The organism is Modestobacter sp. VKM Ac-2984 (genome assembly GCF_026967985.1).
Taxonomy (GTDB): Bacteria; Actinomycetota; Actinomycetes; order Mycobacteriales; family Geodermatophilaceae; genus Modestobacter.
This window is the reverse complement of the sequence record NZ_JAPVBJ010000005.1, coordinates 194,231-248,346: the sequence shown is the minus strand read 5'-3', so window position 1 is coordinate 248,346 and position 54,116 is coordinate 194,231. Positions and strand designations below refer to the sequence as shown.

Here is a 54,116-nt window from a genome sequence, read left to right as displayed (position 1 = left end):
CTCTGGGGTCCCGACGGCCTCCTGCACCCCGGAGGAACCGATGAGCACCGCCCTCTCCCCCACCACCGACAGCTCGGCCGCCGAGACCGCGGCGCGGATCGACGCGCTGCGCGGTGAGATCGACGCCTGCGACGCCGAGATCATCGCGCTCGTGCGGCGCCGGCTGGCCATCTCCCAGGAGATCGGCTCGCTGCGCACCGCGAGCGGTGGCATGCGGCTGTCGCTCTCCCGCGAGCAGCGGGTGCTCTCCCGCTTCCGCGACGCCCTCGGCCCGGACGGCTCGACCCTCGGGATGATGCTGCTGCGCCAGGGCCGCGGCCGGCTCTGACGCCGTCCTCCTCGCCCATCCGCGGTGCGGTCGAGGGCGGATGTCACGTCTGCGGGCGCCGTCCCGTCTCCATGGGCACCAGCCGATGGAGAGGACGACGGACATGACCACCGACACCGCCCGCATCCCGCTCGACCCGCCCCGCACCCCGCTGACCCGGGTGGCGGAATGGTGGTCCCGCCGCACCTACGGGGCGGTGCTCGACCCGGGCGCGGCGATGGCGCACCACCCGCGCGTGCTGCTCAGCCAGGTCCGCCACGAGAAGAGCGTGGCCCGGTGGCGCCGGCTGGACCCGACGCTCAAGGCGCTGGCGGTGATGTCCTCGGCGGCCACCATCGGCTGTTCCTGGTGCCTGGACTTCGGCTTCTGGGAGAGCAGCCGGCGCGGGGTGGAGCCGGCCAAGCTGCGCGACGTCCCGCGGTGGCGGGACAGCCAGGTGTACAGCGACCTGGAACGACGGGTGATGGGCTACGCGGAGGCCATGACGGCCACCCCACCGCAGGTGACCGACGAGATGGTCGCGGACCTGCGGCGCGATCTGGACGACGCCCAGCTGGTGGAGCTGACGATGATGATCTCCGTGGAGAACTCCCGCTCGCGGACCAACGCCGCCCTCGGGCTGACCAGCCAGGGCTTCCGGGAACGGTGCGAGGTGCCGGGCCGGTGAACGCCGCCGCCGACCTGTTCGCCGACCACCGCCGACTGCTGTTCTCCGTCGCCTACCAGCTGCTGGGCAGCGTGGCCGACGCCGAGGACGCCGTGCAGGACGCATGGCTGCGCTGGTCGGCGGCCGACCGGACCGACGTCACCGACCCGCGGGCCTACCTGGTGCAGGTCACCACCCGGCTGGCGCTCGACCGGCTCCGCTCCGCCCGCGTCCGGCGGGAGAGCTACGTCGGGCCGTGGCTGCCCGAGCCGCTGCTCACCGGGGGAGACCGGGTCGCCGCGGCACCCGGCCCGGCCGACCCGAGCGAGGTGGCCGAGACCGGGGAGGCGGTCTCCCTGGCGCTGCTGGTCGTGCTGGAGACCCTCTCCCCCGCCGAGCGTGCGGTCTTCGTGCTCCGCGAGGTCTTCGCCCTGCCGGTGGCCGAGGTCGCGGCCGCGCTGGGCCGCAGCGAGTCCGCCGTCCGGCAGATGGCGCACCGGGCACGGGAGCACGTGCAGGCCCGCCGTCCCCGGTTCGACACCGACCGCCGTGCCCAGCGGGAGGTGACCGACCGCTTCCTGGCGGCCTGCGCCGGCGGTGACGTCGACGCGCTGCTGGCGGCGCTGGCCCCCGACGTCGTGCTGGTCACCGACGGCGGCGGCAAGGCGAAGGCGGCGCTGCGGCCGATCTCCGGCGCGGAGAAGGTCAGCCGGTTCCTGGTCGGGATCGCCGCGCAGGCCACGGACGTGCCCGACCTGCGGATCGAGGTCGTGGAGGTCAACGGCACTCCGGCGATCGTGGGCTGGAGCGGCGCCGAGCCGTTCCTGACCATGTCGCTCGTCGTCGCCGACGGGCTCATCGAGCAGGTGCTGGTCGTCCGCAACCCCGACAAGCTGCAGGGCCTGGCCGGACGCCCGGGCGCCGCGACCTAGGCTCGCCCGCGTGATGCCGCTGCCCGAGGCCCCTGCCCCGTTCGTCGAGCGCGCCCTGTGCGTGCTCGCCCACCCCGACGACGTCGACTTCGGCAGCTCGGGCACGGTGGCCGGCTGGACGGCGGCGGGCACCGAGGTCACCTACTGCATCGTCACCGACGGGGACGCCGGTGGCTTCGACGAGACCCCGCGCGAGGAGATGGGGCCGCTGCGCCGGGCCGAGCAGCGTGCCGCCGCAGCCGCGGTCGGGGTCACCGACGTCCGCTTCCTCGGGTACCCGGACGGGCGGCTGGAGCCGACCCTGGACCTGCGCCGGGACATCAGCCGGGTGATCCGGCAGGTGCGCCCGCAGCGCGTCCTGACCAGCTCGCCCGAGCGGTTCTGGGAGCGGATCGGCGCCAGCCACCCCGACCACATGACCGTGGGCGAGTCCACGCTGCGGGCGGTCTACCCCGACGCCCGCAACCCCTTCGCCTTCCCCGAGCTGCTGGCCGACGAGGCCCTGGAGGCCTGGACGGTGTCGGAGGTGTGGCTGGGCGGCGGCCCCCGCTCGGACCACGCCGTGGACGTGACCGACGTGCTGGACCACAAGCTCGCCGCGCTGCGCTCGCACGTCAGCCAGGTCTCGCACTGGCCCGAGGGGCAGATGGAGGAGTTCCTGACCGGCTGGATGCGGCAGAACGCGCGCACCCACGGCCTGCCCGACGGGCACCTCGCCGAAGCGTTCCAGGTCGTGTACACAGCGTGATGGACATTCGTCCCGACACCGGCCCGGAACGCTGCGGTCCTCCCGCCGCACAGCCGTAACACAGCTCACGTAGACCTCTCCCGGTCCGCTCACCAGCACCGGGAGAACACGATGACCGACGCACCGCACGAGGGTCCGGAGCCGGCGACTGCCGCTGCACTGCTGGAGCGCGGGCTCGGCCGCCGCGCCTTCGTCCAGGCCGCCCTGGCCACCGGCGTCGTCATGGCGACCGGTGTCGCCACCGCATCGCCGGCCGCGGCCACCGGTGGGCGCCGGACCCGGCTGCCCGGGCAGGTCCTGCAGCCCGGCACCGGTCCCATCGACGGGGACGTGTACCTCCCCTCACGGCCCGACGAGGTGCTCTGGGGCTACCTGCCGCGCACCACCGACGCACCGGTCGTCCGGATGCGCTCCGGGCAGACGATCACCATCGACACGGTGAGCCACGAGGGGCTGCTCGAGGACCAGGGTCGTGATCCGGCGGGGTGGTTCGCCGGTCAGGGCGTGCCCCGCGAGCAGGTGCTGGACGACGCCGTCGCCATCGCCGCCGACTACAGCCGGCACCCGCGCGACTTCGACGCCGACGGGCCACACGTCGTCACCGGTCCGGTGCACGTCGAGGGCGCCCGTCCCGGTGACGTGCTCAAGATCGAGCCCCTCTCGGCGATGCCGCGGGTGCCCTACGGCGTCATCTCCAGCCGACACGGCAAGGGGGCGCTCGCCGTCCAGTTCGCCCCCGACAACGGGATCAGCCCCGCCGAGGCGATGCCACGGACGCCGGACGGCCGGGCCACGGGAGACCCGCTGCAGTACGGCAACGTCTCGGTCTTCACCCCGGTCCGCCGGGGTCGTCGGGGGGTGCCCACCGCGCACCTCCCGGTGGGCACCAGCGGCGAGGTCAGCTGGCCGCTGGACCCGTTCGCCGGGCTGATGGCGGTCGCCACCGTCGGAGACGCCCCGCAGCTCAACGACCCGCTGGTGAACTCGATCCCGCCGACCCTCGGCGGCGGCAACATCGACGTCAAGCACCTGAACGTCGGCTCTGCCTTCTACGTGCCGGTGGTCGCCGAGGGGGCGTTGTTCTCCACCGGCGACCCGCACATGTCGATGGGCAACGGCGAGGTGGCCCTGACCGCGATGGAGGGGTCGCTCCGGATCACCTACCGGCTCACCGTCTGCCGTCCGGGCGCGGGCGACGCACCGTCGGTGGCCTTCCGGTACCCCTTCGGGGAGACGCCGGACGCCTGGGTGCCGATCGGGTTGTCCGACCCGGACGGCTCCCGCAACGGGCAGGGCAGTGACCTGGACGTCGCCAGCCGGCGGGCCGTGGTCAACGCGCTGGACTTCCTGGAGAACGACCTGGGGATGGACCGGGCGGTCGCCTACGCCTACCTGTCCGCGGCCGCGGACTTCGAGGTGTCCCAGGTGGTGGACCGCACCGTCGGCGTGCACGGCCTGATCCCGAAGAGCCACTTCTGCTGACCGAGGACCGCCTCCTCCCCCGGGCTGCGAGGCACGGGGAGGAGGTGGTCCTCCGTCAGAGCAGCCGGTTGGTGGCCGCCCAGCGGGTGAGCTCGTTGCGGTTGGACAGCTGCAGCTTGCGCAGCACGTTGGAGGCGTGGGACTCCACCGTCTTCACCGAGATGAACAGCCGCCCGCCGATCTCCCGGTAGGTGTAGCCGCGGGCCAGCAGCTGCATCACCTCCCGCTCGCGGGCGGACAGCAGGTCCAGGCCCGGGTCGGTGGCCGGGTCGTCGGCGGGCACGGGTGCGGCGGGGCCGGCGGAGAAGGCGTCGAGCACGAACCCGGCCAGCCGCGGGCTGAACACGACGTCGTCCTCGGCGACCCGGCGGACGGCGTCCCGCAGGTCCGCCCCGGAGATCGTCTTGGTGACGTACCCCCGGGCCCCGGCCCGGATGACGGCGATGACGTCCTCGGCGGCGTCGGAGACCGACAGCGCCAGCCAGCGGGTCGCGGGCAGTTCGGCGCGCAGCGACTCCAGGACGGCGTGGCCCCCGCCGCCGGGCAGGTGCACGTCGAGCAGGACGACGTCCGGCGTGCTGGCCCGGATGCCGGCCACCGCGGTCGGGACGTCGGCTGCCTCGCCGACCACCTCGACCTCCTCGCCCAGCTCGGCGCGCACCCCGGCGCGGACCATCGCGTGGTCGTCGACCAGGAAGACCCGGGTGCGCCCCGTCGCGGCCGTCATGCCGGCGCCTCCGTCCGCTCGCGCGGCAGGCAGAGCTCCACCTCGGTCCCCTCTCCCGGTGCGGATCGCACCGTCGCCGTGCCGCCCAGTCGGGTCAGCCGTCCCACCACCGAGTCGCGCAGCCCGCGCCGGTCGCCCGGCACGCCAGCCGGGTCGAACCCGGTGCCGCGGTCCCGGACGAACACGGTCACCGCGCCCGGCGTCACCTCGCTGTACAGCGAGACGGACGGTGCACCGGAGTGCTTCGCGGCGTTGACCACCGCCTCCCGGGCGGCCTGACCGAGGGTGGCCACCGCGTCGTCGACGGGCAGGTCCCCGACGACGACCGGGTCGACGGTGACGGCGTGGTCGGCCTCCACCTCGGCCACCAGCCGGGCGACCAGCCCGGCCCAGGTGCCGCCGGTGGCGACGGTCGGCTCGTACAGCCACGCCCGCAGTTCCCGCTCCTGGCTGCGGGCCAGCCGGCCCACCACCGTGGGGTCGGCCGCGTGCCGCTGGATCAACGCGAGGGTCTGCAGCACCGAGTCGTGCAAGTGGGCGGCGACCGCGGCGCGCTCCTCCGACCGGATCCGGGCGGCCCGCTCGGTCGCGCGCTGGTCCAGCAGCCGGCGCCACAGCGGGGCGGTCGCCAGCGCCACGCCGACCAGGATCACCACGGTGGCGGTGAAGCCGTTGCGGGCGTTGGCCAGCTGGCCGGTGGTGGCCAGCAGCAGCACCACGCCGACGACGCCGACGACGACCCCGGCGGCCAGCCCCCAGCGGTTGCTGCGGCGGGAGAGCGAGGCGTCGGTGTCGGTCTGCCGCCAGATCACGGCCAGCCCGATCCCGGCGAGGACCAGCGGCAGGACGACGTCGTAGCCGCCGAAGGTGAGCAGCTGCGAGACCAGCCCGAAGACGACGAAGGACAGCAGGGCCAGCAGGATCAGCTGGCGCCGGCTGGGGCGCTCCCCGATCACGGCCGTGGTGGCACCCTCGCCGGAGGGGTCGGCGACCGGCATGGTCAGCCAGAGCAGCGCATAGGCGACGACGCCGACCCCGGTGAACGCCAGCCCGATCACGACGAACCGGACCACCAGCGGGTCCAGGCGCAGGTGCGCGGCCGTCCCGGCGACCACGCCGGCCAGCAGCCGCCCCGTGGCCGGCCGCACGAGCGGGGGCCGGGCCGGACGGTCACCGGGGAACCGGGCCGCGGACGGGGCGGGGTGCCCGGCCGTCGGCTCGGTGCTGGTGGTCACGGTGTCGATGGTGTCACCGCCGCCGCGCCCCGCACACCGGTGATCACCCGGAGGCAGGGCGGCCGGCCCGGATCAGGGTCGGTCCAGGGGGTTCCCTGATACCGCGGGGCGCCCGGAGTCGGCAGGCTCGTGGCATGACCTCAGCACTCCCTCCCTCCGCCCCGCCCCCGGCGGCCGAGCAGCCGCCGGGCTCCTGGCCGCCGCCTCCTCCTCCACCCGGCCCGGTCGCCCGGCCGCCGCTGCGCCGCAGCCGCACCGACAAGGTGATCGGCGGCGTCGCCGGCGGCCTGGCCGAGTACACCGGCGTCGACGCCCTGCTGTGGCGGGTGGGCGCCATCGCGCTCACCCTCGCCGGCGGCAGCGGCCTGATCATCTACGTGCTGCTGTGGCTGCTCATGCCGGCCGCCCCCGCCGCGCCGCCCGGGTACCCCGGCGCTCCGGAGCAGGCCCGGACCGGCCCACGCTCCCCGGTGCCCGGGGTGACGATCGCGGCGCTGCTGATCATCGCCGGCATCGCGGTCATGCTCGACCAGTTCACCACCGTGGACCTGGGCGCCCGCGGTGTCCTGGGCAGCGCGCTGCTGATCGTCGGCGTCGGCCTGGTGTTCGGTGCGTTGACCGGGATCGGCCGGGGCGCCAAGGGCGGCCTCATCGGGCTGGGCCTGGTGCTCTCCGTGGCGCTCGCGATCGCCTCGACGGTCGAGGTCCCCAGCGGCGAGATGGGCGACCGCACCTGGCGCCCGGTGTCGGCGGCCGCGGTGCAGTCGGACTACGAGAACGGGGTCGGTGACCTGCTGCTGGACCTGCGCGGCGTCGACGCGGAGGAGCTGGCGGACCTGGACTCCCCGATCACCACCCGGATCGACTCCGGGCTCGGCGACATCGACGTCATCGTCCCCTTCTCCGCCGACGTGCGGCTGGAGGTCGTGCAGGGGCTCGGCGAGACCGACCTGTTCGGTGACAGCGTGGAGACCGGCTTCTTCCCCGGCTCGGGCACAGCCGACTGGTCCGGGGACTCCGAGCCGGAGTTCGAGATCACCATCAACGCAGGTCTGGGTGACGTGGAGGTGTCCCGTGGCTGAGCACGACCCCTATGGACGGCGGGACACCGAGGTCTTCCCGCAGGGCACGACCGGCAGCTCCACGGCGTCCGCCGTGGAGGAGTCCGGCCGCCGGCGCGACGTCGACAACGGGGCACTGGTCGCCGGGGTGCTGTTCATCCTGGTGGCGGTCCTGCTGATGGCCGGGGTGGACCTGTCCCTCGACTGGTTCGGCAACGGGATCGCCTGGATCATCCTGATCGGCGCCGGGATCGCGCTGCTGGTCAACGAGTGGCGCAAGGCCCGCCGCCGCAGCTGAGGGCAGCCGCCGGAGGTCCGGTGGCGGGCGGGGTCACCCGGCACCCACCCGAGGCACGGCGAGATCGACCACGAGGGCCCGGGGAGCGACCGCTCCCCGGGCCCTCGTCATCGGCTGATCACCGCCAGGGCGACCGTGGCGACGTAGATGACCGGGATCAGCAGGCCCTCGAACCCGATGCCCTTCCGGTCGCGCATCACCAGCCCGGCGGTGAGGACGGCGATCAGCAGCATGGTGCCGCCGAGCAGCACCAGGCTGGTCGACCCGGCAGCCCGGTAGAGCGGCCCTTCCAGGTAGCCGATGTCCGCGACGGCGATCATCAGCATGTCGAAGACGTTGCCCCCGACGATGTTGCCGACCCCGAGGGTCAGCTGCCCCATCCGCACCGCCGTGACCAGCACGACGAGCTCGGGCAGCGAGCTGACCGCCGTGGTCAGCGTGAACCCGATGATGCCGCCCTCCAGACCGGTGCCCGCCGCCACGCCGAGGCCGGCCTGCCCGACGATCCAGCCGGCCACCCCGACGAGCAGTCCCAGCCCGGCGAGCGTGGCCCACAGCCGGCGGGTCGAGCGGTCGGAGCCCTCCTCCTCTTCATCCTCGTCCGCGGTCGCCGACGTGTGGGTGGGCACCCACATCGGGTCGCTGTGCATCCGGCGCAGCAGCACGAGCCCGTAGGCGTAGAGGAGCGGGATGAGCAGCGTCACCGGGTGGATCCAGCCGAGGGTCAGCTGGGGCGTGGAGTAGGCGATCACCGGCAGCGACAGCATCGCCATGAGGATCACCGACTGCATCACGTTCTCCAGCGACGCGGCCGCGTGCTCGAGGTTGGCCCGGCGGTACACGAGGTCGGCGACGGCCAGCCAGACCGTCTGCAGGGCGATGCCGCCGATCGGGTTCGCCAGCGCGAAGCCGGCGTCGCCCTCGAGGGCCCCGGTGAGGACGGTGACGTTCCCCGGCAGCGACGTGACGGCGCCGAGCAGGAGCGCACCCCCGACGGCGTCCCCGAGACCGGTGCGGTCGGCGAGCTCGTCAGCGGCGCGGGTCAGCCGGACACCGGCGAACACGATCACCACGGCCATGGCCACGAGCGCCAGCGCACTCGGCCAGAGTGGCCACGTTCCGGTGGTCACTCGGGAACCTCCTCGGGTGAGCGATCAGTCCGGCAAAGACCTCACCACGCTGGTGATCATCTCGCCAGCCGGCCCCCCCGATGGAGTGCAGCGGGGAGCTACCCGATCACTCCCACTCGATGGTGCCCGGCGGCTTGCTCGTCACGTCGAGCACGACCCGGTTCACCTCGGCCACCTCGTTGGTGATCCGGGTGGAGATCCTGGCCAGCACGTCGTAGGGCAGCCGGGTCCAGTCGGCGGTCATCGCGTCCTCGCTGGACACCGGGCGCAGCACCACAGGGTGGCCGTAGGTGCGCCCGTCGCCCTGCACGCCCACCGAGCGGACGTCGGCCAGCAGCACCACCGGGCACTGCCAGATCTCGGTGTCCAGCTTCGCGGCGGTGAGCTCCTCGCGGGCGATCGCGTCGGCCTGGCGCAGCACGTCCAGCCGCTCGCGCGTGACCTCGCCGATGATCCGGATGCCCAGGCCCGGGCCGGGGAACGGCTGGCGCTGCACCAGGGTGTCGGGGAGGCCCAGCTGTCGGCCGACCTCGCGCACCTCGTCCTTGAACAGCGTGCGCAGCGGCTCGACCAGGGTGAAGGTCAGGTCCTCGGGGAGCCCACCGACGTTGTGGTGGCTCTTGATGTTCGCCGTCCCGGTGCCGCCACCGGACTCCACCACGTCGGGGTAGAGGGTGCCCTGCACCAGGAAGTCGACGGTCTCGCCGTGCTCCTTGGCGTCGGCGATCACGTCGAGGGCGGCCTGCTCGAAGACCCGGATGAACTCCCGGCCGATGATCTTCCGCTTCGTCTCCGGGTCGCTGACCCCGGCCAGCGCGGCGAGGAACTGGTCGCTGGCGTCGACGACCCGCAGGTCGGCGCCGGTGACGGCGACGAAGTCCCGCTCGATCTGCTCGGTCTCGCCCTCGCGCATCAGCCCGTGGTCGACGTAGACGCAGGTGAGCCGGTCACCGATGGCCCGCTGGACCAGGGCGGCGGCCACCGCGGAGTCGACCCCGCCGGACAGCCCGCAGATGGCCCGCCGGTCGCCGATCTGCGCCCGGATCGACGCCACCTGCTCGTCGACGACGTTGGCCATCGTCCAGCTCGGCTCCAGGCCGGCGATGTCGAACAGGAAGTGCTCGAGCACGGTCTGCCCGTGCGGGGTGTTCTTCACCTCGGGGTGGAACTGCACGCCGGCCAGCCGCCGGTCGACGTCCTCGAAGGCCGCGACCGGCGCACCGGTGCTGGTGGCGGTGACGGTGAACCCGGGCGGTGCGGCGGAGACCGCGTCGCCGTGGCTCATCCACACCGACTGCTCGGCGGGCAGCTCACCGAACAGCTGCCCCGGCGTGGTCACGGTCAGCGGGGTGCCGCCGTACTCCCGGTCGCCGGTGCGGGCCACCGTGCCACCGAGGCTGGCGGCCATCGCCTGGAAGCCGTAGCAGATGCCGAAGGCCGGCACGCCCGCCTCGAAGACGGCCGGGTCGACCTGCGGCGCACCCTCGGCGTAGACGCTGGAGGGCCCCCCGGAGAGCACGATCGCCGCGGGCTTGCGGGCCAGCAGCTCGGCGACCGGCACGTCGGACCCGACGAGCTCGGAGTAGACGCCGGCCTCCCGGATCCGCCGGGCGATCAACTGCGCGTACTGGGCGCCGAAGTCGACGACCAGCACGGTCGGGAAGTCCATGTTCGACAGACCGCTGCTCATCTGGTGTCAGCCGGCCAGGTGGCCGGGGGCGTCGTCGCTGCCGCCACCGAGCACCAGGTCGACCCGCTGGAACTCCTTGAGGTCCCGGTAGCCGGTCTTGGCCATGGTGCGACGCAGGGCGCCGAAGAGGTTGGTGCGCCCGTCGGCGGCGGTGGCCGGGCCGAGCAGCACCTCCTCGAGGGTGCCGCGGGCCTGCGCCGGTGCGGACGTGCCGCCGCGGGGCAGCCGCGGGTGCGCGGCCACCGAGTCCCACCACACGCCGCCGGCCGGGGCCTCCGCGGCGGTGCGCAGCGGCTCGCCGAGCTGGACGGCGTCGGCGCCGCAGGCCAGGGCCCGGGCGATGGCGCCACTGGTCTCGATCCGGCCGTTGGCGATGACGTGCACGTACCGGCCACCGGTCTCGTCCAGGTAGTCCCGGCGGGCCGCCGCGGCGTCGGCGATCGCGCTGGCCAGCGGCACCCGGATGCCCATCACGGCGTCCGCGGTCGACCAGCTGTCGGCGCCCACGCCGACGATCACGCCGGCGGCGCCGGTGCGCATCAGGTGGAGCGCGGTCTGGTAGTCCGCGGCGCCGCCCACGATCACCGGGACGTCGAGGTCGGCGATGAACTCCTTGAGGTTCAGGGCGTCCCCGCCGGTGCTGACGTGCTCGGCGGAGACGATCGTGCCCTGGATGACCAGCAGGTCGACGCCCGCGGCGAGCACGGTCGGGGCGAGCGCCACGGTGTGCTGCGGGGAGACGCGGACCGCCGTCGTCACCCCGGCGTCCCGCATCTCCTTGATCCGGGCGGCGATCAGGTCCGGCTTCACCGGCTCGGCGTAGACCCGCTGCAGCAGCGCGGTCGGCGGGCCGCTGTCGGGCCCGGCGGCGTCGCGCAGCTGGCGGTAGACGTCGGTCGGGTCGTCGTACCGGGCCCACAGGCCCTCGGCGTTCAGCACCCCCAGGCCACCGGCCTGCCCGACGGCGACCGCGGTCCCCGGGCTGACCACCGCGTCGCTGGGGCTGGTGACGAGCGGGATCTCGAACCGGAAGGCGTCGATCTGCCAGGCGGTGGAGACGTCGTCGTGGTCGCGGGTGCGCCGCGAGGGGACGATCGAGACCTCGTCCAGGTCGTAGCCCCGGCGGGCGAAGCGGTTCAGGCCGATCTCGACGTTGTCACGTACTGGCATGGGTCAGCGGCCTCGGTAGTTGGGGGCTTCGACGGTCATCTGGATGTCGTGCGGGTGGCTCTCGGTCAGCCCGGCGGAGGTGATCCGGGTCAGCTGGCCACGCTCCTGCAGGTCGGCGACGGTGGCCGCACCTGCGTAGCCCATGCCCGCGCGGAGCCCGCCGACCAGCTGGTGGGCGACCCCGGACAGCGGGCCCCGGTAGGGCACCTGCCCCTCGATCCCCTCCGGCACGAGCTTGTCGTCGGAGAGGACGTCGTCAGCGAAGTACCGGTCCCGGCTGAAGGACTGGTTGCCGCGCTTCTGCATGGCGCCGAGGGAGCCCATGCCGCGGTAGGTCTTGTACTGCTTGCCGTTCATGAAGACCAGCTCCCCCGGGGCCTCCTCGACCCCGGCGAACAGGCCGCCGATCATGACGGTGTCCGCGCCGGCGACCAGCGCCTTGACGATGTCACCGGAGTACTGCAGGCCGCCGTCGGCGATGACCGGCACCCCGGCCGGGCGGGCGGCGAGGGCGGCCTCGTAGATGGCGGTGACCTGCGGGACGCCGACCCCGGCCACCACGCGGGTGGTGCAGATCGAGCCCGGCCCGACGCCGACCTTGACCGCGTCGACCCCGGCGTCGATCAGCGCCTGCGCACCGGCGCGGGTGGCGACGTTGCCGCCGACCACCTGCACGCCGTGGCCGACGTTCGCGAACTCCTTCTTCACCCGGGCGACCATGTCCAGCACGGCGCGCTGGTGGCCGTGGGCGGTGTCGACGACGAGCACGTCGACGCCGGCGTCCACGAGCAGCCCGGCCCGCTTGTAGGCGTCCTCGCCCACGCCGAGGGCGGCACCGACGGTCAACCGGCCGCCGACGTCCTTGGTGGCGTTCGGGTACTGGTCGCGCTTGACGAAGTCCTTGACGGTGATCAGCCCGCGCAGCCGGCCGGCCTCGTCCACCAGCGGCAGCTTCTCGATCTTGTGCTGCTTGAGCAGTGCCAGCGCCCGCTCCGGCTCCACGCCGACCGGCGCGGTGACCAGCGGCAGCGGCGTCATCACGTCGCGCACCAGCCGGTGCTGGTCGGTCTCGAAGCGCATGTCGCGGTTGGTGACCATGCCGACCAGCACGCCGTCGGCGTCGACGACCGGGGCGCCGGAGATCCGATAGCGGGCCGACAGCGCGTCGACCTCGGCGAGGGTGTTCTCCGGGGAGCAGGTGACCGGGTTGGTGACCATGCCGGCCTCGGAGCGCTTGACCAGGTCGACCTGGCCGGCCTGGTCCTCGGCGGCGAGGTTGCGGTGCAGGATCCCGATGCCACCGGCGCGGGCCATGGCGATCGCCATCCGCGACTCGGTGACGGTGTCCATCGCGGAGGAGACCAGCGGGATGGCGATCCGGATGCCGCGGGTCAGCCGGCTGCTGGTGTCCACGTCGGTGGGCACGATGTCCGAGGGCCCGGGGACCAGCAGGACGTCGTCGTAGGTGAGCCCCAGCGGGGCGAACTTGGCCGGCAGTTCAGGGACGCGCTCGTCGGGCTGCATGTGCCGCCACCCTCTCGACTTCTTCGGTGGGAGCGCCTCCGAGGCGCACGGGATCCCAGCTCATGTTAGGCGGAGCACCGGTGGGCTCCCGCCCCCCGCTACCGTGGTCCGGTGGCCGGGTGCGCCCGGCCCGACTGCTGGCTGACCAGCACTGACCGAGAAGGCCGGCCTGTCCGGCGAGGAGGACACGTGGACGCGTGGGACGACGCATTCGGCGCGACCCCGGATCGCGACCCGGACTTCGGGGACGGTCTCGGTTCCGGTGACCACTCGGTGCAGCCACCGCTGACCATGGAGGAACGGGCCGGGGTGCTCGACGACCTGGCCGAGCTCGAGGTCTTCCGCACGCTGCTGGAGCCGACCGGGGTCAAGGGCATCGTCGTGGACTGCCCCGACTGCGACGAGGAGCACCACGTCGACTGGGCGCTGATGCAGGCGAACCTTCGCCAGCTGCTCGACGAGGGCCAGACCGGCCGGCACGAGCCGCCGTTCGACCCCGACCCCGACGACTACGTCAGCTGGGACTACGCCAGCGGTTACGCCGACGGGGTGGCCGCGCTCGCCGAGCGCGAGGAGCCCACCGGCCGGCACGGCACCGGCGGCCGGCACGCCCGCGACGACTAGGCGGGACCCTCCGCGCCACGCCCCGCCACAAGCGGCCGGGACGGCGCCCGAGAGACGGCTGAGCGCGGTGTCCGGGGGTCCGGACTCCGCGCTCGGGCGCTTCTCGCTGGGTCAGGTCAGGTCAGGTCATGATGCCGCGGCGGAAGCCGGTGGCGACGGCCTCGGCGCGGTCCTTGGCGCCCAGCTTGCGGAACAGCCGCCGCGCGTGGGTCTTGATCGTGTCCTCGGACAGGTAGAGCTCCCGGCCGATCTGGGCGTTGCTCTTGCCCTGGCTCATCCCGGTGAGCACCTGCATCTCCCGGCCCGACAGGGCGGCCTGCGGCGTCTCGGGGACCGTGGACCGCACCGTGGTCGGGGCCAGGCCGGCCAGCGGGCTGGCGCCGCTCCAGCTCGAGCCGGCGGGGGTGCCGGCGAGCATGCCCGTGTGCTGCGGGCTGCGCGGCGCAGGGGCCGGCTGGTGGGGCAGGCGCCCACCCTCGGGTCGCATGCCGGTGCGGGACAGCCCGAGCCCGAGCTCCACCGGGCTGGCGTCCCAGCGGAGGTAGCCCCGGGCGCCGAGGGAGACCGCGGCGCGCACGGTCTCGGCGTCGTCCGGCGCCCCCAGCATCAGCACCGGCAGCGCGGGGTGGGCGCGCAGGACCTGGGTGGCCACCGACAGCCCGCTGTCGGTCGCCCGCTGGGTGCCGACGAGCAGGACGTCGGGCACCCGGTTGTCCAGCCGGGCCATCAGCGACGCGGGGTCGGCGACGGCCTCGACGCGGCTGACGAACGGCAGGGCCAGCAGCCGGCCGGCGACGTCGTCCCGGACCCGGCGGCGCTCGTCGAACACCCAGACGACGGATCCACCGCTGCCGTTGCCCCGCGCCCTGTCCTCGATCACGACTGCTCCCGTCTGCGCCGGTCGGAGCCGGCGGCGTACCGACCGGGCGTCGCCCGGGCGGGTGGCCGGAGCGGGGTGTCCCCCCGCTCCCGGGAGCGCCGGCACCCCCGGTCTCCCGGACGGGTGGCGGGGTGTCCCCCACCCTGGTGGTCGGCACTCACTGTGACCACCTTGATCCGCTGGGTAGCGCAGCAACAGTGGCCGTCACCCCCGCGGGTGACGACCCGTGATCGGGCGACGGCTGAAGCACAACTCGGCCGATCTCGCAGGACGAGCACGATCGGTCGTGTTTGCGGCTGCTCGGCAGCGGGCATCGGGCCGGAAGCGACCGGGCAGACCCCCCGGTGCACCGAGCCGAGGAGGTCCAATGGCTGACATCCGCCGACTGCCCAACCCCGTGGCCGAGGTCTGGGACTGGCAGCTGCACGGTTCCTGCCGGGGCGAGAGCACGTCGCTCTTCTTCCACCCCGACGGTGAGCGCGGGCCGGCCCGTGCTCGCCGCCAGGCCGCCGCCAAAGCCGTCTGCGGACGTTGTCCGGTGATCGAGTCCTGTCTCCAGCACGCCCTGTCGGTCCGCGAGCCCTACGGGGTCTGGGGCGGCATGAGCGAGGAGGAGCGCGCGCGGCTGATCGCCGCCGAACCCGCCGCCATCGCCGCCGCGGTCTGATCCTGCTGGCGGGAGACCTCCCCCGCTGACGAGACGCCGAGAGGGCCGGTCCGACGAACGCGTCGGACCGGCCCTCTCGGCTGTCCGGCACCGCTCAGCCCAGGTCGCTGACGACCAGGTCCCGCCCCCGGGTCTTCGCCCCGTACAGGTGCTCGTCGGCGCGGCTGAGCAGGCCGGCGATCGTCGCGCCGGCGTCCCCGGCGGTTGTGGCCACCCCGGCGCTCAGCGTCACCGCCAGGTCGTCGGCCAACTCGCCCCACGGGTGGGCGGCGACCTCCCGGCGCAGGTCCTCCAGCTGCCGGACGGTGCTCCGCAGGTCCCCGCCCACGAGCACCAGCAGGAACTCCTCGCCCCCCATCCGGGCGGCGAAGCCACCCGGCACGGCGGAGCCGGAGGCGGCGACCTCGAGCCTCGCCGCCACCGCACGGAGCACCTGGTCCCCGATGTCGTGGGACCACGTGTCGTTGACGCGCTTGAAGTGGTCCAGGTCGACCAGCGCCACGGAGACGACCTCGTCGGTCGTGGTCGCCCGGTCCAGCACCCGCGGGAGCTGGTCGTCGACGAAGCGACGGTTGTACAGGCCCGTCAGCGGGTCACGCAGCGAGAGCTCGCGGTAGCGCCGGCTCTGCCGCCGCGCCTCGGTGGTCTCGTACATCGCCTGCAGCGCCCGGGCCCGGGCATCGCGTTGCACGGACTGCAGGTCCAGCGCCGCCTGGCAGTACAGCTGGTGCTCCTCGAACGCCGCCCGGTAGTCAGCACCTGCCGCGTGCAGCTCGGCCTGCTCCCGCCGGGCGCGCACCCGGATGGCGGTCAGCCCGTGCTGCTCGCACCGGCGCACGCACTCGTCGAGCGCCTCCTGAGCCTCTGCCACGCGCCCCCGCCGACGACGGACCTCGGCCAGGGTGAGCAGGAAGTCGGCGCCGGCGTCCCCGTCCGAGGAGGCGTCCAGCGCCCCGGACCGGGTGCCCGGCGCGAGGGCGCTCTCCGCCTCCTCCAGCCGCCCCAGGCCGAGGAGGGCGCGGGCGATGGTGTCCAGCCGCCCGACGTGCAACACCACCCCGTGCTCATCGGAGAGCGCCTGCAGCTTCGTGCTCAGGGTCAGGGCACCGTCGTACCGGCCGGCGATCGTCTCCACGTAGGCCCAGTTGTTCAGGATCAGCAGTTGCCGGTCCACGTCACCGAGCTGTGCGGCGAGACCGAGGACCTCCGCGTACCGCTCGCGCGCTCCCTCGTCACCCTGCAGGCCCTGGCAGTCGGCCAGCCGGGCGAGGTGGTCGATCCGCTGCGCCGGGGGCCCGTCGTCACCGAGGAGGTCCACCGACTGGACGGCGTGCTCCAGAGCGAGCGACAGGTCGCCCAGCTCCTGGAAGACGGCCGCCAGCAGGAAGTGGCTGCGGGACAGCACGTGCCGGGACCCCGCGTCGGTGGCCCAGCGCTGCACCTCGCGGGCGACCCGGCCGGCCTCGGCCACGTCGCCGCGTCGGCGGGCCAGGTCGGCCGACACCAGTCGCGCCCGCAGCTCCAGCTCCGGGGCGTCCAGTGCACGGGCGGCGTCCTGCGCTGCCTGCGCCCGCTTCCCGATGCCGTCGTGGTCGAAACGCGACAGCGCCTCGAGCTCGCCGAGGGCGACCGCCAGCTCGGCGGCGTCCGCAGCGGTCGCCGGAGAGGAGAGGGACGCTGCCCTCTCACCGGCCTCCGTGGCGTGCACACCACCCCATCGACCGCCACGCGGACACCTTGAACCCGGCTTCGGCGGGCTGACCCGCACGGGGTGTACGCCCCGCGGCCGGGAACCGGTCCGCCCCCGCTCCCAGGCGGGAACGGGGGCGGAGGTCAGCCGGTCGCGCTCAGCTCAGTGGCTGTGCCCGTGGCCGTGCGAGTGCCCGTGGGTGTGGTGCCCGGCACCGTCGGACTCGTGGTCGGCGGGCTTCTCCACGATCGCGGAGTCGGTGGTGAGCACCATCGCCGCGATCGAGGCGGCGTGCGAGAGCGCCGCCTTGGTGACCTTGACCGGGTCGATGACGCCCTGGGCGGCCAGGTCGCCGTACTCGCCGGTGGCGGCGTTGAAGCCCTGGCCGATGCCCAGCTCACGAACCCGGCCGACGACGACCGGCCCCTCGAACCCGGCGTTGGAGGCGATCAGCGCCAGCGGCGAGTCGATCGCCTTGCGCACCGACCGGGCACCGATCAGCTCGTCGCCGGTCAGCTCCAGGTCGTCGATCGCCGTGGCGGCGTGCACCAGCGCAGAGCCACCCCCGGGGACGACGCCCTCCTCCACCGCAGCGCGGGTGGCGGCGATGGCGTCCTCGATGCGGTGCTTGCGCTCCTTCATCTCGACCTCGGTCGCGGCACCGACGCGGATGACCGCGATGCCGCCGGCCAGCTTGGCCAGCCGCTCCTGCAGCTTCTCGCGGTCCCAGTCGGAGTCGGTCGCCTCGATCTCCTTGCGGATCTGGGCGACCCGGTCGGCCACGGCGCCGGAGGTGCCGCCGCCGTCGACGATCGTCGTGTCGTCCTTGGTGACGGTCACCCGGCGTGCGGTGCCCAGCACCTCGAGGCCGACGCCGTCCAGGGACAGGCCGACGTCCTCGCTGACGACCTGGCCGCCGGTGACGATGGCGAGGTCGGTCATGAACGCCTTGCGCCGGTCACCGAAGTAGGGCGACTTCACCGCGACGACCTTGACGGTCTTGCGGATCGAGTTGACGACCAGGGTGGACAGCGCCTCGCCCTCGACGTCCTCGGCCACGATCAGCAGCGGCCGGCTGCCGGTCGCCAGCACCTTCTCCAGCAGCGGCAGCAGGTCGGCCAGGGCGCTGACCTTGCCGCTGACCATGAGGACGAGGGCGTCCTCGAGGACGGCCTCCATCGCCTCGTTGTCGGTGACGAAGTACGGCGAGAGGTAGCCCTTGTCGAACTGCACGCCCTCGGTGACGTCCAGGTCGGTGGTCATCCCGTTGGCCTCTTCGACGGTGATGACACCGTCCTTGCCGACCCGCTCCATCGCCTCGCCGATCAGCTCGCCGACCTCGGCGTCCTGCGCGGAGACGGTGGCGACCCCGGCGATGGCCTTCCGGTCGTCGACGGGGATGGCGACGGCGTCGAGGGCGGCGGAGACCGCGTCGACGGCGGCGCGCATGCCGCGGCCCAGGCTCATCGGGTTGGCCCCGGCGGCGACGTTGCGCAGCCCCTCGTGCACGAGGGCCTGGGCCAGCACGGTGGCGGTGGTGGTGCCGTCGCCGGCGACGTCGTTGGTCTTCGTGGCGACGTTCTTGGCGAGCTGGGCGCCGAGGTTCTCGTACGGGTCCTCGAGCTCGATCTCCCGGGCGATGGTCACGCCGTCGTTGGTGATCGTCGGAGCGCCGAAGTTCTTGTTGATGACCACGTTGCGGCCGCGGGGGCCGAGGGTGACCTTGACGGCGTCGGCGAGCTTGTCGACGCCACGCTCGAGGGCGCGACGGGCGTCCTCGTCGAACAGGATGATCTTGGCCATGCCAGACCTCTCTCAGGTGGTGCGGAGGAAGACGGGGGCAGACGACGACCGCCCCGGGACCCGGTGGTACGGGTCGCCGGGGCGGTGTCGTGCTGTGTCGTGCGCGGCCCCGAGCAGGGGCCGGGGGTCTCCTACTTGGAGACGACGGCGAGCAGGTCGCGCGCGGAGAGGACGAGGTAGTCCTCGCCGCCGTAGCGCACCTCGGTGCCGCCGTACTTCGAGTAGATGACCACGTCGCCGACGTTCACGTCGAGCGGGACCCGGTTGCCGTTGTCGTCGACGCGGCCGGGGCCGACAGCGATGACGGTGCCCTCCTGGGGCTTCTCCTTGGCGGTGTCCGGGATGACCAGACCGGAGGCGGTGGTGGTCTCGGCCTCATTGGCCTGGACCACCACGCGGTCCTCGAGCGGCTTGATGTTGACCTTGGTAGCGGTCGTCACGTCGTGACGCCCCCTTCGGTGTCGGACGGGCTCTCGATGGATGGTGCTGATGCTGTGGCACGGGGGCTGGGCCTCGCCGTCGCGGGGGTCGGGGCCCGGCCCGTGTCGATTGGCACTCTACCCACGTGAGTGCCAGCCGCTCAACCGGGGTCCTGCCCAGGTGGGGACGGCGATGCACCAGGCTGTGGCGGTGCCCGGCGACCCCCACGACGACGAGCCCGGCGGGCAGGCCGCGGAGACGGTGCGCCAGCTCCAGGCCCTCGCGACCCCGGCCGGCGCGGCGGCGCTCACCCGCGCGCGGGAGCTGCTGGCCGGACGCGCCGACGCGGTCACCGCACTGACCCGGCTTCGGGCCGAGGTGGGCGTGGAGCTGGCCGGCCCGGCCTGGGGCATCGCCCGGCAGCGGGAGCGGGCCCGGCCGGCGTTCGGCGCCGATGCCGACCGGTTCTTCTTCACCGCCGACGCGCTGGAGCAGGCCGGCCGCCCGGTGCTCGCCGACCGGCGGGCCGCCCGGTTGCTGGCCGACGGCGCCCGGTCGGTGGTCGACCTCGGCTGCGCCGCCGGCACCGACACGATCGCCCTGGCCCGGGCCGGCGCCACCGTGGTCGCCGTCGACCTGGACCCGGTCGCCCGCGAGCTCACCCGGCTCAACACCACGGCGTCCGGGCTCACCGGCGTCGAGGTCCGCGACGCCGACGCCGTCGAGCTGGTGGCCGCCGCGACCGGGGGCCGGGTGGCCGGTTGCGACGCCGCCGTCCTGGACCCCGCCCGGCGGGCCGGCGGGCGCCGCCAGCTCGACCCGGACCGCTGGTCCCCACCGTGGTCGACGGTGCAGGCGCTGCTCGACGCCGTGCCCACCTGCCTGGTGAAGGTGGCTCCAGGGCTGGACCACGACCGGGTGCCGGCCGGGGTCGAGGCCGAGTGGGTGTCGGTGGGCGGGTCGATCGTCGAGGCGCTGCTGTGGGGGCGCGCGCCGTCGCGCACCTGGCGCCGGGCCACCGTCGTCGGCCGGGACGGCGTGGTCCGGGAGCTGACCGCCGACACGGACCCCGGTGACGCCGAGCCGGGCCCGGTGCGCGAGTGGCTGCACGAGCCCGACCCGGCGGTCATCCGCTCCGGCCTGGTGGCCCTCGCCGCGGCCGAGCTGGACGCGACGCTGGTCGACCCGACGATCGCCTACCTGACCTCCGACGCGACAGCGGACTCGCCGTGGGTCAGCTCGTACCGGGTGACCGAGGTGCTGCCGTTCAACCTCAAGAAGCTGAAGGCGCTGCTGCGGGCGCGCGGGGTGGGCCGGGTGGTGGTCAAGAAGCGGGGGTCGCCGATCGAGCCGGAGACGCTGGCCCGCCAACTCCGCGGCCCCGGCGAGGGCAGCGCGGTCGTCGTCGTCACCCGCGTCGCCGGCGCCCCGACCGTGCTGGTCTGCGCGGCCCACTAGGTCCACCAGAATGGCCATTTTGGTGGTTCAGCGGGAGATGAGGTCGATCGGCATGGAGCTGTCGGCGCCCAGGTCGATCGGCGCCACGGGCACGCCGGCCTCGACCAGCCGCGACCCGAGCGCGGCCACCATCGCGCCGTTGTCGGTGCACAGCCGCGGGCTCGGGGTGCGCAGCACGATGCCGGCGGCGTCGCAGCGCTCCTGGGCCAGGGCGCGCAGCCGCGAGTTGGCCGCCACTCCGCCCCCGATGACCAGGTGGTCGACCCCGTGGTCGCGGCAGGCCCGCACCGCCTTGGCGGTCAGCACGTCGACCACCGCCTCCTGGAAGGACGCGGAGACGTCGGCGACCGACACCGGCTCCCCGTCCCGCTGTCGGCCCTCCACCCAGCGGGCCACCGCCGTCTTCAGGCCGGAGAAGGAGAAGTCGTAGGCCGCGTCGCGGGGGCCGGTGAGGCCGCGCGGGAACGGGATGGCCCGCGGGTCGCCCTCGCGGGCGGCCCGGTCGATCGGCGGACCACCGGGGAAGGGCAGGTCGAGCACCCGGGCGACCTTGTCGAAGGCCTCCCCCGCCGCGTCGTCGATCGTCCGGCCCAGCTCCTGCACCTCCTGGGCGAGGTCGGGCACCAGCAGCAGGGAGCTGTGCCCGCCGGAGACGAGCAGGGCGATCGAGGGCTCGGCCAGCCGGCCGTGCTCCAGCTCGTCGACGGCGACGTGCGCGGCCAGGTGGTTCACCCCGTACAGCGGGACGTCGAGGGCCAGCGCATAGGCCTTGGCCGCCGCCACCCCCACCAACAGCGCGCCGGTCAGCCCCGGGCCGGCGGTGACCGCGATCGCGTCGACGTCACCGAGGGTCACCCCGGCGTCGGCCAGCGACCGGTGCACGGTGGGGACCATCGCCTCCAGGTGCGCCCGGCTGGCGATCTCCGGGACCACCCCGCCGAAACGCTCGTGCTCGGCCATGCTGGTGGCCAGCGCGTCGGAGAGCAGCGTCTGCCCGCGCACCAGCCCGATGCCGGTCTCGTCGCACGAGGTCTCGAACCCCAGCACCAGCGGCTGGCTCATCGCCGCACCTCCCGCAGCATCACGACGGCGTCCTTCCCACTGAGCGGGTAGTAGTTCGGGCGGCGGCCGATCTCGGTGAACCCGCGCCGGCGGTAGAACGCCTGGGTCGCCTCGTCGTCCTCACGGACCTCCAGCAGCACCGGCGTCCTCCGCCCGTCCGCCTCGGTGAGCAGGGCGTCCAGCAGCAGTGCGCCGATCCCCTCGTGCTGCCGGGTGCCGGTGACCCCGATGGTCGCGATGTGCGCCTCGTAGGGGTAGCTGATCAGCCCCGCGTAGCCGAGGACGGCGTCGGCATCGACGGCGACGAGGTAGTGGCGGGTGTCGGGGCGGTCGAGCTCGTCCCGGTACATCCACTCGGTCCAGGTGTCCGGCGCGAAGAGCTCCTCCTCCAGCGCCATCACCGCGGTCAGGTCGTCGACCGTCATGTCGCGCAGCTGCACCGTCACTGCGACACCGGCTTGCGGGTCACCGAGGGCACCGCGTCGGGACGGCGCAGGTACAGCGGCTCCAGCGGCGCCGGTGGCCGGTCCAGCAGCGAGACGGCGGCGCGCAGCAGCCCGGCGGTGGTGACCTCCGCGGCGATGACCTCGCGCCCCAGCCGATCGGCGAACCGCACGTCCCCGACGACCGGGTCGGCGACCGGGGCGTCCTCCGGCCGGTCCACGCCGGGGCCGGAGAGCCGCACCCCGGCGTCGTCGTAGGTGGCCCAGTGGACCTCCTTGCGCCGGGCGTCGGTGACGACGGAGCGGGCGCCGTCGCCGACCGCATCCAGCGAGCAGACCCCGTGCACCGGGACCCCGCGGGCGTCCCCCAGGGCGGCTGCGGTGACGATGCCCACCCGCAGGCCGGTGAAGGGTCCCGGTCCGAGGCCGACCACGACGGCGTCCAGGTCGGCCATCGCGACGCCGGCCGTGCTGAGCACCTCCCGGATCGCAGGGGTGAGCAGCTCGGCGTGCCGATTGCCCGAGGGCAGCCCGCGCTCGGTGAGCACCTCGGCGGGTCCACCGGCGGTCCAGCGGGCGAGGCCGACCACGAGGGTCGGGGTGGCCGTGTCGAGCGCGAGGACGAGCACGACCGTCGAGGGTAGATGCGCCCCCGTCGTCAGCGGCCGGGCGGTTGCGCCGGAGGCCCCCTTGTTGATCGACTGCGCGTCCACCGCCCCCCCGACGACGAGGAACCACCATGCCCGCCACCCTGGTCCTGGTCCACGGCGCCTGGCACTCCCCGTGGTGCTGGCAGCCGCTGGTCGACCACCTGCCCGGCGTCGACGTCGTCCGCGTCGCGCTGCCCAGCTCCGGCACCGACCCGCAGTCGCTCGGCGACCTCACCGCCGACGCCGCGGCCGTCCGGGACGCGCTCGCCGGGGTCGAGGGGCCCGTCGTCCTGGTGGGGCACTCCTACGGCGGGATCCCGATCAGCGAGGCGGCCACCGCCGAGCTGGGCGTGGCGCACCTGGTCTACCTGTGCGCCTTCCAGCTCGACGTGGGCGACTCGCTGGTGAGCAGCCTGGGCGGGCAGGTCCCGTCCTGGCAGGAGCTGCACCCGACGCACGTGCGGGTCACCACGCCCGAGGAGGTCTTCTACAACGGCGTCCCCCCGGAGCTCACCCGGCAGGCGGTGGCCGAGCTGCAGCTGCAGTCCACGGCCGCGCTCACCCAGCCGCTGAGCCGCGCCGCCTGGACGGAGCTGCCGAGCACCTACGTCGTCTGCGAGCAGGACCGGGCCATCCCGGTGGCCGCCCAGGAGGCGATGTCCGCCCGCGCCGGCACCGTGCTCCGGCTGGACGCCGGCCACTCACCGTTCCTGGCCGCACCGGCAGAGCTGGCGGCGCTGCTGCGCCCGATCGTCGAGCGGGCCGGCTGAGCCTCAGCCCTCGGGGAGCCGCTGCTCCCAGCCCGGGCCGACGGGCACCAGCCGGACGGTGCGGACGTCGTCGTCCCGGCGGTCGAGCTCGACGACCAGGTGCTCGTCGGCCAGCTGCTCGACCAGGCCGTGCCCCCACTCGACGACCGTGACCGCCTCCTCGGTGGTGGCGTCGAGGTCCAGGTCGTCGACGTCGGCCATGCCGGCCAGCCGGTAGGCGTCGACGTGCACCAGCGGCACCCGCCCGCCGCGGTGGACCCGGGCGAGCACGAAGGTCGGTGAGGTCACCGGGCCGGGCACCCCGAGGCCAGCGCCGATCCCCTGGGTGAGGGCCGTCTTCCCCGCACCCAGCGGACCGGCCAGCACGACCAGGTCGCCGGCCCGCAGCAGCCCGGCCAGCTCGCGGCCGAACGCCTGGGTGTCGGCGACGGTGGGCAGCTCGTGCGCGCGCCTCACAGCGAGGCCGCCACGGCGTGCAGGTCGGCGGCCAGCGCGGCCCGCGGGGCGCCGTTCGGACCGAACCGGATCGCCGCCGACGGGTGGTAGGTGACCCACACCGCCCGCCCGTCGACGTCGTGCGCCCGGCCCCGCACCTGGCCGAGCACGGTGCGCGGGCCGAGGAACCACTTCGCCGAGGAGAGCCCGAGGGCCACCACGACGGAGGCGTCCAGCAGGTCCAGCTGGCGACGCAGCCAGCCGCTGCAGCGGGCGACCTCGGGTGCCTTCGGGGTCCGGTTGGCCGGCGGGCGGCACTTCACGATGTTGAGCACGGCCACCTCCGCACGAGGCAGCCCGGCCTCGCCGAGCAGCAGGTCCAGCAGCGCGCCGCTCCTGCCCACGAACGGCCGGCCGGTCTCGTCCTCGGTGGCGCCGGGGGCCTCCCCCACGACCACCAGCCGCGGCCGGCCGGTCACCGGCACGTCCCCGACGACGACGTGCTGCCGGGTGGCGGCCAGCTCGGGGCAGGCGACGCAGGAGCGGGCGACGTCGGCCAGCGCGCCCCAGTCCGGCGCGGCAGCGGCGGTCGCCGCCACCTCGGTGGCGGCCGCGTCGAGGCGCGGCGGACGGGCGGAGACCACGGGCAGACCCTACGGCCGGGCCGAGCCGGCCGTCAGCCGGTGGGGCGTTGCCGGGCGACGACCCGGCGGACCAGACTGGCCAGCACGTCCGTCACCTGCGACGGGTGCTCCAGCGGCACCAGGTGCCCGGCGTCCGGGACGGCGACGTACTCGACGGGACCCCCGCCGATCTCCTCGAGCCGCTCCCGGATCCGCTCGCTGTGCGCCTTGGGGATCAGCTTGTCCGCGTCCCCGGTGAGCACCACGGTCGGCACCCGGCGCAACGGCTCGATCGCGCCGCTGACGTCCAGTCCGGCGATCGCCGGGTAGAACTCGGCCACCACGTCGACCGGGGTCCCGGCGATCATCGCGTCCACGTAGCGCCCCAGCGCCGGGTCGACGCCGGTGGAGGAGAACGACATCGACCAGGTGACCGCCGACACGACGTCCTTGGCCAGTCGCCGGGTGCGCTCGACGAGCCCGGGCCTGCGACGCATGGCCCAGACCGCCACCGGCAGCACCGTGGCGCGCACCCGGGTCAGCAGCGCGGGCAGCCCGAAGTCCAGCTCGCCGAGGTTGCCGCTGGAGGTGGACACCAGCGCCACCCCGGCGATCCGGGTCCCGAACAGCTCCGGCCGGCGCCGGGCGAGCGCGAGCACCGTCATCCCGCCCATCGAGTGACCGACCAGCACCACCGGCCCGCGCGGTACCCGGGCGGTGAGCACCGACTCCAGGTCCGCGGCCAGCTGGTCGATCGTCGAGCGCTCGGCCGCACCGCGGCCGGAGGCGCCGTGCCCCCGCTGGTCGTAGAAGACCAGGCGCGCGGTGGGGCGGTGACCGTTGGCGGTGGCCAGCTGCTCGCCCAGGTCGCGGCGCTGGAACGTCCAGGAGGCCATGGACAGCGCATAGCCGTGCACGAAGACGACGGTCAGCGGCGCATCGGTCGGGCCGACCTCCTCGACCCAGAGCGCGACCCCGTCCTCGGCTCGCACCGCCATCGTGCGGTCGGCGGAACGGCGGCCGGAGCCCAGCGGGTCCTCCCGGCGCAGTTGGTTCACCGGCACGTCCTCGACCGGGCGGCCGTCCTCCCCGCGCCGGCCGGCCAGCTGGCCGGCCCGGACCCGGGACGTCGCCGTCCGGGTGACGGCGACACCGACCGCCGTGCCGGCTGCGGCCAGACCGACCGCGGCGCCGACCAGGCCGGCCGTGCGGCTCAGGTGGAGGCTGCCGTGCGGGCCCATCAGAGGACCCCGGCGGTGCCGACGTAGCGGCGGCGGAAGCGACCGCCCACCCGGGTGACGAGCTCGTAGTGGATGGTGTCGACCGCATCGGCCCACTGCTGGGCGGTCGGCTCGCCGGCGGCCCCCGAGCCCCACAGCACCACCGCGTCGCCCGGTGCGATCGGGTCGTCGCCCACGTCGAGGACGAACTGGTCCATGCAGACCCGGCCGGCGATCGTCCGCTGCGCCCCGGCGGCGAGCACCGGCGCCCGGTTGCCGGCGGCGCGGGGCACCCCGTCGGCGTACCCCACGGGCACCAGGGCCAGCGTCGTCTCGCGTTCCGGGGAGTAGGTGTGGCCGTAGGAGACGCCGGCCCCGGCCGGCACCCGCTTGGTCAGCGCCACCCGGGCCTGCACCGTCATCGCCGGGCGGAGCCCGTACTGCCCCGGGTCGCCGCCCAGCGGGTCCAGGCCGTAGACCGCCACGCCCGGCCGGACCATGTCGTACCAGGTCTCCGGCAGCGCGATCGTGGCCGCCGAGTTGGCCAGGTGCCGGCGGACGTCGCTCAGCCCGGCCCGCCGGGCCAGCGCCACCGCCTCCTCGAAGACCTGTACCTGGCGGCCGATGGTCGGGTGGGTGGGGGCGTCGGCGTAGGCGAGGTGGCTCCACAGCCCGGTCACGACGAGGTCGCCGTCGGCCTGGGCGCGCACCGCCGCAGCCACCAGCCCGGGCCACGCCTCCGGGGTCGCCCCCTCGCGGGACAGGCCGGTGTCGGCGAACAGCTGCACCCGGGCGAGGTGGCCGCCGGCGCGGGCGGCGTCGACCACCTCGGTCAGCGCCCACTCCGCGTTGACCGACAGCTCGACGTCGGCGGCCAGCGCCGCGGCGTAGTCCTCCCCCGGCCCGTGCTGCCAGGACAGCAGGGGTGCGGTGACACCCGCGGCGCGCAGCGCCAGCGCCTCCTCCAGCACCGTCACCCCGAGGGCGTCGGCCCCGCCGGCGAGCGCCGCCCGGGCAGCGGGGACCAGCCCGTGGCCGTAGCCGTCGGCCTTGACCACCGCCATCAGCGGCCGGCCGGCGCGCGCACGCAGCGCCGCGGTGTTCTCCGCGATCGCGTCGAGGTCGACGACCACCTCGGCCCGGCTGCCCAGCACCTGCTGCACCTGCGTCACACCGCCCACTGTCCCAGGCCGCCGCGGTCAGCCGGCGCCGGCGCGCAACCGGGCCAGCGTCTCCGGCAGCCGGCGGACCAGGTCACCGGCGATCAGCGGTCCCTGCTCGGCGGCCAGCTGACCGGCCCGGCCGTGCAGGTGGGCGGCGACGGCCGCGGCCTCCGCGGCCGGCAGCCCGGTCGCCAGCACCGCACCCAGCACCCCGGCGAGCACGTCGCCGGTGCCGGCGGTCGCCAGCCACGGGGTCCCGGTGCCGTTGACGAAGGTGTTGCCGGCGGCGTCGGCGACGACGGTGGCATCGCCCTTGAGCAGCACCGTGCAGCCCAGCTCCGCGGCGCCGCGGCGGGCCGCGGCCATCCGGTCGGTGCCGACGTCACCGAAGAGCCGGGCGAACTCGCGGTCGTGCGGGGTGAGCACGGTGGGCGCGGTCCGCTCGCCCACCAGCTCCGGCCGCTGGGAGACCAGGGTCAGCCCGTCGGCGTCGACCACCACCGGCAGGTCGGTCGCCAACACCTCGGCGAGCACGCTCGCGGCGTCGTCGTCGGTGCCCATCCCCGGGCCGACCACCCAGGCCTGCACGCGTCCGGCGTCCCCCGGGCGGCCGGACGTGACGATCGCCTCCGGCCAGGAGGCGCGCACGCCCTCCGCGGCGGTGCCGGCGTACCGGACCAGGCCCGGCCGGGTGCGCAGCGCGGCTCCCGTGCAGAGCACCCCGGCGCCGGGGTAGGTGGCCGAACCGGCCAGCACGCCGACCACGCCGCGCGAGTACTTGTCGTCGTCGGGTGCGGGGGCGTCCAGGTGCGGGACGACGTCGGCGTCGGTCAGCTGCCGGGCCGCCGGCTCGGCCAGCGCGGGACCGAGCCCGATGTCGACCAGGTGCACGGTGCCGGCCTGCCGGCGCCCGGCGCCGACCACCAGCCCGGGCTTGACCGCGCCGAAGGTGACCGTGTGCTGCGCGGGAAAGGCGTCGCCCGGCACCTCCCCGGTGTCGGCGACGACGCCGCTGGGCAGGTCGACCGCGACCAGCAGCCCCGGCCCGGCGGTCGCCTCCCGGACCAGCGCGGCCGCCGGCTCCCGCAGCCCGCCACTGCCGCCGAGACCGATGATCCCGTCGAGGACCAGGTCGGCCCGGTGCAGCCCGGCGTCGGCCGCGTCGGCCACCCGCCCCCCGGCCCGGCGGAACGCGGCCAGACCTCCCGCGTGTGCCCGCTCCGGCGTGAGCAGGACGGCGGTGACGGCCGCCCCACGCCGCGCCAGCAGTGCGCCGGCGAAGAGCGCGTCGCCGCCGTTGTCGCCCGACCCGACCAGCAGCACCACGCGGACGCCGTGGCCCCGGCCCAGCAGCCCCAGGCAGACGGTGGCCAGCCCGGTCGCGGCCCGCTGCATCAGCGCGCCCGCCGGGAGCCCGGCCAGCACGGCCTGCTCGGCGTCCCGCACCTGCGCGGCCGTGTGCAGCCCGATCACGGGGCAGTTCCCTCGGCGATCACCATGGCCGAGGCGATGCCCCCGTCGTGGCTCAACGACACGTGCCAGGAGGTCACACCCAGCTCGGCCGCGCACCGGGCCACCGTGCCGCGGACCTCCAGGTGCGGGCGCCCGCGCTCCCCGACCACCACCTCGGCATCGTGCCAGCGCAGCCCGCCCGGCGCGCCCAGCGCCTTGGCCAGCGCCTCCTTGGCGGCGAAGCGGGCAGCCAGGGACTCACCGCTGCGCTCGGCGCCGGCCGGGGTGCGCTGCTCCGCCGGGGTGAACAGCCGGTCCCGCAGCCCCGGGGTGCGGACCAGCGAGGCGGCGAACCGCTCCACGGGGCAGACGTCGACACCGATCCCGATGATCACCGGCCCAGTCTGCCTGGCGCCGTCCGCCCGCACCGGGTGGTGCCGCTACTCGACGGTGACGCTCTTGGCGAGGTTGCGCGGCTGGTCGACGTCCAGACCGCGGGTGGCGGCGATCTCGCACGCCAGCACCTGCAGCGGCACGGTGGTGACGACCGGCGCGAGCAGGGTGGGGGTGCGCGGCACCCGGATCAGGTGGTCGGCGTAGGGCAGCACGTCGTCGTCGCCCTCCTCGGCGATCACGATCGTGCGGGCCCCGCGGGCGCGCACCTCCTGGATGTTGCTCACCACCTTGCCGTGCACCGACTCCCGGCTCAGCGGCGACGGGACGACGATCACCACCGGCGTCCCCTGGTCGACGAGCGCGATCGAGCCGTGCTTCAGCTCCCCGGCGGCGAACCCCTCGGCGTGGATGTAGGCGAGCTCCTTGAGCTTGAGCGCCCCCTCCAGGGCCACCGGGTAGCCGACGTGCCGGCCGAGGAACAAGATCGTGTTCTCGGTGGCCAGGTCGCGGGCGAGCTCCCGCACCGGCTCCATGGTGCCCAGCACCTCGGTCACCTGGGCCGGCAGCGCCCGCAGGTCCTCGACGATGGCGGCGACCTCGTCGGCGTACTTGACCCCGCGCACCTGGGCCAGGAACAGCCCCACCAGGTAGCAGGCCACGACCTGGGTGAGGAACCCCTTGGTCGAGGCGACGGCGACCTCGGGCCCGGCGTGGGTGTAGAGGACGGCGTCGGACTCCCGCGGGATCGTCGACCCGTTGGCGTTGCAGATCGCCAGGACCTTGGCCTTCTGCTGCCGGGCGTGCCGCAGTGCCATCAGGGTGTCCATCGTCTCGCCGGACTGGCTGATCACCACGACCAGCGTGCTGCGGTCCAGCACCGGGTCGCGGTAGCGGAACTCGCTGGCCAGCTCGACCTCGACCGGCACCCGGGTCCAGTGCTCGATCGCGTACTTGGCGATCAGCCCGGCGTGGTAGGCGGTGCCGCAGGCGACGACGAATATCTTGTCGACGTCGCGCAGCTCCTGGTCGGAGAGCCGGACCTCGTCGAGCACCAGCTCGCCGGTCTCACCGAGCCGGCCCAGCAGGGTGTCTGCCACGGCCTGCGGCTGCTCGGCGATCTCCTTGAGCATGAACCAGTCGTAGCCGCCCTTCTCGGCGGCGGCGGCGTCCCAGTCGACGGTGCGGGTCACCGGCTCGACGACGGTGCCGGCGAAGTCGGTGACCGTCACCCCGTGCTGGCGGTCCAGGAGGACGACCTGGTCCTCCTCGACGTCCAGCGCCCGGCGGGTGTGCCCGATGAAGGCGGCCACGTCGGAGCCGAGGAAGTACTCCCCGTCGCCCACCCCGACCACGAGCGGGCTGTTGCGCCGGGAGGCGACCAGCCGGTCGGGCTCGGCGGCGTGGCTGGCGACCAGGGTGAAGGCACCCTGCAGGCGCCGGCTGACGGTCCGCATCGCCTCGGCGAGCCGGTCGGGCCCCTCCGCGGTCTCCCGGTAGACGGCGGCCAGCAGGTGGGCGACGACCTCGGTGTCGGTCTCGGACGAGAACTCGATGCCGGCGGCCTCGCACTCGGCACGCAGCGACGCGAAGTTCTCGATGATCCCGTTGTGGATCACCGCGACCGTGCCGTCGGCGGAGACGTGCGGGTGGGCGTTGCGGTCGGTGGGCCCGCCGTGCGTGGCCCAGCGGGTGTGCCCGATGCCGATGGTCGAGGCCGGCAGCCCGGCCTCGGCGAGCTCCTTCTCCAGGTTGGCGAGCTTGCCCGCCTTCTTGGCGGTGGCCAGCCGGCCGTCGGCCAGCACCGCCACCCCGGCCGAGTCATAGCCCCGGTACTCGAGTCGACGCAGGCCCTCCAGGACGACGTCCAACGAGTCCTGCGGGCCGACGTACCCCACGATGCCGCACATTCCCCCGACGATACCGGGGGCTCAGGCCGGCCACCTGTGACCTCGGTCGGGACGAGCGGGCGCGCCCCGGGTGCCGAGCAGCCGTCAGGTGACGGCAGCGACGATGTCGGCCAGCCGGGTGGCGACGGCGTCGGCCTCCTCCTGGGTGGGAGCCTCGACCATCACCCGCACCAGTTGCTCGGTGCCCGAGGGGCGCAGCAGCACCCGGCCGGTGTCGCCGAGCTCGGCCTCGACCGCGTTGACCGCCTGGGCCACCTCGTCGCTCTCCACGACGGCGAGCCGGTCGGTCACCGGCACGTTGACCAGGGTCTGCGGCAGCCGCTGGACGACGGAGGCCAGCTCGGCCAGCGAGGCGCCGGTGGCGCTCATCCGGGACAGCAGCGCCAGCCCGGTGAGCAGTCCGTCGCCGGTGGTCGCCCAGTCCAGGAAGACCAGGTGGCCGCTCTGCTCGCCACCCAGGGAGAGCCCACGCGAGCGCAGCGCCTCGAGGACGTAGCGGTCGCCCACGGCGGTCGTCTGCACGGCGATGCCGGCGGCGCGCATGGTGTGGTGGAAGCCGAGGTTGCTCATCACGGTGGCGACGACCGTGTCGTCGGCCAGGTTGCCGCTCTCGTGCAGCGCCAGCGCGCAGATCGCCAGGATCGCATCGCCGTCGACGACGTCACCCTGCGCGGTCACGGCCAGGCAGCGGTCGGCGTCCCCGTCGTGGGCGATGCCGATGTCGGCACCGTGCCGCGCGACGGCGTCGATCAGCGGCCGCAGGTGGGTGGACCCGATGCCGTCGTTGATGTTCCAGCCGTCGGGCTCGCCACCGATGACGTGCACCTGCGCACCGGCCCGGCGGTAGACCTCCGGGGCGCAGCGGTAGGCGGCCCCGTGGGCGCAGTCGACGACGACGCGCAGGTTCCGCAGGGGTTCGCGCAGCGCGGAGAGGACGTGGGTGGCGTAGTCCTCCGCGGCGCCGGCCAGGTCGCGGACCCGGCCGATGCCCCCGCCGGTCGGCCGGTGGTCGCCGCGGGGATCGCCGTCGTCGGCACCGGTCACCCGCCGCTCGATGGCGGCCTCGACGGCGTCGGGCAGCTTGTGCCCGCCCCGGCTGAACAGCTTGATGCCGTTGTCCGGCATCGGGTTGTGGCTCGCGGAGAGCATCACGCCCAGGTCCGCGCCGGTGCGGCCGGTCAGGTGCGCGATCGCTGGCGTCGGGAGGACCCCGACGCGCAGCACCTCGGCGCCGGCGCTCGCCAGGCCGGCCACGACGGCGGCCTCGAGCATCTCCCCGCTCGCGCGGGGGTCGCGCCCGACGACCGCGACGGGACGCGAGGTCCCGTCGCGGTCGGCGAGCACGCTGGCGGCAGCCCGAGCCACCGAGAGCGCCAGTTCCGGCGTCAGCTCGGCGTTGGCCCGGCCCCGGACGCCGTCGGTCCCGAAGAGCCGACCCACGGACGTACCGTCAGCGCTTCGAGTACTGAGGCGCCTTGCGGGCCTTCTTCAGGCCGTACTTCTTGCGCTCGGTGACCCGGGGGTCACGGGTCAGGAAGCCGGCCTTCTTCAGGGCCGGACGGTCATCGGGCTCGATCTCGATGAGCGCGCGGGCGATGGCCAGGCGCAGCGCGCCGGCCTGGCCGCTGACGCCGCCACCGTGCAGGATGCCGACGACGTCGTACTGCTCGTTCTTCTCCAGGATCACGAACGGCTCACGGATGAGCTGCTGGTGCACCTTGTTGGGGAAGTACTGCTCGATGGTGCGGCCGTTGAGCTTGAACTCGCCGGTGCCGGGGAGCAGACGCACCCGGACGATGGCCTCCTTACGGCGGCCGACGGTCTGGATGGGACGCCCGTCGGCGTCGGTCACGGTCAGTGCGCTGGTCACTGGGCCACCTGCTTGATCTCGTAGGTCTGGGGCTGCTGGGCGGCGTGCGGGTGCTCGGGCCCGGCGTAGACCTTGAGCTTGGAGAGCATCTGCCGGCCCAGCGTGTTGTGCGGCAGCATCCCCTTGACGGCGCGCTCGACGACGCGGTCGGGACGGGTCTTCAGCTCGTCGCCGACGTTGATCGTCCGGAGACCACCCGGGTAGCCGGAGTGGCGGTAGGCGACCTTGGTGTCGCGCTTGGAGCCGGTCAGGGCCACCTTGCCCGCGTTGACGATGACGACGAAGTCGCCGGCGTCGACGTGCGGCGCGAACTGGGGCTTGTGCTTGCCGCGGAGGAGGATCGCGGTCTGGCTGGCGAGTCGACCGAGCACCACGTCGGTGGCGTCGATGACGTGCCAGGCCCGGGTGATGTCACCGGGCTTGGGGCTGTACGTGCGCACGAGGCTCACTTGTCCTGTCGTCGTCGGGCGGGTGGCTGGTGGGATCGCCTCACCGAGCACGGGAGACTTGGGCGGACCCGATCAGATCGGAGCCCCGGACACGCGCGCACCAACCGGCATCGCGCACCAACGGAACACGGTACCAGCGCCAGCTACGAACCCGACTCCTGGCCCTGCTGCAGGGACCCGCCGCCAGCCTGCGAGGGGTGGGGGGCAGCAGGGCCCTCTATCTCGCGGAGCCGGCCACTGGCGACGTCGTAGACGGTGCCGCGCACCTCGGTGCTGAGCAGGTAGGGCGTTTCCCGGATCCGCTGCATCGACTCCCGGACGTCGGCGTCGACGTCGGTGAAGGTGCGCGCCACCCACGGCGGCCGGTGCCCGGTGGTCCGCTCCACCAGGTCGGCGACCTCCTGGTCGGTGGCCTTGTTGAGCCCGCAGTCGGTGTGGTGCACGAGCACGACCGCACGGGTGCCCAGGACGTGCTGGGAGATGGCCAGCGACCGGAGGGTGTCCTCGGTGACGACGCCGCCGGCGTTGCGGATGACGTGGGCGTCGCCGACGGCCAGGCCGAGCATCCCGAACAGCGGCATTCGCGAGTCCATGCAGGCCACGACGGCGACCTTGCGGTCGGGGGCCACCGGGAGGTCGCCCGGGAACTCCCCGAGCCAGGCCTCGTTCGCCGCGAGCATCCGGTCGATCTCGGTCACCTGCACCACCTCTGCGTCCGCCTCGTGTCCCGGCGAACGCTAGCGCGACGGGTCAGCGGCCCGCACCGCCGCGCTCCCGGCACTCCGCCGCGAGGCCGGTGACCTGCTCCGGGTCCAGCGCCGGCCGCCCGCCCAGCCGGTCCACCGTCAGGGCCGCAGCGGCCCCCGCCTGCCAGGCCGCCGTCCCCGGGTCCGCCCCGCGCAGCAGCGCGACGGTGAGGGCCGCCACGACGCTGTCCCCGGCGCCGGTCGGGTCGACCGGGTCCGGGCCGAGGAGCGGCACCAGCTCCTCGCGCAACCGGCCGCCGGGCTCCCGCCACACCGTGAGGTCGCCGTCCTCCCCGGCCGCCAGGCAGACCACCCGCGGACCGGCCGCGCACAGCTGGTGGGCCGCGTCGCGCACGTCGGCCAGCCCGGCCAGCTCGCCGTCCACCCACAGCCCGGCCTCCACCGCGTCGGCCCGGAGGACCTGCACCCGGCCCAGCAGCGCGTCCCGGGTCTCGTCGTCCGGCGGCGCACCGTCGGCGACCGTCAGCGCGTCCCGGGGAGCCCGTGCCAGCGCGGCGCGGACGGCGTCGCCCGGCTGCTGCAGCTGCAGGACGACGGCCGACGCCCGCGCGAACGAGGGTGCGACCGCGGCCACGTCGGCGGTGGTCAGCAGGGTGGCCGCCGGCACGTCCTCCAGCAGCCGCCGGGTGCCGTCGGCCTCCACCAGGTCGACCAGCAGGGCGGTCTCGGCGCCGTGGCGGCGGACCACCCCGGAGACCCACAGGCCGTCGGCGACCGCCTGGGCGAGGACGAGGTCACCCGGCGGGTCGTCGCCGAGCACCCCGACCAGCGCGACCGGCCAGCCCAGCTGCGCCATCGCGACGCCCTGGTTCGCGCCCTTGCCGCCGAGCAGCTCCCGGCGGCGGCGGACGTCGGTGCTCCGGCCGCCGGGCGGCAGCCGGTCGACCTCCAGCACGAGGTCCCGGCCCACCTGGCCGACGACGACGGCGGGGCCCTCCGGAACTGGCACGCTTCCTCCTCGTCCACGCCGCGCCAGGCGCGCGACGTCGGTCACCGGCCAGCCTGCCCGCTCGCGCTCGGTCGTGCGACCACCCGCCGTGCACCACCGGACCCGGCGCCGCCCCGGCCCGCGCCGCGACGCGCTGCCGGGGCATCGGTGAGGATGGGCGGCGTGCGCACCGTCGAGGAACACCAGGCAGCGGTCGCCGGGCTGCTCGCCCCGCTGCCGGTCGAGGACGTCCCGCTCGCCGCGGCCGCCGGACGGGTGCTCGCCCGCGACCTGACCGCACGGGTGGCGCTGCCCGGCTTCGACAACTCCGCGATGGACGGCTACGCCGCCCGGCACGCCGAGGTCGGGGCCGCCACCGCGGAGGTGCCGGTGAGGCTGCCGGTCGGCGCCGACCTGCCGGCCGGGCGCACCGACGTGCCGCCCCTGTCGGCCGGCACGGTGCACCGCATCATGACCGGCGCCCCGGTGCCCGACGGCGCGGACGTGATCGTCCCGGTCGAGCGCACCGACGCCGGCACCGACGTCGTCACCATCAGCTCCTCCCCTCCGGCCGGCACCCACCTGCGGCACGCCGGGGAGGACATCCGGGCCGGCGAGCTGGCCCTGCCCGCCGGCACCGCGCTCGGCGCGGCCCAGCTGGGGCTCGCCGCCGCGGTCGGGTACGACACCGTGCCGGTGCGGCGCCGCCCCCGGGTGCTGGTCCTCTCCACCGGCAGCGAGCTGGTCGAACCGGGCCGCCCGCTGCAGCCGGGCCAGATCTACGAGTCCAACTCGGTGCTGCTGGCCGCCGCCGTCACTGAGGCCGGCGGCGAGGCGCGCACGCTGCACTTCGTGCCCGACGACGTCGAGCAGTTCCTCACCACCGTGCGCGCCGAGCTGCCGGGCGCCGACCTGCTGGTGACCAGCGGCGGGGTCAGCGCCGGCGCCTACGAGGTGGTCAAGGACGCCTTCGCCGGGCTCGGCACGGTCGAGTTCGGCAAGGTCGCCATGCAACCGGGCGGCCCGCAGGGCGCCGGCACGGTCGACGGCGTCCCGGTGATCACGCTGCCCGGCAACCCGGTGAGCTCCTTCGTCTCCTTCGAGGTGTTCGTCCGGCCCGCACTGCGCCGCGCCCTCGGCCACAGCTCCCCCGACCGGCTGCGCACGAGCGCCCGGCTCACCGCCCCGCTGCGCTCCCCCGCCGGCCGCCGGCAGTTCCTCCGCGGCTGGTTCGACGGCGAGGTCGTCGACCAGGTCGGCGGGCCCGGCTCGCACCTGGTCGCCCACCTCGCCCGGGCCAACTGCCTGGTCGTCGTCCCCGAGGACGTCACCGACCTGCCCGAGGGCGCCCGGATCACCGTCGTCCTGATCGAAGGAGCACTGCAGTGACCACCTCCCCCGACGGCACACCCCCCGACCACCCCGCACGGCTCACCCACGTCGACGAGACCGGTGCCGCCCGGATGGTCGACGTCACCGCCAAGGCGGTCACCGCGCGAGTGGCCACCGCCGCCGGCCGGGTGCTGGTCAGCTCCGAGGTGGTGGCGCTGCTGCGCGGCACCGGGGTGCCCAAGGGCGACGCCATCGCGGTGGCCCGGATCGCCGGCATCGCCGGGGCCAAGCGCACACCCGACCTGATCCCGCTGTGCCACCCGATCGCGCTGCACGGCGTGACCGTCGACCTCCAGGTCACCGACGACGCCGTGGAGATCACCGCCACCGCCCGCACCGCCGACCGCACCGGCGTGGAGATGGAGGCGCTCACCTCGGTCGCCGTCACCGGGCTCACCGTCATCGACATGGTCAAGGCCGTCGACCCGCGCGCCTGCATCACCGACGTCCGGCTGCTCGCCAAGTCCGGCGGCAAGAAGGGCGACTGGACGCGATGAGCTCCGACCTGCCGGGCGACGCCCGGGCCGTCGTGCTCACCGCCTCCAACCGCGCCTCGGCCGGGGTCTACGAGGACCGCTCCGGGCAGGCGCTCGCCGACGGGCTGCGCGGGCTCGGCTTCACCGTGGAGGGCCCGCACGTGCGCCCGGACGACGTCGCGGCGCTCACCGAGGTGCTGCGGGAGGCCGTGGCCGGCGGGGCCGACGTCGTCCTCACCACCGGCGGCACCGGGCTCTCGCCCACCGACGTCACCCCCGAGGCCACCCGGGCGGTGCTGGAGCGCGAGGCCCCCGGCATCGCCGAGGCGGTGCGCCGGTACGGCGAGGGGAAGGTGCCCACGTCGGTGCTGTCCCGCGGGGTCGCCGGCACCGCCGGCCGCACCCTGATCGTCAACCTGCCCGGCTCCACCGGCGGCGTCCGTGACGGCCTGGCCGTCCTCGGGCCGCTCCTGCCGCACGTGGTCAGCCAGTTGCGCGGCGGGGACCATGTCTGATCTCGCGCTGCCGCGCTCCAGCGCGGCCAGGAGCCGTCCCGGCCTGCGCTGAGCCGTGTCCGTGCTCGTGCCCGGCTCGGTGTGCCTAGTCGGGCAGGACCAGGCGTTCCGGGTGGGTGTAGACGTTGCAGCCGTCGCCGCGGAGGAAGCCGATCAGGGTGATGCCGACCTCCTGGGCCAGCTCCACGGCCAGCGAGCTCGGTGCCGACACCGCGGCGAGCACGGGCACCGCGGCCATCGCCGCCTTCTGGGTCAGCTCGAAGGACGAGCGGCCGCTCACCATCAGCACGTGCCCGGCCAGTGGCACCCGGCCCTCGCGCACCGCGTCGCCGACCACCTTGTCCACCGCGTTGTGCCGGCCGACGTCCTCGCGCAGCGCGACCATCTCGCCCTCGGCGGTGAACAGACCGGCGGCGTGCAGCCCTCCGGTCTTGTCGAACACCTGCTGGGCGGCGCGCAGCCGGTCCGGCAACGCGAGCAGCGTCTCCAGGGTCAGCCGGGTGTCGTCGGCGGCGACGTCGTAGGCGGTCTTCGTCCGGATCGCGTCGATGCTGGCCTTGCCGCAGACCCCGCAGGAGCTGGTCGTGTAGAAGTTCCGGTCCAGCGCGGTGTCCGGGGCCTCGACGCCGGGCGCCAGGTCGACGTCGACGACGTTGTAGGTGTTGCGGCCCTCGTCGTCGACGGAGTTGCAGTACCGCAGCCCGGCGATGTCCGCAGCCGAGGCGATCACGCCCTCGGTGGTCAGGAAGCCGTGCACGAGGTCGAAGTCGTCGCCGGGCGTCCGCATCGTCACCGCGAGGGGGGTGCCGCCCAGCCGGATCTCCAGGGGCTCCTCGGAGGCGACCGTGTCGGGCCGTCGGGTGTGCACGGTGCCGCGGATGCGCAGCACCGGGGTGCGGCTGGTGACTCGTCCCACGCCGATGACGGTACTCACCGCCCGCGCCCTACCGTTGGCGGCCATGACCTCGCTCCCGCCCTTCGCGGCCGTCGTGCTGGCCGGCGGCCGCGCAGCCAGGCTCGGCGGGCAGCCCAAGCCGCAGCTGGACGTCGGCGGACGCACCATGCTCGCCGCCGTCCTGGCCGCCGTCCGGAACGCCGACCCGGTCGTCGTGGTCGGACCGCCCCAGCCCGTCCCCGAGGGCGTCGTGCTCGTCCGCGAGGTCCCCGCCGGTGGCGGTCCGGTGCCCGCGCTCGCCGCTGGGCTGGCCGCGGTCGGGGACGCCGAGGTGGTCGCCGTCCTCGCCGCCGACCTGCCCTTCCTCACCCGCGACCTGGTCACCGCCCTGCGCCGGCAGCTGGCCGAGGACGGCATGCTGGTGGTCGACGACACCGGCCGGGACCAGCTCCTGCTCGGCGTCTGGCGGACCGCGGCCCTGCGCGACGCCGTCCGGGACCCCCGCCCGCACACCCCGCTGCGGGCCGTCCTGTCCCCGCTCTCGGTGGGCCGTCACCGGCCGGGGACGACGCCCGGCCGTCCGGCGCCGTGGACCGACTGCGACACCCCGGCGGACCTGGCCCGCGCCCGCGCCGCACCGACCAGCGAGTGAGCCGTTCGCCACGGAGCCGGCCTGCGTGGGAGCGGCCGGCCCCGGGTAGGCCCGCATCATGCGCGTTGTCACAGCAGGAGCCCACGGGAAGATCGCCCGCCGCCTCGGCCGGTTGCTGAGCCAACGGGGGGACACCGCCGTCGGCATCGTCCGGAACCCCGACCACCGTGCCGACCTGGAGGCCGACGGGGTCGAGCCGGTGGTGCTGGACCTGGAGCAGGCCTCGGTGGAGGAGCTGTCCGCCGTCGTCTCCGGCGCCGACGCCGTGGTGTTCGCCGCCGGCGGTGGCCCGGACAGCGGCATCGAGCGCAAGGACTCGGTCGACCGCGGCGCCGCCGTGCTGCTGGCGGACGCGGCCGTCGCCGCCGGCGTCAGCCCCTACCTGCTGATCTCCTCGATCGGCGTCGAGATGGTGGCCGGCGACGCACCCCCGGAGGACATGGACGAGGTCTTCGTCGCCTACCTGCGGGCCAAGCTGGCCGCCGAGGAGCATGTGCTCTCCCGCGAGGGCCTGTCCCCCATGGTGATCCGGCCGGGCAGCCTGACCGACGACCCCGGCACCGGCCGGGTCCGCCTCGAGCACACCACTGACCGCGGCGAGGTGCCCCGCGATGACGTCGCCGCCGTCCTGCTGGCCCTGCTCGACGACCCGAAGGACGGCACCGTGGTGGAGCTGCTCACCGGCGACACCCCGATCGCCGAGGCCGTCCGAGCGCTCCCCTGACGGCCGGACCCCGGCCCGCCGTGCAGCGGCTGGCAGCGGTCAGCTGCGCTTCGCCCGGGTCACCTGCGCACGGGTCGCGAGCTCCGCGTCGTCCGGGTAGTCGACCCGCAGCAACGTCAGGCCACCGGCCGGGGCGACGGGCACGTCACTGGCCCGCTCGCTCTGGCTGAGCAGGGACGCCGGCCACTCCGGCGGCCGGCGTCCCTCGCCCACGGCGCCGAGGGCCCCGACGAGGCTGCGGACCATCGAGTGGCAGAAGGCGTCGGCCGACGCGTGGACCTGCACCAGGTCACCGTCTCGCCGGACGTCCAGGGCGAGCAGGGTGCGGATCGTCGTCGCCCCCTCGCGGCGGCGGCAGAACGCTGCGAAGTCCTGCTGCCCGAGCAGCAGTCGCGCGGCGGTCTGCATCGCGTCGGCGTCTACCCGGCGCGACCAACCGACCGTGTCGGCCCGGCGCAGCGGTGGTGGCCCGGCGTCAGCATCGGTGAGCCGGTACACGTAGTGGCGGGCCAACGCGGAGAAACGCGCGTCGAAGTCGCGCGTGACCGCCACGGCTGAGGTCACGGCGATGTCCGGTGCGAGCACGCCCCGCAGCCGTCGCAGCAGCCGGTCCTGATGAGCAGCGAAGAGCTCTCGCGGCAGGTCGGTGTGGGCCACCTGGCCGGTGGCGTGCACGCCGGCGTCCGTGCGGCCTGCCACGGTCAGGTCCACGTCGGCCCGCAGCACGGTGGCCAGGGCCAGCTCCAGCTCTCCCTGCACGGTGCGCAGGCCGGGCTGACGGGCCCATCCGTGCAGCGAGGTCCCGTCGTAGGCGATGCCCAGCCGGACGCGGACGAGCCCGCCACCGAGGTCGGTGGCGGGCTCGTCAGCGCGCATGTCCTGCATGGGGTGGACCGTCGGGGACGGTCTCAACTCACTTCGGGTCGGTGGCCGGCTCGCCACCGGGGGCCTGGGCGCCCGCGGTTGCCGCATCCGTGGTCTCGGCGGCCTCGACCTCGGCAGCGGCCGCAGCGGCCACGTCGGGGCTGAGTGTCGGGTCGTCGACGACGGCGAGGTTCTCCGATGTCGGCTCCGGGGTGACGTCGCCGTCGTCCTGGCGCTCGCCGTCGGGCACGAAGACGTCGGTGACGACCTCCTCGGCCTCGGCGGACTCGTCGGTGTCCGTGGCGACCGCGTCCGCGGTCACCTCGCCGGCGGCTGCCGACGCGCCAGCGCCGGCCGCGAACCGGGTGCCGCGAGCACGCTCGGCCTCGCCGACGGCCTGCTGCGCCACCGTCTGGCCTTCGACCAGCTCGATGATCGCCATCGGTGCGTTGTCGCCCTTGCGGGGACCGACCTTGACGATGCGCGTGTAGCCACCGGGACGGTCCGCGAAGCGCGGGCCGATCTCGGCGAACAGGTGGTGCACGACGTCCTTGTCCCGGATCGTCGTCAGCACCTGCCGACGGGCGTGCAGGTCACCGCGCTTGGCGAAGGTGACCAGCTTCTCGGCCAGCGGCCGCAGCCGCTTGGCCTTGGCCTCGGTGGTGGTGATCCGCCCGTGCTCGAACAGCGAGGTGGCCATGTTGGCCAGCATCAGCCGCTCGTGCGCGGGGGAGCCGCCGAGACGGGGGCCCTTTGTGGGGGTGGGCATGTCGGTCCTTCCTCAGGCGGCCGGGCGGGGCGTGTGCCGGCTGCGTCGTCCACATCGCAGTGCTGCGTGCTGCTGGGCCACCGTGGGATGGCCAGTGCTCAGTGCTCGGTGCGGGGCTCGGCCGACAGGGTCTCCCCCGCCGGCCGCGCCCCGGATCACGAACAGCCTGTCAGAGCTGCTCGGTCTCCTGGTAGGTGCCCTCGTCCAGCGTGGCCGGATCGCCGAAGGCAGCGTCGCCCTGGTAGGCGTCGGTCTCGTAGCCCTCGTCGTAGCTCTCGACCGAGGTGGGGACGAACCCGGGCGGGCTGTCCTTCAGTGCCAGGCCCATCGCGGCGAGCTTGAGCTTGACCTCGTCGATCGACTTGGCACCGAAGTTGCGGATGTCGAGGAGGTCCGCCTCGGAGCGGGTGACGAGCTCACCGACGGTGTGCACGCCCTCGCGCTTGAGGCAGTTGTAGGACCGGACGGTGAGGTCCATGTCCTCGATGGGCATCGAGAAGTTGGCGATGTCGGCGGCCTCGGCCGGGCTGGGCCCGACCTCGATGCCCTCGGCGTCGATGTTCAGCTCGCGCAGCAGCCCGAAGAGCTCGACCAGCGTCGAGCCGGCGCTGGCGATGGCGTCGCGGGGCTCCATCGACGGCTTCGTCTCGACGTCGACCACCAGGCGGTCGAAGTCGGTGCGCTGCTCGACACGGGTCGCCTCGACCGCGTAGGTCACCTTGAGCACCGGCGAGTAGATGGAGTCGACGGGGATGCGACCGATCTCCTGGCCGGGCTGCTTGTTCTGGGTGGCCGGCACGTAGCCGCGGCCACGCTCGACGACCAGCTCGATCTCGAGCCGGCCCTTCGCGTTCAGCGTGGCGATGTGCATGTCGGGGTTGTGCACCTCGACACCGGCCGGCGGTGCGATGTCGGCCGCCGTGACCTCACCCGGCCCCTGCTTGCGCAGGTACATGGTCACCGGCTCGTCGGAGTCGGAGCTGACCACGAGACCCTTGAGGTTCAGGATCATCTCGGTGACGTCCTCCTTGACGCCCGGCACGGTGGTGAACTCGTGCAGGGTGCCCTCGATCCGGATGCTGGTGACAGCAGCGCCGGGGATCGAGGACAGCAGGGTGCGACGCAGCGAGTTGCCGAGGGTGTAACCGAAACCCGGCTCGAGCGGCTCGATGACGAACCGAGAGCGCTGGGCGTCGATGGTCTCCTCGGCGAGGGTCGGACGCTGTGCGATGAGCATGGTTCTCCTTCAGGTCCTCCGGCACCCGCCATATGACGCCGTGAGGGGGTGGTGCCGGCGGGACGGACATCGGTCCGCCCGTCCCGCCGCCGTGCTGGTCCTGCAGTCGTGCTGTCCTACCGGCCGATCACTTCGAGTAGAGCTCGACGATCAGCTGCTCCTGGACCGGGGTGTCGATCACCTGGCGCGCCGGGATGTTGTGGACCAACACCTTCAGCTGCGAGGAGATGACCTCCAGCCACGGCGGCACCGGACGAGAGCCGGCCTTGGCCTGGGCGAGCTGGAACGGCACCATCTCGGCGGACTTCGCAGCCACCTCGAGGATGTCGTTGGCGCTCACCCGGTAGGACGGGATGTCGACCTTGCGACCGTTGACCTTGATGTGGCCGTGGCGCACCAGCTGGCGGGCCATGTCGCGGGACTCGGCGAAGCCGGCCCGGTAGACCACGTTGTCGAGGCGGGACTCGAGGATCTGCAGCAGGACCTCACCGGTCTTGCCCGACTTCTTGTTCGCCTCTTCGTAGTAACCGCGGAACTGCTTCTCCAGCACGCCGTAGATGCGGCGGGCCTTCTGCTTCTCACGAAGCTGGAGCAGGTACTCGCTGTCCTTGCTGCGACCCCGGCCGTGCTCGCCCGGCGGGTAAGGCCGGATCTCGATCGGGCACTTGGGGGACTCGCACTTGCTGCCCTTGAGGAACAGCTTCATCTTCTCGCGCCTGCACAAACGGCAGTCGGCTCCGGTGTAACGGGCCACGTCAGGTACTCCTAGTTCGTCTCGTCAGTGACCGGTCAGACCCGGCGGCGCTTCTTGGGGCGGCAGCCGTTGTGCGGCTGAGGCGTCACGTCCTGGATCTGACCCACTTCGAGGCCGGTGGCCTGCAGCGAGCGGATCGCGGTCTCCCGACCGGAGCCCGGGCCCTTGACGAAGACGTCGACCTTGCGCATGCCGTGCTCCTGCGCCTTGCGGGCGGCGTTCTCCGCAGCCATCTGCGCCGCGAACGGCGTGGACTTGCGGGAGCCCTTGAACCCGACGTGCCCGGCCGAGGCCCAGCTGATCACGTTGCCCGTGGGGTCGGTGATCGACACGATCGTGTTGTTGAAGGTGCTCTTGATGTGCGCCGCGCCGTGAGCGACGTTCTTCTTCTCCTTGCGGCGCACCTTCTTGGTGCCAGCTGCCGCGCGAGCCCTGGGAGGCATCTCTCTCCGGTCTGAGTCTGTGTTCGTGGCCTGGTCGCCCACCCGGTCCTAGCCGAGTGGACGGTCCTGCTCAGGCGCACCGCCGGTCCGGCCCTACGGACCCTCGACGGTGCGCCGACGTGCTGAGATCAGCGGGCCTTCTTCTTGCCCGCGATGGTCTTGCGCGGGCCCTTGCTCGAGCGCGCGTTCGTCTTGGTGCGCTGCCCGTGCACCGGCAGGCCGCGGCGGTGCCGCAGACCCTGGTAGCAACCGATCTCCACCTTGCGGCGGATGTCGGCAGCCACCTCACGGCGCAGGTCACCCTCGACGCGGAAGTGCTCGTCGATGTAGTCGCGCAGCTTGAGCAGGTCCTCGTCGGTCAGGTCCTTGGCCCGCAGGTCCGGGCTGACGCCCGTTGCGGCCAGGGTCGCCTTGGCCGACGTGGGCCCGATCCCGTAGATGTAGGTGAGCGCGATCTCCATCCGCTTCTCGCGGGGAAGGTCGACGCCAGCAAGTCGTGCCATTGTCAGGTACTCCCTCAGCCCTGGCGCTGCTTGTGCCGGGCGTTCTCGCAGATGACCATGACCCGGCCGTGCCGGCGGATCACCTTGCACTTGTCACAGATCTTCTTCACCGACGGCTGGACCTTCACCGGTGCCGCCCTCATTCCTGTAGATCGTGCGCCGACCCCCGGACCCACGCGTGGGACCCGGACCGGCAGCGGGTTACTTGTAGCGGTAGACGATGCGGCCGCGGGTCAGGTCGTAGGGCGAGAGCTCCACGACCACGCGGTCCTCGGGCAGGATCCGGATGTAGTGCTGCCGCATCTTGCCGCTGATGTGGGCGAGCACCCGGTGCCCGTTCTGCAGTTCGACCCGGAACATCGCGTTGGGCAGCGGCTCGACGACACGACCCTCGACCTCGATGGCCCCGTCCTTCTTTGCCACGCCTACACGGCCTCCTCGTTCGATCAGACTGCATGCGCCCATGCCGGGATGACACGGGCGGTGGTGCGGGGTTCCTTGCTGGATGCACCCGATGACTCAGGTGCCGTGGTGCGGGCGATCTCGCTGAGGGCGTCCGACGGCGTACGGCCACAGCACGACGACGGACGGCGCGAACGCCATCGGCCACTGTACTCCCCACAGCACCAGGGCTCCAACCCGGCCCGTGGTGACGGTCCCCTCGCCCCCTCCAACCGCACGCGGGGGCACCCGAGGGCAGCCGGTCAGGAGCGAGGGGTGACCCCGAAGGGCGCGAGGCCGGCCAGGCCCCCGTCCTCCGCCGTCAGGACCCACGGTCCCTCCGGCGTAATCGCGACGCTGTGCTCGAAGTGCGCGGCGCGAGAGCCGTCCTTGGTGACGACCGTCCAGCCGTCGTCCAGCTCGACGGTGGCCGGGTCGCCGACCGTCACCATCGGCTCGATCGCCAGGGCCAGGCCGGGGACGAGCTTGGGGCCACGGCCTTGACGCCCGTAGTTCAGGACGTGCGGGTCCTGGTGCATCTCGGTGCCGATGCCGTGCCCGCCGTAGTGGTCGACGATGCCGTACCGGTGCTCGTGCGCAGTGATCGACTCCTCCACGGCGTGGCTGATGTCGGTCAGCCGCCCACCCGCGACGGCCTTGGCCAGCCCGGCCCACATCGAGCGTTCGGTGACCTCCAGGAGGGCCACGTCCGCTGCGGACGGCGTGCCGACGGAGACGGTGATCGCCGAGTCGCTGTGCCAGCCCTGGAGGATGGCGCCGCAGTCGATCGAGATGTTGTCGCCCTCGGCCAGCGTCCGGTCGGGGTTCGGGATGCCGTGGACCACCTCGTCGTTGATCGACGCACATATGGTCCCGGTGAACCCGTGGTAGCCCAGGAAGTTCGGCACCGCGCCGGCCGAGCGGATGTGGTCCTCGGCGATCGCGTCGAGCTCACCGGTGGTCACCCCGGGCCGGACGGCGGCGCGCACGGCCTTGAGGGCACCGGCGGTGACCAACCCGGAGGCGCGCATGAGCTCGATCTCGTGCGCGGTCTTGATCTGGATCATGCGTCCACTCCACTTCGCCACCAGCGGCAACCAGGACGCCCATCCGACACCGCGGTCACCGTGCACCACGGCCTCGCAAGGTCAGCGCCCGGACTCGTCGCCGGACTCGTCGCCGGACTCGTCGGCCAGCGCCTCGTCGGCGCCGAGCGCCTCCAGGGCGCGCCGGGTCACCTCGTCGATCTCACCGATCGCGTCGATCTGGCTGAGCAACCCGACCTTCTCGTAGAACCCGGCCAGCGGCGCCGTCTGTTCCCGGTAGACCTCGAGCCGGTGCCGGACCGTCTCGGGCTTGTCGTCCTCGCGCTGGACCCACTCGCCGTCGACCAGCATCCGCCGGCCGGACAGCCGGCGCACGAGCTCGTCCTCGTCCACGACGAGCTCCAGGCAACGGTCCAGCGCGTGGCCCATCTCCGCGAGCGAGTCACGCAGCTGCTCGGCCTGGGCGATCGTGCGCGGGAAGCCGTCGAGCAGGAAGCCGGCCTTCGCGTCGGGCTCGGCCAGGCGATCGGAGACCATCGCGACCGTGATCGCATCGGGCACCAGGTCGCCGGCGTCCATGTAGACCTTCGCCTGCTTGCCGAGCTCGGTGTCGCCGCCCACGTTCGCGCGGAAGATCTCCCCGGTGGAGATCGCGGGCACGCCGAGTCGCGCGGCGATGATCTGGGCCTGGGTCCCCTTGCCGGCTCCGGGAGGGCCCAACAGCACGATGCGCACTAGCGGAGGAACCCTTCGTAGCTGCGCTGGTTGAGCTGCGTCTCGATCTGCTTCACCGTCTCCAAGCCCACTCCCACCATGATCAGCACCGCGGTCCCGCCGAACGGGAAGTTCTGGTTCTGCCCCTCTTGGGTGATCGAGAGGAACAGGTTGGGCAGCACGGCCACCAACCCGAGGTAGATCGACCCCGGCAGGGTGATCCGCGACAGCACGTACTGCAGGTACTCGGCTGTGGGCCGGCCGGGACGGATGCCCGGGATGAAGCCGCCGTAGCGCTTCATGTCGTCGGCCCGCTCTTCGGGGTTGAACGTGATCGACACGTAGAAGTACGTGAAGAAGATGATCAGCCCGAAGTAGATGGCGATGTGCACCGGGCTGCTCTGGTTGATCACGTAGTTCTCGAAGAACCGACGGACCGGGCCGCTCGAGTCGCTCTGCAGCTGGCTGAGCAGCTGCGGCAGGTAGAGCAGCGACGAGGCGAAGATGACCGGGATGACGCCGGCCTGGTTCACCTTCAGCGGCAGGTAGGTCGACGTCCCGCCGTACATCCGGCGCCCGACCATCCGCTTGGCGTACTGCACCGGGATGCGGCGTTGCGCCTGTTCGACGTAGACCACCGAGGCGATGACCACCAGGGCGAAGACGCAGACGACGGCGAAGATGAAGGCCCCGCGGGTCTGCAGGATCGCGCCGCCCTCGGCCGGGATCCGGGCGGCGATCGAGGTGAAGATCAGCACGGACATGCCGTTGCCGATCCCCTTCTCCGTGAGGAGCTCGCCCAGCCACATGATCACGGCGGTGCCCGCGGTCAGCGTGATGACCAGGATGACCGTGGTCCACACCGAGTCCGACGGGATGATGTCCTGCGGGCAGTTCGGGAAGAGCTGGCCACTCCGGGCCAGGGCGATGATCCCGGTGCTCTGCAGCACGGCCAGCGCGATCGTCAGGTAGCGGGTGTACTGGGTCAGCTTGGCTTGACCCGACTGCCCTTCCTTCTTCAGCTGCTCGAACCGTGGGATCACCACGACCAGGAGCTGGACGATGATGCTCGCGGTGATGTACGGCATGATGCCGAGCGCGAAGACCGACAGCCGCAGCAGTGCCCCGCCGGAGAACAGGTTCACCAGCGAGTAGACGTCGCGCTGGTCGGAGGCCGCAGCCAGGTCCAGACAGCTGTTGATCGCCTCGGTGGACACACCCGGCCCTGGGACGCTGGCGCCGAGCCGGTAGACGGCGATCAGCGCCAGGGAGAACAGCAGCTTGCGCCGGAGATCTGGCGTCCGGAACGCCGCGGCGAACGCCTGCAGCACGTGCCCTCCCCGAGTTGGTCGTGTGAGGTTATCAACGTCGGCCGACATCCCCACCGCCACCGTCCCACGGGGACGAGGTGAGCGGGGTCCGGCGGACCTGGACGAGTGTGGTGCAGCCCGGTCCACGACCGGACAGCAGACGACCCCTGGGGCGCAGTCACCCTGCTCGGGTGCGCGCCCCAGGGGCCGTCGGCGGTCAGATCTGGGTGGTGCTGCCCCCGGCAGCGCCGATCTTCTCCAGAGCGGACTTCGAGAAGGCGTGCGCCTGCACGTCGACCTTCACCCCGCCCAGCTCGCCGGTACCGAGGACCTTGACCGGCTGACCACGCCGGATGGCACCGGCGTCGGCCAGCGTGTCCGGGTCGATGGTCCCGCCCTGCGGGAACAGGGAGGCGATCCGGTCCAGGTTGACGACCTGGAAGACGACCTTGTTGTTGTTCTTGAAGCCAGAGAGCTTCGGCAGCCGCATGAAGAGGGGGGTCTGGCCGCCCTCGAAGCGGGCCGAGACCTGCACGCGAGCGCCGGAGCCCTTGGTGCCGCGACCGGCCGTCTTGCCCTTGGAGCCCTCACCACGACCCACGCGGGTCTTCTTGGTGTGGGCGCCCGGAGCCGGACGCAGGTGGTGGACCTTGAGAGTCATGTCAGTATTCCTTCTCGCCCGACGCTCAGACGATCTCTTCGACGGCGACCAGGTGCGGCACCGTCGCGACCATCCCGCGGATCTCGGGACGGTCCTCCTGGACGACCGAGTCGTTGATCCGCTTCAGCCCGAGCGAACGCAGCGTCTGACGCTGGTTCGGCTTGGTGCCGATGGCCGACTTGACCTGGGTGACCTTCAGCTGAGCCATCTCAGACCCCCTGACCGGCCCGCGCACGCAGCATGGCGGCCGGGGCGACGTCCTCCAGAGGCAGACCACGGCGAGCCGCGATCTCCTCGGGACGGACGAGGTCCTTCAGCGCCTGCATGGTCGCGTGGACGATGTTGATCGGGTTCGAGGACCCGAGGCTCTTGGACAGGATGTCGTGGATGCCGGCGCACTCCAGCACGGCGCGCACCGGACCACCGGCGATGACACCGGTACCGGGGCTGGCCGGCTTCAGCAGCACGACTCCGGCAGCTGCCTCACCCTGCACCGGGTGCGGGATGGTGCTGGCGATGCGAGGCACCTTGTAGAAGTGCTTCTTGGCCTCCTCGACGCCCTTGGCGATCGCCGCGGGCACCTCCTTGGCCTTGCCGTAGCCGACACCCACGGTGCCGTTGCCGTCACCGACGATGACCAGCGCCGTGAAGCTGAAGCGCCGACCGCCCTTGACGACCTTGGACACGCGGTTGATGGCCACCACGCGCTCGATGAACTGGCTCTTCTCGGCGGTACCGCCACCGGGGCCGCGGCCGCCGTCGCGGCGGTCACGGCGGTCGTTGCCGCCGCCGGCACCGCCGGGGCCACCCGTCCCGCCGGCGCCACCGCCGCGTCGCTGTGGTCCTGGCATCAGACGTCCCTCTCGATCTGCTCAATGATGGTGCTCATCAGAAGTCCAGCCCGCCTTCGCGGGCGCCGTCCGCCAGGGCGGCGATGCGCCCGGCGTACCGGTTGCCACCGCGGTCGAAGACGACGGCGGCGATCCCGGCGGCCTTGGCACGCTCCGCGACCAGGGCACCGACCTGACGGGCGAGAGCGGACTTGTCGCCCTCCGCGCCCTTCAGGCTGGCGTCCATGGTCGACGCACTGGCCAGGGTACGGCCAACCGTGTCGTCGACCACCTGGACGTGGATGTGCCGCGAACTGCGCTTGACCACCAGGCGCGGGCGCTCCGGCGTACCGCCGACGCGCTTGCGCAGCCGGTTGTGCCGGCGCAGCCGCGAGACGCGGCGCGCAGTGCTGACGTCGGTGCCGACGGGCTTGTGCACCCGGACACCCTTCTCGGTCTTGGCTGCCTGTGCCATCACTTGCCCGTCTTCCCGACCTTGCGCTTGACGACCTCGCCCTGGTACCGCACGCCCTTGCCCTTGTACGGGTCGGGACGACGGATCTTGCGGATCTTGGCGGAGACCTCGCCGACCTGCTGCTTGTCGATCCCGCTCACCCGCAGGCGAGTGGGGGCCTCGACGGTGAAGGCGATCCCCTCAGGGGCCTTGACGAGCACCGGGTGGCTGAAGCCGAGGGCGAACTCGAGGTCCGACCCGCGGGCCTGCACGCGGTAGCCGACGCCGACGATCTCCAGGGTCTTCTCGTACCCCTGGGTGACGCCGGTGATCATGTTGGCGATGAGGGTCCGCGAGAGGCCGTGCAGCGCCCGGCTCTCCCGCTCGTCGTTGGGACGCTGCACCAGCAGGGTCCCGTCCTCACCGCGCTCGACGGTGATGGGAGCTGCCACCGTGTGGCTGAGCTTCCCCTTCGGCCCGGAGACGTTGACCGTTCGCCCGTCGATGGCGATGTCAACCCCGCTCGGCACCGGAATCGGGAGTCGTCCGATCCGTGACATGTCTGCTCGCTCCTCTTACCAGACGTAGGCGAGGACTTCCCCACCCACGCCCTTCTTGTTCGCCTGCTTGTCGGTCAGCAGCCCGGTGGAGGTGGAGATGATCGCCACCCCGAGGCCGCCGAGGACCTTGGGCAGGGCGGTCGACTTCGCGTAGACACGCAGGCCGGGCTTGGACACCCGACGGACACCGGCGATGCTGCGCTCGCGGTTGGGGCCGTACTTGAGGGAGACCACCAGCTCCTTGCGGACGTGGCCTTCGACCTCGACGTCGTTGACGGTCCAGCCGCCGATGTAACCCTCCTGCTGGAGGATCTCGGCGACCTTCGTCTTGAGCTTCGACGACGGCATGGCCGCGGCGTCGTGGTACGCCTGGTTGGCGTTGCGGATCCGCGTGAGCATGTCCGCGATCGGGTCGGTCATCGTCATGGGTGCGTCGTGCCTCTCTCGCCGCGGTTCCGCACGCTGTCGTGCGCGGGCCTCTCGGCGACGTGGGTTGTGCTCCGGGGCGTGCCCGGGAGCGAGTGGCCCGCCCCGTGCGGGGCGGGCCGTACTGCGTCTGTTACCAGCTGGACTTGGTCACGCCGGGCAGCTCGCCGGCGTGGGCCATCTCCCGCAGGCAGATCCGGCACAGGCCGAACTTGCGGAAGACCGCGTGCGGCCGACCGCACCGCTGGCAGCGGGTGTAGCCGCGGACGGCGAACTTCGGCGTGCGAGCCGCCTTGTTGACAAGGGCCTTCTTGGCCATCTCTTGGTCTCCTACCTTCTACGCAGACCGCGTCAGCGGGTGGTGTTCACGACGGTCTGGCCGGCGAAGGGGAACCCGAGCCGCGACAGCAGCTCCCGGCCCTCCTCGTCGGTGGTGGCGGTGGTCACCAGGGTGATGTCCATGCCCCGGGGCCGGTCGATCTTGTCGACGTCGATCTCACGGAACATCGACTGCTCGGTCAGACCGAAGGTGTAGTTGCCGTGGCCGTCGAACTGCTTGGGGTTCAGGCCGCGGAAGTCGCGGATGCGGGGCAGGGCCAGCGACAGCAGCCGGTCCAGGAACTCCCACATGCGGTCACCGCGGAGGGTGACCTTCGCGCCGATCGGCATGCCCTCGCGCAGCTTGAACTGCGCGATCGACTTGCGGGCCCGCACGACGGCGGGCTTCTGGCCGGTGATGGCGGTGAGGTCGCGGACCGCGCCGTCCATCAGCTTGGCGTCACGGGTGGCCTCGCCGACGCCCATGTTGACCACGATCTTCACGAGACCGGGGATCTGCATGACGTTGGGGTAGCCGAATTCGGACTGCAGGGCCGGTGCGATCTCCTCGCGGTACCGGGCCAGCATGCGGGGCAGCTCACGGGTGGGTGCGCTCATGGTGTTCAGAGGTCCTTACCGGTGCGCCGCGAGACCCGGATGTTGCGGCCTTCCTCGTCCTTGCGGTAACCGACCCGGGTCGGCTTGTCCTCGGAGTCGATCACCATCACGTTGCTCACGTGGATGGCGGCCTCCTGCGTGACGATCCCGCCCTGCTGGGCACCGCGCTGGGTGGTGCTGATCCGGGTGTGCTTCTTCACCCGGCCGATGCCCTCCACCAGGACCTTCTGGGTCCGGGGGAACGCCGCGATGACGCGGCCCTTGGCACCCTTGTCCTTGCCGGCCAGGACGACGACGGAGTCGCCCTTCTTGACCTTCATCGACGGGGTCTTCCCGCTCGTCGGCTGAGCCATGATCACAACACCTCCGGAGCGAGCGAGATGATCCGCATGAAGCGCTTGTCGCGCAGTTCCCGGCCCACCGGGCCGAAGATGCGCGTACCGCGCGGGTCGCCGCTGTCGCGGATGATCACCGCGGCGTTCTCGTCGAAGCGGATGTAGGAACCGTCCGGACGACGGCGCTCCTTGACCGTGCGGACGATGACGGCCTTGACCACATCGCCCTTCTTGACGCCTGCGCCCGGCAGCGCGTCCTTGACGGTGGCGACGATGACGTCACCGATGCCCGCGTAGCGACGCCCCGAGCCACCGAGCACGCGGATGCACAAGATCTCCTTGGCCCCGGTGTTGTCGGCGACCCTGAGCCGCGACTCCTGCTGGATCACTTCCTGCTCCTGAATCTGAGTGGTGACAGCCGGACCGGATCGGTGAACCGGCTGTCCGGTACCCACGTGCGGACGCACCGGCAGCGATCGCCGCCGGTGCGTCCGTGCACGGGTCCCGGGATGTGGCGCGCTCCGAAGAGCGCGCCAGTCGTCCAGGGTACTCCCTGCTCACCGGCCCCGAGGGGCCGGCTGTCGACTTCTTACTTGGCCTTCTCCACGACCGTCACCAGACGCCACCGCTTGGTGGCGGAGGTGGGGCGCGTCTCCATGATCTGCACCCGGTCGCCGATGCCGGCGGTGTTCTGCTCGTCGTGCGCCTTCAGCTTGCTGGTGCGGCGCAGGACCTTGCCGTAGAGCCCGTGCTTCACACGGTCCTCGACCTCGACGACGATGGTCTTGTCCATCTTGTCGCTGACGACCAGGCCCTCGCGGACCTTGCGGTAGCCACGCCCGGCCAGGCCGGGCCCGGTCGAGGTCTCGGTGCTGGTGTTCGTGACCTCGCTCATGCGACACCCTCGTTCGGGGCGACCGAGAGACCCAGCTCGCGCTCGCGCATGATCGTGTAGATCCGGGCGATGTCGCGGCGGACGGTCTGCAGTCGCCGGTTGTTGTCCAGCTGGCCGGTGGCCACCTGGAACCGCAGGTTGAACAGCTCTTCGCGCGACTCGCGCAGCCGGGTGGCCAGCTCGTCGGCGGACAGCTCGCGCAGCTCAGGCGCAGTGAGGCCGGCGGCCATCACACCTCTCCTTCGCGAGTGATGAAGCGGCACTTCATGGGGAGCTTGTGGATCGCGCGGCGCATGGCCTCGCGGGCCACCGGCTCGGCGACACCCGACAGCTCGAACATGATCCGACCCGGCTTGACGTTCGCCACCCACCACTCGGGCGAGCCCTTGCCGGAACCCATGCGGGTCTCGGCCGGCTTCTTGGTCAGCGGACGGTCGGGGTAGATCGAGATCCACACCTTGCCGCCACGCTTGATGTGACGGGTCATGGCGATACGAGCGGACTCGATCTGCCGGTTCGTCACGTAGGCAGGCTCAAGAGCCTGGATCGCGAAGTCACCGAAGTTGATCGCGGTGCCGCCCTTGGCCCGCCCGGTGCGGTCCGGGTGGTGCTGCTTGCGGTGCTTGACCCGACGCGGGATGAGCACTGGTCAGCCCTCCGTGTTCTCGGCGCCGGCGGCCTTCGCAGCCGCGGTGCCCTCAGCACCGGCAGCCTCGCCGATGCTCTGTGCGGGAGCAGCCTCACCCGAGGCGACGGCGACGGCACTGGTGGCCTCGACGGGAGCCTCGGACGGCTGCTCGGTGGAGACCGGGGCGTCGGCCGCTGCACGGCCGGCCTCGGTGCCCCCGGCGGTGGTGCCGGACGAGCCGGACCGACGCTGGGGACGCTGGGCCCGCTCACGGCGCTGCTGACGCTGGGCGAGGGCCTCGAGGGCCTCCCGCTCGGCGCGCGAGCCGCTGGCGTCGCCCTTGTAGATCCAGACCTTCACGCCGATGCGGCCGAAGGTCGTGCGGGCCTCGTAGATGCCGTAGTCGATGTTCGCGCGCAGCGTGTGCAGCGGGACGCGACCCTCGCGGTAGAACTCCGAGCGGCTCATCTCCGTGCCGCCGAGGCGACCGGAGCACTGCACCCGGATGCCCTTGACCTGCGGGCTGCGCTGCGCCGACTGCATCGCCTTGCGCATGGCGCGACGGAAGCTCACGCGGCTGGACAGCTGCTCGGCGACACCCTGGGCGACCAGCTGCGCATCGGACTCGGGGTTCTTCACCTCGAGGATGTTCAGCTGGACCTGCTTGCCGGTGAGCTTCTCGAGCTCGCCGCGGATGCGGTCTGCCTCCGCGCCGCGACGGCCGATGACGATGCCCGGCCGGGCGGTGTGGATGTCCACTCGGACCCGGTCACGGGTGCGCTCGATCTCCACCTTCGAGATCCCGGCGCGCTCCATGCCCTTGCCCATGAGCTTCCGGATGGCCACGTCTTCCTTGACGTAGTCCGCGTACAGCTTGTCCGCGTACCACCGGGACTTGTAGTCGGTGGTGATGCCGAGCCGGAACCCGTGCGGGTTGACCTTCTGACCCACTAGCGGGTCCCTCCCCTCGTGTTGCTCTTCTGCTGCTGAGTGGCCGGGCCAGACTGC

At 73.3% G+C, this 54,116-nt stretch carries 68 protein-coding genes (1 of these 68 cut by a window edge); 16 read left to right on the top strand and 52 right to left on the bottom strand.

Annotation, left to right across the window (positions count from 1 at the left end; genetic code table 11):
* The first annotated feature begins 40 nt into the window (after window positions 1-40).
* From O2W16_RS12930 to O2W16_RS12910, 5 genes are all read left to right on the top strand, one after another.
* A complete protein-coding gene (locus tag O2W16_RS12930) occupies window positions 41-328 on the top strand; it encodes a chorismate mutase (protein WP_269159210.1) in 288 nt (95 codons plus the stop codon).
* A gap of 103 nt (window positions 329-431) precedes the next feature.
* Window positions 432-995, top strand: coding sequence for a carboxymuconolactone decarboxylase family protein (locus O2W16_RS12925; RefSeq protein WP_269159209.1), 564 nt, complete (start codon window positions 432-434; stop codon window positions 993-995).
* Window positions 992-1,906 carry an RNA polymerase sigma factor SigJ gene (gene sigJ, locus O2W16_RS12920; RefSeq protein ID WP_269159208.1) on the top strand — a complete coding sequence of 305 codons (915 nt, stop codon included), beginning with the start codon at window positions 992-994 and terminating at the stop codon, window positions 1,904-1,906. The genes O2W16_RS12925 and sigJ overlap by 4 nt, the downstream gene beginning before the upstream one ends.
* Before the next feature lie 13 nt (window positions 1,907-1,919).
* Window positions 1,920-2,654: a PIG-L deacetylase family protein gene (locus O2W16_RS12915; protein ID WP_269159207.1), complete on the top strand. Its 735-nt coding sequence runs from the start codon at window positions 1,920-1,922 to the stop codon at window positions 2,652-2,654.
* A gap of 111 nt (window positions 2,655-2,765) precedes the next feature.
* Window positions 2,766-4,136, top strand: a complete 1,371-nt coding sequence (locus tag O2W16_RS12910) for an acetamidase/formamidase family protein (RefSeq protein ID WP_269159206.1) — start codon at window positions 2,766-2,768, stop codon at window positions 4,134-4,136.
* Window positions 4,137-4,191: 55 nt separating this feature from the next.
* Here the strand turns inward: O2W16_RS12910 and O2W16_RS12905 are convergent, their stop codons facing one another.
* Together O2W16_RS12905 and O2W16_RS12900 are read right to left on the bottom strand one after the other, a co-directional pair.
* Window positions 4,192-4,863, bottom strand: a complete 672-nt coding sequence (locus O2W16_RS12905; RefSeq protein ID WP_269159205.1) for a response regulator — start codon at window positions 4,861-4,863, stop codon at window positions 4,192-4,194.
* On the bottom strand, window positions 4,860-6,098 hold the full coding sequence (locus O2W16_RS12900; protein WP_269159204.1) for an ATP-binding protein: 1,239 nt from the start codon (window positions 6,096-6,098) through the stop codon (window positions 4,860-4,862). The genes O2W16_RS12905 and O2W16_RS12900 overlap by 4 nt, the downstream gene beginning before the upstream one ends.
* 134 nt (window positions 6,099-6,232) lie before the next feature.
* On the opposite strand from O2W16_RS12900, the gene O2W16_RS12895 reads away from it, so the two are divergent.
* Both O2W16_RS12895 and O2W16_RS12890 read left to right on the top strand, forming a co-directional pair.
* On the top strand, window positions 6,233-7,180 hold the full coding sequence (locus tag O2W16_RS12895) for a PspC domain-containing protein (RefSeq protein ID WP_269159203.1): 948 nt from the start codon (window positions 6,233-6,235) through the stop codon (window positions 7,178-7,180).
* Complete coding sequence (locus O2W16_RS12890) at window positions 7,173-7,457, top strand: hypothetical protein (protein WP_269159202.1); 285 nt, start codon at window positions 7,173-7,175, stop codon at window positions 7,455-7,457. Before O2W16_RS12895 ends, O2W16_RS12890 begins: the two co-directional genes overlap by 8 nt.
* A 107-nt stretch (window positions 7,458-7,564) precedes the next feature.
* On the opposite strand, the gene O2W16_RS12885 is transcribed toward O2W16_RS12890, so the two are convergent.
* The 4 genes from O2W16_RS12885 to guaB form a co-directional block, all read right to left on the bottom strand.
* Complete coding sequence (locus tag O2W16_RS12885) at window positions 7,565-8,587, bottom strand: sodium:calcium antiporter (RefSeq protein ID WP_269159201.1); 1,023 nt, start codon at window positions 8,585-8,587, stop codon at window positions 7,565-7,567.
* A 106-nt stretch (window positions 8,588-8,693) separates the two neighbouring features.
* Window positions 8,694-10,277 (bottom strand): glutamine-hydrolyzing GMP synthase, encoded by a 1,584-nt coding sequence (gene guaA / locus O2W16_RS12880; RefSeq protein WP_269159200.1) that lies wholly within the window; start codon window positions 10,275-10,277, stop codon window positions 8,694-8,696.
* Between the two features lie 6 nt (window positions 10,278-10,283).
* Window positions 10,284-11,447, bottom strand: a complete 1,164-nt coding sequence (locus O2W16_RS12875; RefSeq protein WP_269159199.1) for a GuaB3 family IMP dehydrogenase-related protein — start codon at window positions 11,445-11,447, stop codon at window positions 10,284-10,286.
* Between the two features lie 3 nt (window positions 11,448-11,450).
* Window positions 11,451-12,971: an IMP dehydrogenase gene (gene guaB, locus O2W16_RS12870; protein WP_269159198.1), complete on the bottom strand. Its 1,521-nt coding sequence runs from the start codon at window positions 12,969-12,971 to the stop codon at window positions 11,451-11,453.
* Between the two features lie 189 nt (window positions 12,972-13,160).
* On the opposite strand from guaB, the gene O2W16_RS12865 reads away from it, so the two are divergent.
* A complete protein-coding gene (locus O2W16_RS12865) occupies window positions 13,161-13,595 on the top strand; it encodes a DUF5319 family protein (protein ID WP_269159197.1) in 435 nt (144 codons plus the stop codon).
* 121 nt (window positions 13,596-13,716) lie between these two features.
* Here the strand turns inward: O2W16_RS12865 and O2W16_RS12860 are convergent, their stop codons facing one another.
* Window positions 13,717-14,475, bottom strand: a complete 759-nt coding sequence (locus O2W16_RS12860; protein WP_269159196.1) for a response regulator transcription factor — start codon at window positions 14,473-14,475, stop codon at window positions 13,717-13,719.
* A gap of 367 nt (window positions 14,476-14,842) precedes the next feature.
* Here O2W16_RS12860 and O2W16_RS12855 point away from each other — a divergent pair, with 367 nt between their 5' ends.
* The gene (locus O2W16_RS12855; protein ID WP_036334333.1) at window positions 14,843-15,142 is read left to right on the top strand and encodes a WhiB family transcriptional regulator; all 300 of its coding nucleotides are present in this window, start codon (window positions 14,843-14,845) and stop codon (window positions 15,140-15,142) included.
* Between the two features lie 94 nt (window positions 15,143-15,236).
* Here O2W16_RS12855 and O2W16_RS12850 read toward each other — a convergent pair whose 3' ends face one another.
* From O2W16_RS12850 to groES, 3 genes are all read right to left on the bottom strand, one after another.
* Window positions 15,237-16,850, bottom strand: coding sequence for a tetratricopeptide repeat-containing diguanylate cyclase (locus O2W16_RS12850; RefSeq protein ID WP_269159195.1), 1,614 nt, complete (start codon window positions 16,848-16,850; stop codon window positions 15,237-15,239).
* A gap of 144 nt (window positions 16,851-16,994) precedes the next feature.
* Window positions 16,995-18,635, bottom strand: a complete 1,641-nt coding sequence (gene groL, locus O2W16_RS12845) for a chaperonin GroEL (protein ID WP_269159194.1) — start codon at window positions 18,633-18,635, stop codon at window positions 16,995-16,997.
* A 131-nt stretch (window positions 18,636-18,766) separates the two neighbouring features.
* Window positions 18,767-19,075, bottom strand: a complete 309-nt coding sequence (gene groES / locus O2W16_RS12840) for a co-chaperone GroES (protein WP_269159193.1) — start codon at window positions 19,073-19,075, stop codon at window positions 18,767-18,769.
* Between the two features lie 172 nt (window positions 19,076-19,247).
* On the opposite strand from groES, the gene O2W16_RS12835 reads away from it, so the two are divergent.
* On the top strand, window positions 19,248-20,513 hold the full coding sequence (locus tag O2W16_RS12835; RefSeq protein ID WP_269159192.1) for a class I SAM-dependent methyltransferase: 1,266 nt from the start codon (window positions 19,248-19,250) through the stop codon (window positions 20,511-20,513).
* 27 nt (window positions 20,514-20,540) lie between these two features.
* On the opposite strand, the gene tsaD is transcribed toward O2W16_RS12835, so the two are convergent.
* Genes tsaD through tsaB form a run of 3 tightly spaced genes read right to left on the bottom strand, consistent with a single transcriptional unit; the run spans window position 20,541 to window position 22,647 of the window.
* Window positions 20,541-21,575 carry a tRNA (adenosine(37)-N6)-threonylcarbamoyltransferase complex transferase subunit TsaD gene (gene tsaD / locus O2W16_RS12830; RefSeq protein ID WP_269159191.1) on the bottom strand — a complete coding sequence of 345 codons (1,035 nt, stop codon included), beginning with the start codon at window positions 21,573-21,575 and terminating at the stop codon, window positions 20,541-20,543.
* Window positions 21,572-22,021, bottom strand: coding sequence for a ribosomal protein S18-alanine N-acetyltransferase (rimI, locus tag O2W16_RS12825; RefSeq protein ID WP_269159190.1), 450 nt, complete (start codon window positions 22,019-22,021; stop codon window positions 21,572-21,574). Before rimI ends, tsaD begins: the two co-directional genes overlap by 4 nt.
* A complete protein-coding gene (gene tsaB / locus O2W16_RS12820; RefSeq protein ID WP_269159189.1) occupies window positions 22,018-22,647 on the bottom strand; it encodes a tRNA (adenosine(37)-N6)-threonylcarbamoyltransferase complex dimerization subunit type 1 TsaB in 630 nt (209 codons plus the stop codon). Before tsaB ends, rimI begins: the two co-directional genes overlap by 4 nt.
* A 110-nt stretch (window positions 22,648-22,757) precedes the next feature.
* On the opposite strand from tsaB, the gene O2W16_RS12815 reads away from it, so the two are divergent.
* Window positions 22,758-23,438, top strand: coding sequence for an alpha/beta hydrolase (locus tag O2W16_RS12815; protein ID WP_269159188.1), 681 nt, complete (start codon window positions 22,758-22,760; stop codon window positions 23,436-23,438).
* Between the two features lie 3 nt (window positions 23,439-23,441).
* Here the strand turns inward: O2W16_RS12815 and tsaE are convergent, their stop codons facing one another.
* The 12 genes from tsaE to O2W16_RS12755 form a co-directional block, all read right to left on the bottom strand.
* Entirely contained in the window at window positions 23,442-23,894 is a 453-nt protein-coding gene (tsaE, locus tag O2W16_RS12810; protein WP_269159187.1) for a tRNA (adenosine(37)-N6)-threonylcarbamoyltransferase complex ATPase subunit type 1 TsaE, read from the bottom strand.
* Entirely contained in the window at window positions 23,891-24,517 is a 627-nt protein-coding gene (locus O2W16_RS12805) for a uracil-DNA glycosylase (protein ID WP_269159186.1), read from the bottom strand. The genes tsaE and O2W16_RS12805 overlap by 4 nt, the downstream gene beginning before the upstream one ends.
* Window positions 24,518-24,549: 32 nt before the next feature.
* A complete protein-coding gene (locus tag O2W16_RS12800) occupies window positions 24,550-25,737 on the bottom strand; it encodes an alpha/beta fold hydrolase (RefSeq protein ID WP_269159185.1) in 1,188 nt (395 codons plus the stop codon).
* Window positions 25,737-26,888 (bottom strand): alanine racemase, encoded by a 1,152-nt coding sequence (alr, locus tag O2W16_RS12795; protein ID WP_269159184.1) that lies wholly within the window; start codon window positions 26,886-26,888, stop codon window positions 25,737-25,739. Before alr ends, O2W16_RS12800 begins: the two co-directional genes overlap by 1 nt.
* Window positions 26,889-26,915: 27 nt before the next feature.
* A complete protein-coding gene (locus O2W16_RS12790; protein ID WP_269159183.1) occupies window positions 26,916-28,352 on the bottom strand; it encodes an NAD(P)H-hydrate dehydratase in 1,437 nt (478 codons plus the stop codon).
* Window positions 28,349-28,726 carry a holo-ACP synthase gene (locus O2W16_RS12785; RefSeq protein WP_269159182.1) on the bottom strand — a complete coding sequence of 126 codons (378 nt, stop codon included), beginning with the start codon at window positions 28,724-28,726 and terminating at the stop codon, window positions 28,349-28,351. Before O2W16_RS12785 ends, O2W16_RS12790 begins: the two co-directional genes overlap by 4 nt.
* 45 nt (window positions 28,727-28,771) lie before the next feature.
* Window positions 28,772-30,634 (bottom strand): glutamine--fructose-6-phosphate transaminase (isomerizing), encoded by a 1,863-nt coding sequence (glmS, locus tag O2W16_RS12780; protein ID WP_269159181.1) that lies wholly within the window; start codon window positions 30,632-30,634, stop codon window positions 28,772-28,774.
* A gap of 84 nt (window positions 30,635-30,718) precedes the next feature.
* On the bottom strand, window positions 30,719-32,074 hold the full coding sequence (glmM, locus tag O2W16_RS12775) for a phosphoglucosamine mutase (RefSeq protein WP_269159180.1): 1,356 nt from the start codon (window positions 32,072-32,074) through the stop codon (window positions 30,719-30,721).
* 10 nt (window positions 32,075-32,084) lie between these two features.
* A complete protein-coding gene (gene rpsI, locus O2W16_RS12770; RefSeq protein WP_442928913.1) occupies window positions 32,085-32,504 on the bottom strand; it encodes a 30S ribosomal protein S9 in 420 nt (139 codons plus the stop codon).
* Entirely contained in the window at window positions 32,501-32,944 is a 444-nt protein-coding gene (gene rplM / locus O2W16_RS12765) for a 50S ribosomal protein L13 (protein ID WP_269159179.1), read from the bottom strand. Before rplM ends, rpsI begins: the two co-directional genes overlap by 4 nt.
* A gap of 152 nt (window positions 32,945-33,096) precedes the next feature.
* Complete coding sequence (locus O2W16_RS12760; RefSeq protein WP_269159178.1) at window positions 33,097-33,651, bottom strand: beta-class carbonic anhydrase; 555 nt, start codon at window positions 33,649-33,651, stop codon at window positions 33,097-33,099.
* Between the two features lie 52 nt (window positions 33,652-33,703).
* Window positions 33,704-34,669, bottom strand: coding sequence for a PfkB family carbohydrate kinase (locus O2W16_RS12755; RefSeq protein WP_269159177.1), 966 nt, complete (start codon window positions 34,667-34,669; stop codon window positions 33,704-33,706).
* A gap of 162 nt (window positions 34,670-34,831) precedes the next feature.
* Between O2W16_RS12755 and moeA the strand changes: the two genes are divergently transcribed.
* The 3 genes from moeA to O2W16_RS12740 are packed head-to-tail and all read left to right on the top strand — an operon-like array spanning window position 34,832 to window position 37,031.
* A complete protein-coding gene (gene moeA, locus O2W16_RS12750) occupies window positions 34,832-36,037 on the top strand; it encodes a molybdopterin molybdotransferase MoeA (protein WP_269159176.1) in 1,206 nt (401 codons plus the stop codon).
* On the top strand, window positions 36,034-36,537 hold the full coding sequence (gene moaC / locus O2W16_RS12745) for a cyclic pyranopterin monophosphate synthase MoaC (RefSeq protein ID WP_269159175.1): 504 nt from the start codon (window positions 36,034-36,036) through the stop codon (window positions 36,535-36,537). The genes moeA and moaC overlap by 4 nt, the downstream gene beginning before the upstream one ends.
* Window positions 36,534-37,031, top strand: a complete 498-nt coding sequence (locus tag O2W16_RS12740; RefSeq protein WP_269159174.1) for a MogA/MoaB family molybdenum cofactor biosynthesis protein — start codon at window positions 36,534-36,536, stop codon at window positions 37,029-37,031. The genes moaC and O2W16_RS12740 overlap by 4 nt, the downstream gene beginning before the upstream one ends.
* An 85-nt stretch (window positions 37,032-37,116) precedes the next feature.
* On the opposite strand, the gene fdhD is transcribed toward O2W16_RS12740, so the two are convergent.
* On the bottom strand, window positions 37,117-37,947 hold the full coding sequence (gene fdhD, locus O2W16_RS12735) for a formate dehydrogenase accessory sulfurtransferase FdhD (RefSeq protein ID WP_269159173.1): 831 nt from the start codon (window positions 37,945-37,947) through the stop codon (window positions 37,117-37,119).
* A 43-nt stretch (window positions 37,948-37,990) separates the two neighbouring features.
* Here fdhD and mobA point away from each other — a divergent pair, with 43 nt between their 5' ends.
* On the top strand, window positions 37,991-38,578 hold the full coding sequence (mobA, locus tag O2W16_RS12730; RefSeq protein ID WP_269159172.1) for a molybdenum cofactor guanylyltransferase: 588 nt from the start codon (window positions 37,991-37,993) through the stop codon (window positions 38,576-38,578).
* A gap of 58 nt (window positions 38,579-38,636) precedes the next feature.
* Entirely contained in the window at window positions 38,637-39,302 is a 666-nt protein-coding gene (locus O2W16_RS12725) for an NAD(P)H-binding protein (protein WP_269159171.1), read from the top strand.
* 39 nt (window positions 39,303-39,341) lie between these two features.
* Here the strand turns inward: O2W16_RS12725 and truA are convergent, their stop codons facing one another.
* The 26 genes from truA to rplV all read right to left on the bottom strand — a co-directional run.
* Complete coding sequence (gene truA, locus O2W16_RS12720) at window positions 39,342-40,178, bottom strand: tRNA pseudouridine(38-40) synthase TruA (protein ID WP_269159170.1); 837 nt, start codon at window positions 40,176-40,178, stop codon at window positions 39,342-39,344.
* A 37-nt stretch (window positions 40,179-40,215) separates the two neighbouring features.
* Window positions 40,216-40,935 carry a 50S ribosomal protein L17 gene (gene rplQ / locus O2W16_RS21685; RefSeq protein ID WP_442928912.1) on the bottom strand — a complete coding sequence of 240 codons (720 nt, stop codon included), beginning with the start codon at window positions 40,933-40,935 and terminating at the stop codon, window positions 40,216-40,218.
* A gap of 169 nt (window positions 40,936-41,104) precedes the next feature.
* A complete protein-coding gene (locus O2W16_RS12710; protein WP_269159169.1) occupies window positions 41,105-42,172 on the bottom strand; it encodes a DNA-directed RNA polymerase subunit alpha in 1,068 nt (355 codons plus the stop codon).
* 127 nt (window positions 42,173-42,299) lie between these two features.
* The gene (gene rpsD / locus O2W16_RS12705; protein WP_269159168.1) at window positions 42,300-42,926 is read right to left on the bottom strand and encodes a 30S ribosomal protein S4; all 627 of its coding nucleotides are present in this window, start codon (window positions 42,924-42,926) and stop codon (window positions 42,300-42,302) included.
* A gap of 35 nt (window positions 42,927-42,961) precedes the next feature.
* Window positions 42,962-43,369: a 30S ribosomal protein S11 gene (rpsK, locus tag O2W16_RS12700; RefSeq protein ID WP_026844840.1), complete on the bottom strand. Its 408-nt coding sequence runs from the start codon at window positions 43,367-43,369 to the stop codon at window positions 42,962-42,964.
* 128 nt (window positions 43,370-43,497) lie between these two features.
* The gene (rpsM, locus tag O2W16_RS12695; protein ID WP_036334299.1) at window positions 43,498-43,872 is read right to left on the bottom strand and encodes a 30S ribosomal protein S13; all 375 of its coding nucleotides are present in this window, start codon (window positions 43,870-43,872) and stop codon (window positions 43,498-43,500) included.
* A 14-nt stretch (window positions 43,873-43,886) separates the two neighbouring features.
* Window positions 43,887-44,000, bottom strand: a complete 114-nt coding sequence (rpmJ, locus tag O2W16_RS12690; RefSeq protein ID WP_014742835.1) for a 50S ribosomal protein L36 — start codon at window positions 43,998-44,000, stop codon at window positions 43,887-43,889.
* 73 nt (window positions 44,001-44,073) lie between these two features.
* On the bottom strand, window positions 44,074-44,295 hold the full coding sequence (gene infA, locus O2W16_RS12685; RefSeq protein WP_012950459.1) for a translation initiation factor IF-1: 222 nt from the start codon (window positions 44,293-44,295) through the stop codon (window positions 44,074-44,076).
* Between the two features lie 281 nt (window positions 44,296-44,576).
* Window positions 44,577-45,380 (bottom strand): type I methionyl aminopeptidase, encoded by an 804-nt coding sequence (gene map, locus O2W16_RS12680; protein WP_269159167.1) that lies wholly within the window; start codon window positions 45,378-45,380, stop codon window positions 44,577-44,579.
* 81 nt (window positions 45,381-45,461) lie between these two features.
* Window positions 45,462-46,094, bottom strand: a complete 633-nt coding sequence (locus tag O2W16_RS12675) for an adenylate kinase (RefSeq protein WP_269159166.1) — start codon at window positions 46,092-46,094, stop codon at window positions 45,462-45,464.
* Window positions 46,094-47,404 (bottom strand): preprotein translocase subunit SecY, encoded by a 1,311-nt coding sequence (gene secY, locus O2W16_RS12670; protein ID WP_269159165.1) that lies wholly within the window; start codon window positions 47,402-47,404, stop codon window positions 46,094-46,096. The genes O2W16_RS12675 and secY overlap by 1 nt, the downstream gene beginning before the upstream one ends.
* A 196-nt stretch (window positions 47,405-47,600) precedes the next feature.
* The gene (rplO, locus tag O2W16_RS12665) at window positions 47,601-48,044 is read right to left on the bottom strand and encodes a 50S ribosomal protein L15 (RefSeq protein ID WP_269159164.1); all 444 of its coding nucleotides are present in this window, start codon (window positions 48,042-48,044) and stop codon (window positions 47,601-47,603) included.
* 25 nt (window positions 48,045-48,069) lie between these two features.
* Window positions 48,070-48,252, bottom strand: a complete 183-nt coding sequence (gene rpmD / locus O2W16_RS12660; protein ID WP_164699904.1) for a 50S ribosomal protein L30 — start codon at window positions 48,250-48,252, stop codon at window positions 48,070-48,072.
* 1 nt (window position 48,253) lies between these two features.
* The gene (gene rpsE, locus O2W16_RS12655; RefSeq protein WP_036334292.1) at window positions 48,254-48,895 is read right to left on the bottom strand and encodes a 30S ribosomal protein S5; all 642 of its coding nucleotides are present in this window, start codon (window positions 48,893-48,895) and stop codon (window positions 48,254-48,256) included.
* Between the two features lie 37 nt (window positions 48,896-48,932).
* Window positions 48,933-49,349, bottom strand: coding sequence for a 50S ribosomal protein L18 (rplR, locus tag O2W16_RS12650; RefSeq protein ID WP_081975217.1), 417 nt, complete (start codon window positions 49,347-49,349; stop codon window positions 48,933-48,935).
* On the bottom strand, window positions 49,349-49,888 hold the full coding sequence (gene rplF, locus O2W16_RS12645) for a 50S ribosomal protein L6 (RefSeq protein ID WP_269159163.1): 540 nt from the start codon (window positions 49,886-49,888) through the stop codon (window positions 49,349-49,351). The genes rplR and rplF overlap by 1 nt, the downstream gene beginning before the upstream one ends.
* Window positions 49,889-49,903: 15 nt before the next feature.
* A complete protein-coding gene (gene rpsH / locus O2W16_RS12640) occupies window positions 49,904-50,314 on the bottom strand; it encodes a 30S ribosomal protein S8 (protein WP_269159162.1) in 411 nt (136 codons plus the stop codon).
* Window positions 50,315-50,447: 133 nt separating this feature from the next.
* On the bottom strand, window positions 50,448-50,633 hold the full coding sequence (locus O2W16_RS12635; RefSeq protein ID WP_036334286.1) for a type Z 30S ribosomal protein S14: 186 nt from the start codon (window positions 50,631-50,633) through the stop codon (window positions 50,448-50,450).
* Window positions 50,634-50,665: 32 nt separating this feature from the next.
* A complete protein-coding gene (rplE, locus tag O2W16_RS12630; RefSeq protein ID WP_331253751.1) occupies window positions 50,666-51,250 on the bottom strand; it encodes a 50S ribosomal protein L5 in 585 nt (194 codons plus the stop codon).
* A gap of 5 nt (window positions 51,251-51,255) precedes the next feature.
* Window positions 51,256-51,603 (bottom strand): 50S ribosomal protein L24, encoded by a 348-nt coding sequence (gene rplX / locus O2W16_RS12625; RefSeq protein WP_442928849.1) that lies wholly within the window; start codon window positions 51,601-51,603, stop codon window positions 51,256-51,258.
* Between the two features lie 2 nt (window positions 51,604-51,605).
* Window positions 51,606-51,974: a 50S ribosomal protein L14 gene (rplN, locus tag O2W16_RS12620; RefSeq protein WP_026844850.1), complete on the bottom strand. Its 369-nt coding sequence runs from the start codon at window positions 51,972-51,974 to the stop codon at window positions 51,606-51,608.
* Window positions 51,975-52,174: 200 nt separating this feature from the next.
* On the bottom strand, window positions 52,175-52,480 hold the full coding sequence (gene rpsQ, locus O2W16_RS12615; protein WP_269159161.1) for a 30S ribosomal protein S17: 306 nt from the start codon (window positions 52,478-52,480) through the stop codon (window positions 52,175-52,177).
* Window positions 52,477-52,710: a 50S ribosomal protein L29 gene (gene rpmC, locus O2W16_RS12610; RefSeq protein ID WP_014742850.1), complete on the bottom strand. Its 234-nt coding sequence runs from the start codon at window positions 52,708-52,710 to the stop codon at window positions 52,477-52,479. The genes rpsQ and rpmC overlap by 4 nt, the downstream gene beginning before the upstream one ends.
* The gene (rplP, locus tag O2W16_RS12605; protein WP_014742851.1) at window positions 52,710-53,126 is read right to left on the bottom strand and encodes a 50S ribosomal protein L16; all 417 of its coding nucleotides are present in this window, start codon (window positions 53,124-53,126) and stop codon (window positions 52,710-52,712) included. The genes rpmC and rplP overlap by 1 nt, the downstream gene beginning before the upstream one ends.
* Window positions 53,127-53,129: 3 nt before the next feature.
* Window positions 53,130-54,059, bottom strand: a complete 930-nt coding sequence (gene rpsC / locus O2W16_RS12600; protein ID WP_269159160.1) for a 30S ribosomal protein S3 — start codon at window positions 54,057-54,059, stop codon at window positions 53,130-53,132.
* Window positions 54,059-54,116 carry the 3' portion of a 50S ribosomal protein L22 gene (rplV, locus tag O2W16_RS12595; protein WP_442928911.1) on the bottom strand. Its footprint extends 410 nt past the window's final position, so 58 of the gene's 468 nt are visible here — the last part of the coding sequence; its start codon lies beyond the right edge, outside the window — the gene reads right to left on this strand; it ends in the stop codon at window positions 54,059-54,061. Before rplV ends, rpsC begins: the two co-directional genes overlap by 1 nt.

Coding starts and splice junctions, on each gene's coding strand:
- O2W16_RS12930 (WP_269159210.1), top strand. CDS start 41: ATGAGCACCGCCCTCTCCCCCACCACCGACAGCTCGGCCGCCGAGACC.
- O2W16_RS12925 (WP_269159209.1), top strand. CDS start 432: ATGACCACCGACACCGCCCGCATCCCGCTCGACCCGCCCCGCACCCCG.
- O2W16_RS12915 (WP_269159207.1), top strand. CDS start 1,920: ATGCCGCTGCCCGAGGCCCCTGCCCCGTTCGTCGAGCGCGCCCTGTGC.
- O2W16_RS12910 (WP_269159206.1), top strand. CDS start 2,766: ATGACCGACGCACCGCACGAGGGTCCGGAGCCGGCGACTGCCGCTGCA.
- O2W16_RS12905 (WP_269159205.1), bottom strand. CDS start 4,863: ATGACGGCCGCGACGGGGCGCACCCGGGTCTTCCTGGTCGACGACCAC.
- O2W16_RS12895 (WP_269159203.1), top strand. CDS start 6,233: ATGACCTCAGCACTCCCTCCCTCCGCCCCGCCCCCGGCGGCCGAGCAG.
- guaA (WP_269159200.1), bottom strand. CDS start 10,277: ATGAGCAGCGGTCTGTCGAACATGGACTTCCCGACCGTGCTGGTCGTC.
- O2W16_RS12875 (WP_269159199.1), bottom strand. CDS start 11,447: ATGCCAGTACGTGACAACGTCGAGATCGGCCTGAACCGCTTCGCCCGC.
- guaB (WP_269159198.1), bottom strand. CDS start 12,971: ATGCAGCCCGACGAGCGCGTCCCTGAACTGCCGGCCAAGTTCGCCCCG.
- O2W16_RS12855 (WP_036334333.1), top strand. CDS start 14,843: ATGGCTGACATCCGCCGACTGCCCAACCCCGTGGCCGAGGTCTGGGAC.
- groL (WP_269159194.1), bottom strand. CDS start 18,635: ATGGCCAAGATCATCCTGTTCGACGAGGACGCCCGTCGCGCCCTCGAG.
- O2W16_RS12835 (WP_269159192.1), top strand. CDS start 19,248: ATGCACCAGGCTGTGGCGGTGCCCGGCGACCCCCACGACGACGAGCCC.
- tsaD (WP_269159191.1), bottom strand. CDS start 21,575: ATGAGCCAGCCGCTGGTGCTGGGGTTCGAGACCTCGTGCGACGAGACC.
- O2W16_RS12815 (WP_269159188.1), top strand. CDS start 22,758: ATGCCCGCCACCCTGGTCCTGGTCCACGGCGCCTGGCACTCCCCGTGG.
- O2W16_RS12800 (WP_269159185.1), bottom strand. CDS start 25,737: ATGGGCCCGCACGGCAGCCTCCACCTGAGCCGCACGGCCGGCCTGGTC.
- glmS (WP_269159181.1), bottom strand. CDS start 30,634: ATGTGCGGCATCGTGGGGTACGTCGGCCCGCAGGACTCGTTGGACGTC.
- O2W16_RS12740 (WP_269159174.1), top strand. CDS start 36,534: ATGAGCTCCGACCTGCCGGGCGACGCCCGGGCCGTCGTGCTCACCGCC.
- mobA (WP_269159172.1), top strand. CDS start 37,991: ATGACCTCGCTCCCGCCCTTCGCGGCCGTCGTGCTGGCCGGCGGCCGC.
- O2W16_RS12725 (WP_269159171.1), top strand. CDS start 38,637: ATGCGCGTTGTCACAGCAGGAGCCCACGGGAAGATCGCCCGCCGCCTC.
- truA (WP_269159170.1), bottom strand. CDS start 40,178: ATGCGCGCTGACGAGCCCGCCACCGACCTCGGTGGCGGGCTCGTCCGC.
- rplQ (WP_442928912.1), bottom strand. CDS start 40,935: ATGCCCACCCCCACAAAGGGCCCCCGTCTCGGCGGCTCCCCCGCGCAC.
- O2W16_RS12710 (WP_269159169.1), bottom strand. CDS start 42,172: ATGCTCATCGCACAGCGTCCGACCCTCGCCGAGGAGACCATCGACGCC.
- rpsK (WP_026844840.1), bottom strand. CDS start 43,369: ATGCCTCCCAGGGCTCGCGCGGCAGCTGGCACCAAGAAGGTGCGCCGC.
- rpsM (WP_036334299.1), bottom strand. CDS start 43,872: ATGGCACGACTTGCTGGCGTCGACCTTCCCCGCGAGAAGCGGATGGAG.
- map (WP_269159167.1), bottom strand. CDS start 45,380: ATGATCCAGATCAAGACCGCGCACGAGATCGAGCTCATGCGCGCCTCC.
- rplO (WP_269159164.1), bottom strand. CDS start 48,044: ATGACTCTCAAGGTCCACCACCTGCGTCCGGCTCCGGGCGCCCACACC.
- rpmD (WP_164699904.1), bottom strand. CDS start 48,252: ATGGCTCAGCTGAAGGTCACCCAGGTCAAGTCGGCCATCGGCACCAAG.
- rpsE (WP_036334292.1), bottom strand. CDS start 48,895: ATGCCAGGACCACAGCGACGCGGCGGTGGCGCCGGCGGGACGGGTGGC.
- rplR (WP_081975217.1), bottom strand. CDS start 49,349: ATGGCACAGGCAGCCAAGACCGAGAAGGGTGTCCGGGTGCACAAGCCC.
- rplF (WP_269159163.1), bottom strand. CDS start 49,888: ATGTCACGGATCGGACGACTCCCGATTCCGGTGCCGAGCGGGGTTGAC.
- rpsH (WP_269159162.1), bottom strand. CDS start 50,314: ATGACGATGACCGACCCGATCGCGGACATGCTCACGCGGATCCGCAAC.
- O2W16_RS12635 (WP_036334286.1), bottom strand. CDS start 50,633: ATGGCCAAGAAGGCCCTTGTCAACAAGGCGGCTCGCACGCCGAAGTTC.
- rplE (WP_331253751.1), bottom strand. CDS start 51,250: ATGAGCGCACCCACCCGTGAGCTGCCCCGCATGCTGGCCCGGTACCGC.
- rplX (WP_442928849.1), bottom strand. CDS start 51,603: ATGGCTCAGCCGACGAGCGGGAAGACCCCGTCGATGAAGGTCAAGAAG.
- rpsQ (WP_269159161.1), bottom strand. CDS start 52,480: ATGAGCGAGGTCACGAACACCAGCACCGAGACCTCGACCGGGCCCGGC.
- rpmC (WP_014742850.1), bottom strand. CDS start 52,710: ATGGCCGCCGGCCTCACTGCGCCTGAGCTGCGCGAGCTGTCCGCCGAC.